Annotated in this window: 52 protein-coding genes (2 of these 52 only partly in view); 29 read left to right on the plus strand and 23 right to left on the minus strand. The window is 60.4% G+C overall.

What is annotated here, in order from left to right:
* The 4 genes in view from ACW9UO_RS08800 to ACW9UO_RS08815 are tightly spaced (at most 60 nt apart) and all read left to right on the plus strand, a layout consistent with a single transcriptional unit that may run on beyond the window.
* Window positions 1-381, plus strand: the end of a protein-coding gene (locus ACW9UO_RS08800; protein WP_457085446.1) for an ABC transporter ATP-binding protein. 435 nt of this gene lie to the left of the window's left edge; 381 of the gene's 816 nt are visible here — the last part of the coding sequence; the start codon falls outside the window, past its left edge; it ends in the stop codon at window positions 379-381.
* On the plus strand, window positions 378-1352 hold the full coding sequence (locus ACW9UO_RS08805; RefSeq protein ID WP_457085447.1) for an ABC transporter permease: 975 nt from the start codon (window positions 378-380) through the stop codon (window positions 1350-1352). Before ACW9UO_RS08800 ends, ACW9UO_RS08805 begins: the two co-directional genes overlap by 4 nt.
* Window positions 1349-2194, plus strand: a complete 846-nt coding sequence (locus tag ACW9UO_RS08810) for an ABC transporter permease (RefSeq protein ID WP_457085448.1) — start codon at window positions 1349-1351, stop codon at window positions 2192-2194. The genes ACW9UO_RS08805 and ACW9UO_RS08810 overlap by 4 nt, the downstream gene beginning before the upstream one ends.
* A 60-nt stretch (window positions 2195-2254) precedes the next feature.
* Entirely contained in the window at window positions 2255-3241 is a 987-nt protein-coding gene (locus ACW9UO_RS08815) for an ABC transporter substrate-binding protein (RefSeq protein WP_457085449.1), read from the plus strand.
* A 46-nt stretch (window positions 3242-3287) separates the two neighbouring features.
* Here ACW9UO_RS08815 and glpK read toward each other — a convergent pair whose 3' ends face one another.
* The 8 genes from glpK to glpD all read right to left on the minus strand — a co-directional run bounded on the left by glpK (window position 3288) and on the right by glpD (window position 12535).
* Complete coding sequence (glpK, locus tag ACW9UO_RS08820) at window positions 3288-4772, minus strand: glycerol kinase GlpK (RefSeq protein ID WP_457085450.1); 1485 nt, start codon at window positions 4770-4772, stop codon at window positions 3288-3290.
* Window positions 4773-4881: 109 nt separating this feature from the next.
* Window positions 4882-6603, minus strand: coding sequence for an ABC transporter substrate-binding protein (locus ACW9UO_RS08825; protein WP_457085451.1), 1722 nt, complete (start codon window positions 6601-6603; stop codon window positions 4882-4884).
* A 93-nt stretch (window positions 6604-6696) separates the two neighbouring features.
* Window positions 6697-6969 carry a DUF2160 domain-containing protein gene (locus ACW9UO_RS08830; protein ID WP_457085452.1) on the minus strand — a complete coding sequence of 91 codons (273 nt, stop codon included), beginning with the start codon at window positions 6967-6969 and terminating at the stop codon, window positions 6697-6699.
* A gap of 23 nt (window positions 6970-6992) precedes the next feature.
* Window positions 6993-7844, minus strand: a complete 852-nt coding sequence (locus ACW9UO_RS08835; protein ID WP_457085453.1) for a carbohydrate ABC transporter permease — start codon at window positions 7842-7844, stop codon at window positions 6993-6995.
* Window positions 7845-7847: 3 nt separating this feature from the next.
* Window positions 7848-8717: a carbohydrate ABC transporter permease gene (locus ACW9UO_RS08840; RefSeq protein ID WP_457085454.1), complete on the minus strand. Its 870-nt coding sequence runs from the start codon at window positions 8715-8717 to the stop codon at window positions 7848-7850.
* The gene (locus ACW9UO_RS08845; protein WP_457085455.1) at window positions 8717-9820 is read right to left on the minus strand and encodes an ABC transporter ATP-binding protein; all 1104 of its coding nucleotides are present in this window, start codon (window positions 9818-9820) and stop codon (window positions 8717-8719) included. Before ACW9UO_RS08845 ends, ACW9UO_RS08840 begins: the two co-directional genes overlap by 1 nt.
* Window positions 9821-9833: 13 nt before the next feature.
* Window positions 9834-10922: an ABC transporter ATP-binding protein gene (locus tag ACW9UO_RS08850; protein WP_457085456.1), complete on the minus strand. Its 1089-nt coding sequence runs from the start codon at window positions 10920-10922 to the stop codon at window positions 9834-9836.
* Window positions 10923-10936: 14 nt separating this feature from the next.
* Window positions 10937-12535: a glycerol-3-phosphate dehydrogenase gene (glpD, locus tag ACW9UO_RS08855; protein ID WP_457085457.1), complete on the minus strand. Its 1599-nt coding sequence runs from the start codon at window positions 12533-12535 to the stop codon at window positions 10937-10939.
* 258 nt (window positions 12536-12793) lie between these two features.
* Between glpD and ACW9UO_RS08860 the strand changes: the two genes are divergently transcribed.
* The 9 genes from ACW9UO_RS08860 (at window position 12794) to ACW9UO_RS08900 (ending at window position 20859) form a co-directional block, all read left to right on the plus strand.
* The gene (locus tag ACW9UO_RS08860; RefSeq protein ID WP_457085458.1) at window positions 12794-13558 is read left to right on the plus strand and encodes a DeoR/GlpR family DNA-binding transcription regulator; all 765 of its coding nucleotides are present in this window, start codon (window positions 12794-12796) and stop codon (window positions 13556-13558) included.
* Between the two features lie 125 nt (window positions 13559-13683).
* Complete coding sequence (locus ACW9UO_RS08865; RefSeq protein ID WP_457085459.1) at window positions 13684-14148, plus strand: GbsR/MarR family transcriptional regulator; 465 nt, start codon at window positions 13684-13686, stop codon at window positions 14146-14148.
* Between the two features lie 21 nt (window positions 14149-14169).
* The gene (locus ACW9UO_RS08870) at window positions 14170-15315 is read left to right on the plus strand and encodes an efflux RND transporter periplasmic adaptor subunit (protein ID WP_457085460.1); all 1146 of its coding nucleotides are present in this window, start codon (window positions 14170-14172) and stop codon (window positions 15313-15315) included.
* Window positions 15312-18437 carry an efflux RND transporter permease subunit gene (locus ACW9UO_RS08875; protein WP_457085461.1) on the plus strand — a complete coding sequence of 1042 codons (3126 nt, stop codon included), beginning with the start codon at window positions 15312-15314 and terminating at the stop codon, window positions 18435-18437. Before ACW9UO_RS08870 ends, ACW9UO_RS08875 begins: the two co-directional genes overlap by 4 nt.
* 144 nt (window positions 18438-18581) lie before the next feature.
* A complete protein-coding gene (locus tag ACW9UO_RS08880; protein ID WP_457085462.1) occupies window positions 18582-18746 on the plus strand; it encodes a hypothetical protein in 165 nt (54 codons plus the stop codon).
* A 20-nt stretch (window positions 18747-18766) separates the two neighbouring features.
* Window positions 18767-19300, plus strand: a complete 534-nt coding sequence (locus ACW9UO_RS08885) for a hypothetical protein (RefSeq protein WP_457085463.1) — start codon at window positions 18767-18769, stop codon at window positions 19298-19300.
* Window positions 19297-19698, plus strand: a complete 402-nt coding sequence (locus ACW9UO_RS08890; protein ID WP_457085464.1) for a phage holin family protein — start codon at window positions 19297-19299, stop codon at window positions 19696-19698. The genes ACW9UO_RS08885 and ACW9UO_RS08890 overlap by 4 nt, the downstream gene beginning before the upstream one ends.
* Window positions 19688-20110 (plus strand): DUF3618 domain-containing protein, encoded by a 423-nt coding sequence (locus ACW9UO_RS08895; protein ID WP_457085465.1) that lies wholly within the window; start codon window positions 19688-19690, stop codon window positions 20108-20110. Before ACW9UO_RS08890 ends, ACW9UO_RS08895 begins: the two co-directional genes overlap by 11 nt.
* Window positions 20111-20151: 41 nt before the next feature.
* The gene (locus ACW9UO_RS08900; protein ID WP_457085466.1) at window positions 20152-20859 is read left to right on the plus strand and encodes a hypothetical protein; all 708 of its coding nucleotides are present in this window, start codon (window positions 20152-20154) and stop codon (window positions 20857-20859) included.
* A gap of 435 nt (window positions 20860-21294) precedes the next feature.
* On the opposite strand, the gene ACW9UO_RS08905 is transcribed toward ACW9UO_RS08900, so the two are convergent.
* Genes ACW9UO_RS08905 through ACW9UO_RS08915 form a run of 3 tightly spaced genes read right to left on the minus strand, consistent with a single transcriptional unit; the run spans window position 21295 to window position 23728 of the window.
* Complete coding sequence (locus tag ACW9UO_RS08905; RefSeq protein WP_457085467.1) at window positions 21295-23007, minus strand: sensor histidine kinase; 1713 nt, start codon at window positions 23005-23007, stop codon at window positions 21295-21297.
* A complete protein-coding gene (locus ACW9UO_RS08910) occupies window positions 23007-23567 on the minus strand; it encodes an RNA polymerase sigma factor (RefSeq protein ID WP_457085468.1) in 561 nt (186 codons plus the stop codon). The genes ACW9UO_RS08905 and ACW9UO_RS08910 overlap by 1 nt, the downstream gene beginning before the upstream one ends.
* On the minus strand, window positions 23564-23728 hold the full coding sequence (locus ACW9UO_RS08915; protein ID WP_457085469.1) for a NepR family anti-sigma factor: 165 nt from the start codon (window positions 23726-23728) through the stop codon (window positions 23564-23566). Before ACW9UO_RS08915 ends, ACW9UO_RS08910 begins: the two co-directional genes overlap by 4 nt.
* 105 nt (window positions 23729-23833) lie before the next feature.
* Between ACW9UO_RS08915 and ACW9UO_RS08920 the strand changes: the two genes are divergently transcribed.
* Window positions 23834-24646 (plus strand): response regulator, encoded by an 813-nt coding sequence (locus tag ACW9UO_RS08920; RefSeq protein WP_457085470.1) that lies wholly within the window; start codon window positions 23834-23836, stop codon window positions 24644-24646.
* A gap of 78 nt (window positions 24647-24724) precedes the next feature.
* Here the strand turns inward: ACW9UO_RS08920 and ACW9UO_RS08925 are convergent, their stop codons facing one another.
* Window positions 24725-24886, minus strand: a complete 162-nt coding sequence (locus ACW9UO_RS08925) for a DUF1328 domain-containing protein (protein WP_457085471.1) — start codon at window positions 24884-24886, stop codon at window positions 24725-24727.
* Between the two features lie 443 nt (window positions 24887-25329).
* Between ACW9UO_RS08925 and ACW9UO_RS08930 the strand changes: the two genes are divergently transcribed.
* Window positions 25330-26760 carry a sensor histidine kinase gene (locus ACW9UO_RS08930; RefSeq protein WP_457085472.1) on the plus strand — a complete coding sequence of 477 codons (1431 nt, stop codon included), beginning with the start codon at window positions 25330-25332 and terminating at the stop codon, window positions 26758-26760.
* Window positions 26761-26774: 14 nt separating this feature from the next.
* On the opposite strand, the gene ACW9UO_RS08935 is transcribed toward ACW9UO_RS08930, so the two are convergent.
* Both ACW9UO_RS08935 and ACW9UO_RS08940 read right to left on the minus strand, forming a co-directional pair.
* Complete coding sequence (locus tag ACW9UO_RS08935; RefSeq protein ID WP_457085473.1) at window positions 26775-27869, minus strand: histidine kinase dimerization/phosphoacceptor domain -containing protein; 1095 nt, start codon at window positions 27867-27869, stop codon at window positions 26775-26777.
* A 135-nt stretch (window positions 27870-28004) separates the two neighbouring features.
* Window positions 28005-28952 carry a YihY/virulence factor BrkB family protein gene (locus ACW9UO_RS08940; RefSeq protein ID WP_457088627.1) on the minus strand — a complete coding sequence of 316 codons (948 nt, stop codon included), beginning with the start codon at window positions 28950-28952 and terminating at the stop codon, window positions 28005-28007.
* A 220-nt stretch (window positions 28953-29172) separates the two neighbouring features.
* Here ACW9UO_RS08940 and ACW9UO_RS08945 point away from each other — a divergent pair, with 220 nt between their 5' ends.
* The 3 genes from ACW9UO_RS08945 (at window position 29173) to ACW9UO_RS08955 (ending at window position 31568) form a co-directional block, all read left to right on the plus strand.
* Window positions 29173-29370, plus strand: a complete 198-nt coding sequence (locus ACW9UO_RS08945) for a CsbD family protein (protein ID WP_457085474.1) — start codon at window positions 29173-29175, stop codon at window positions 29368-29370.
* A 56-nt stretch (window positions 29371-29426) separates the two neighbouring features.
* A complete protein-coding gene (locus ACW9UO_RS08950; RefSeq protein ID WP_457085475.1) occupies window positions 29427-30518 on the plus strand; it encodes an AI-2E family transporter in 1092 nt (363 codons plus the stop codon).
* A 102-nt stretch (window positions 30519-30620) separates the two neighbouring features.
* Window positions 30621-31568, plus strand: coding sequence for a PRC-barrel domain-containing protein (locus ACW9UO_RS08955; protein ID WP_457085476.1), 948 nt, complete (start codon window positions 30621-30623; stop codon window positions 31566-31568).
* Between the two features lie 101 nt (window positions 31569-31669).
* Here the strand turns inward: ACW9UO_RS08955 and ACW9UO_RS08960 are convergent, their stop codons facing one another.
* The 4 genes from ACW9UO_RS08960 to ACW9UO_RS08975 form a co-directional block, all read right to left on the minus strand.
* A complete protein-coding gene (locus tag ACW9UO_RS08960; RefSeq protein WP_457085477.1) occupies window positions 31670-32302 on the minus strand; it encodes a nucleoside/nucleotide kinase family protein in 633 nt (210 codons plus the stop codon).
* 137 nt (window positions 32303-32439) lie between these two features.
* Window positions 32440-33477, minus strand: coding sequence for an ABC transporter substrate-binding protein (locus ACW9UO_RS08965; RefSeq protein ID WP_457085478.1), 1038 nt, complete (start codon window positions 33475-33477; stop codon window positions 32440-32442).
* Window positions 33474-34865, minus strand: coding sequence for a sensor histidine kinase (locus tag ACW9UO_RS08970; protein WP_457085479.1), 1392 nt, complete (start codon window positions 34863-34865; stop codon window positions 33474-33476). The genes ACW9UO_RS08965 and ACW9UO_RS08970 overlap by 4 nt, the downstream gene beginning before the upstream one ends.
* The gene (locus ACW9UO_RS08975) at window positions 34858-35529 is read right to left on the minus strand and encodes a response regulator transcription factor (RefSeq protein ID WP_457085480.1); all 672 of its coding nucleotides are present in this window, start codon (window positions 35527-35529) and stop codon (window positions 34858-34860) included. Before ACW9UO_RS08975 ends, ACW9UO_RS08970 begins: the two co-directional genes overlap by 8 nt.
* A gap of 155 nt (window positions 35530-35684) precedes the next feature.
* Between ACW9UO_RS08975 and ACW9UO_RS08980 the strand changes: the two genes are divergently transcribed.
* The 3 genes from ACW9UO_RS08980 (at window position 35685) to ACW9UO_RS08990 (ending at window position 38728) form a co-directional block, all read left to right on the plus strand.
* Complete coding sequence (locus ACW9UO_RS08980; RefSeq protein ID WP_457085481.1) at window positions 35685-36662, plus strand: Bug family tripartite tricarboxylate transporter substrate binding protein; 978 nt, start codon at window positions 35685-35687, stop codon at window positions 36660-36662.
* An 86-nt stretch (window positions 36663-36748) separates the two neighbouring features.
* Complete coding sequence (locus ACW9UO_RS08985) at window positions 36749-37180, plus strand: tripartite tricarboxylate transporter TctB family protein (protein ID WP_457085482.1); 432 nt, start codon at window positions 36749-36751, stop codon at window positions 37178-37180.
* Between the two features lie 9 nt (window positions 37181-37189).
* On the plus strand, window positions 37190-38728 hold the full coding sequence (locus tag ACW9UO_RS08990) for a tripartite tricarboxylate transporter permease (RefSeq protein ID WP_457085483.1): 1539 nt from the start codon (window positions 37190-37192) through the stop codon (window positions 38726-38728).
* A gap of 45 nt (window positions 38729-38773) precedes the next feature.
* Here ACW9UO_RS08990 and arsJ read toward each other — a convergent pair whose 3' ends face one another.
* The 3 genes from arsJ to ACW9UO_RS09005 are packed head-to-tail and all read right to left on the minus strand — an operon-like array spanning window position 38774 to window position 41852.
* Window positions 38774-40015: an organoarsenical effux MFS transporter ArsJ gene (gene arsJ, locus ACW9UO_RS08995; RefSeq protein WP_457085484.1), complete on the minus strand. Its 1242-nt coding sequence runs from the start codon at window positions 40013-40015 to the stop codon at window positions 38774-38776.
* Window positions 40012-41010, minus strand: a complete 999-nt coding sequence (locus ACW9UO_RS09000) for an ArsJ-associated glyceraldehyde-3-phosphate dehydrogenase (protein WP_457085485.1) — start codon at window positions 41008-41010, stop codon at window positions 40012-40014. The genes arsJ and ACW9UO_RS09000 overlap by 4 nt, the downstream gene beginning before the upstream one ends.
* On the minus strand, window positions 41007-41852 hold the full coding sequence (locus tag ACW9UO_RS09005; RefSeq protein ID WP_457085486.1) for an arsenate reductase/protein-tyrosine-phosphatase family protein: 846 nt from the start codon (window positions 41850-41852) through the stop codon (window positions 41007-41009). The genes ACW9UO_RS09000 and ACW9UO_RS09005 overlap by 4 nt, the downstream gene beginning before the upstream one ends.
* A 131-nt stretch (window positions 41853-41983) precedes the next feature.
* On the opposite strand from ACW9UO_RS09005, the gene modA reads away from it, so the two are divergent.
* The 4 genes from modA to ACW9UO_RS09025 all read left to right on the plus strand — a co-directional run bounded on the left by modA (window position 41984) and on the right by ACW9UO_RS09025 (window position 45389).
* Window positions 41984-42760, plus strand: coding sequence for a molybdate ABC transporter substrate-binding protein (modA, locus tag ACW9UO_RS09010; protein ID WP_457085487.1), 777 nt, complete (start codon window positions 41984-41986; stop codon window positions 42758-42760).
* Entirely contained in the window at window positions 42760-43428 is a 669-nt protein-coding gene (gene modB, locus ACW9UO_RS09015) for a molybdate ABC transporter permease subunit (RefSeq protein ID WP_457085488.1), read from the plus strand. The genes modA and modB overlap by 1 nt, the downstream gene beginning before the upstream one ends.
* Window positions 43428-44513 carry a molybdenum ABC transporter ATP-binding protein gene (locus ACW9UO_RS09020; RefSeq protein WP_457085489.1) on the plus strand — a complete coding sequence of 362 codons (1086 nt, stop codon included), beginning with the start codon at window positions 43428-43430 and terminating at the stop codon, window positions 44511-44513. The genes modB and ACW9UO_RS09020 overlap by 1 nt, the downstream gene beginning before the upstream one ends.
* A gap of 309 nt (window positions 44514-44822) precedes the next feature.
* Complete coding sequence (locus ACW9UO_RS09025; RefSeq protein ID WP_457085490.1) at window positions 44823-45389, plus strand: lytic transglycosylase domain-containing protein; 567 nt, start codon at window positions 44823-44825, stop codon at window positions 45387-45389.
* Window positions 45390-45395: 6 nt separating this feature from the next.
* Here ACW9UO_RS09025 and ACW9UO_RS09030 read toward each other — a convergent pair whose 3' ends face one another.
* Window positions 45396-48002 (minus strand): ATP-binding protein, encoded by a 2607-nt coding sequence (locus tag ACW9UO_RS09030; RefSeq protein WP_457085491.1) that lies wholly within the window; start codon window positions 48000-48002, stop codon window positions 45396-45398.
* A gap of 24 nt (window positions 48003-48026) precedes the next feature.
* Window positions 48027-48551 carry a putative pterin-binding protein gene (locus tag ACW9UO_RS09035; protein WP_457085492.1) on the minus strand — a complete coding sequence of 175 codons (525 nt, stop codon included), beginning with the start codon at window positions 48549-48551 and terminating at the stop codon, window positions 48027-48029.
* A 293-nt stretch (window positions 48552-48844) separates the two neighbouring features.
* Between ACW9UO_RS09035 and ACW9UO_RS09040 the strand changes: the two genes are divergently transcribed.
* From ACW9UO_RS09040 to ACW9UO_RS09055, 4 genes are all read left to right on the plus strand, one after another.
* Entirely contained in the window at window positions 48845-49456 is a 612-nt protein-coding gene (locus tag ACW9UO_RS09040) for a response regulator transcription factor (protein ID WP_457085493.1), read from the plus strand.
* 528 nt (window positions 49457-49984) lie between these two features.
* Window positions 49985-50494: a hypothetical protein gene (locus tag ACW9UO_RS09045; protein WP_457085494.1), complete on the plus strand. Its 510-nt coding sequence runs from the start codon at window positions 49985-49987 to the stop codon at window positions 50492-50494.
* A gap of 66 nt (window positions 50495-50560) precedes the next feature.
* Window positions 50561-53206: a COG1470 family protein gene (locus ACW9UO_RS09050; protein WP_457085495.1), complete on the plus strand. Its 2646-nt coding sequence runs from the start codon at window positions 50561-50563 to the stop codon at window positions 53204-53206.
* A gap of 82 nt (window positions 53207-53288) precedes the next feature.
* Window positions 53289-57357, plus strand: partial view of a hypothetical protein gene (locus tag ACW9UO_RS09055; RefSeq protein WP_457085496.1) — the 5' portion only. The gene runs 1673 nt beyond the window's last position; the window shows 4069 of its 5742 coding nt (coding positions 1-4069); it begins with the start codon at window positions 53289-53291; the stop codon falls past the right edge of the window.

A 57357-nucleotide genomic window follows, 5' to 3' on the forward strand; every position in this document is an offset into this window, starting at 1 on the left:
AAGAAGTTCCCTTGGCAGCTCTCGGGCGGGATGCAACAGCGGGCCTCCATCGCCCGCGCGCTGGCATTTGATGCCGAGATCCTGCTGATGGACGAACCCTTTGGCGCGCTGGATGAGATCGTGCGCGACCGGCTGAACGAAGAGGTTTTGCGTCTTTGGGACCGGACCAAGAAGACGATTTGTTTCGTTACCCATTCGATCCCCGAGGCGGTGTATCTGTCGACGCATATCGTAGTGATGTCGCCGCGTCCGGGGCGGATCACCGATGTGATCGAAAGCCCCCTGCCCCGCGAGCGCCCGCTTGATATCCGCGACACGCCAGAGTTCATCGAGATCGCGCACCGGGTGCGCGAAGGGCTGCGCGCGGGGTACGGCGAATGACGGCGGCGTCGGAAAGCGCACCGCGCCGCAGGATGCCGCCGGTGCTGGCCATGGTGCTGGTGGTGCTGGGCATCTGGTACCTCGCTGTGGTGCCGATGAATGTGCAAGACGTGCTGACCCGCGCCGAACGTGCCGGGGCCACCATCGCACCGGAAACCGCCGTGGCGCGCCGCGATATGGGCAGTTGGGCGCTGGTGGCAGGTAACCTTGGACAACTTGGCGAAAGCTGGAGCCTTGATCGCCCGCGCCTGCCGGCGCCGCATCAGGTGGCGGTAGAGCTCTACCGCTCGACCATCGACGAAGAGCTGAACGGACGCCGCGGCATCGTGAAATCCGGCAGCCTGTCAAACCGCTCGCTGATCTATCACGGCGGCATCACCCTAAGCGCGACGTTCTTGGGCTTTGTCATCGGCACGGCGCTGGGCGTTGCGCTGGCGGTGGGCATCGTGCACAGCCGCGTCATGGACATGTCGATCATGCCTTGGGCCATCGTCAGCCAGACCATCCCGATTGTCGCGCTTGCGCCGATGATCATCGTGGTGCTCTATTCCATCGGCATCCAGGGGCTGATCCCCAAGGCGGTGATCTCGGCCTATCTGTCGTTCTTTCCGGTGGTGGTTGGCATGGTGAAAGGGTTGCGCTCGCCCGACATGATGCAGCTTGACCTGATGCGGACCTACAACGCCAGCGCCTTTACTGTGCTCACCAAACTGCGGCTTCCGGCCTCGGTGCCCTACCTATTTGCCTCGCTCAAGATCGCCATTGCCGCCAGTTTGGTGGGCGCGATTGTTGGCGAATTGCCGGTGCAAAAAGGCGGGCTTGGCGCGCGGATGCTGGCGGGCAGCTACTATGGCCAAACCTCGCAGGTCTGGGCCGCGCTACTGATGGCGGCGGCGCTGGCGGCGGTGCTGGTCTGGCTTGCGGGCTGGCTCGAACGGCGCACCCTGCGCGCGATGGGGGGCATGCCATGAGCCTTGTGATACTGGCGCTGGTGATCTGGGCGGGCGGCTTTGCGCTTAACCTGTGGCTGGCGCGGGGGCCAAAGTCGCAGACCCGTGCGGCGCGGCTCGCGGTGCCACTGATCTTTGGCGCGACGGTGCTGATCATGTGGGAGCTGATCGTGCGTGGCACGCAGGTGCCGCAGGTGATCCTGCCGCCGCCAAGCGTGATTGCGGCGACCTTTGTGGCCAATGCCGGGATGCTTTGGGGCGACTTTACCCAGACCATTCTGAAGGGCGCTTTGGGCGGCTATATCATCGGCTGCGGCGCGGCGTTTGCGACCGCGCTTTTGGTGGACCGCTACGATTACCTGCGGCGCGGGCTGCTGCCGCTGGGCAATTTCATGGCTGCCCTACCCATCGTCGGCACCGCGCCGATCCTCGTGATGTGGTTTGGCTTTGGCTGGCAATCCAAGGCGGCGGTTGTCGTGCTGATGGTCTATTTCCCGATGCTGGTGAACACCGTCGCGGGCCTGTCAGAGACCTCGGCGATGCAGCGCGACTTGATGCGCACCTATGCCGCCTCTTGGGGCGTGACCTTGGTCAAACTGCGCCTGCCCGCCGCGATGCCATTTATTTTCAACGGCTTGAAAGTCACCACAACGCTGGCGCTGATCGGCGCCATCGTGGCCGAGTTCTTTGGCTCCCCGACCCAAGGCCTTGGCTTTCGGATTTCGACCTCGATCGGGCAGCTTGATCTGGGTCTTGTCTGGTCGGCCATTCTTGTCGCCGCGATCACCGGTTCCCTCGCCTATGGGCTGGCGTCGCTGATCGAGAAGTGGCTTACTTTCTGGCACCCGTCGCAACGAAGCTGACACTTAAATTAAAAACGAAACAAAAAATCCAACACAAAAAGTTCAACAAGGAGACGACCCATGAAAAAGATTATAATGACCGCCGCGCTTGGCACCACGATGCTCAGTTCGGCCGCCTTGGCCGAAGAGGTCAACCTGCAGCTCAAATGGGTGACGCAGGCGCAGTTCGCCGGCTATTACGTGGCGCTGGAAAACGGCTATTACGAAGAAGCCGGGCTTGAAGTTAACGTCATGCCAGGCGGGCCGGACATTGCACCCACACAGGTGATCGCGGGCGGCGGGGCCGATGTGATTGTTGAGTGGATGCCCGCCGCGCTGGCGGCACGCGAAAACGGCTTGCCGTTGGTCAATATTGCGCAGCCGTTCAAATCCTCGGGCATGATGCTGACCTGCTGGGGCGATGTCGGGATCGAGGGGCCGGAAACGCTGGTAAACCGCACGCTCGGCGTTTGGTTCTTTGGCAACGAATACCCCTTCCTCAGCTGGATGTCGCATCTGGGCATTGGAACCGATGGCAAGGGCGAAGGCAGCGTTGAGGTTCTGAAACAAGGGTTTAACGTCGATCCGCTGCTGCAACGGCAGGCCGATTGCATCTCGACCATGACCTATAACGAATACGGTCAGGTGATCGACAGCGGCGTTGCGCCCGAGGAACTGGTGACCTTCAAATACGAAGATCAGGGCGTCGCCACCTTGGAAGATGGGCTCTATGTGATGGAGGAAAACCTCGACGATCCGGCGTTTGTGGCCAAGATGGAGAAATTCGTCGCCGCCTCGATGAAAGGCTGGAAATGGGCCGAGGAAAACCCCGAAGAGGCGGCGATGATCGTGCTCGACTATGACGAAACCGGCGCGCAGACAGAGGCGCACCAGATCCGCATGATGGGCGAAGTGGCCAAGCTGACTTCTGGCTCAAACGGCGCGCTGGATGCGGCGGATTATGAGCGCACGGTTGCGACGCTGCTGGCGGGCGGCTCGGACCCGGTGATCACGATGGAGCCCGAAGGCGCGTTCACCACTGCCATCACTGACAAAGCGCTGCAATAAAATACGCGGGGCGGCACGGATACTCTCCGATGCCGCCCCGGTTTGATCAAACGCGCATAGTGGCGTCCACCGCGCGTTTCCACCCGGCGTATTTGTCGGCACGTGTGTCCTCGGCCATGTCAGGCGTGAACTCACGGTCGAGCGCCCATTGCTTGGCAAATTCGTCCTGCGAGGGGAACACGCCTTCGCGTTGACCGGCCAGCCAAGCGGCACCGAGCGCCGTGGTTTCCAGCACCTTAGGCCGGTCCACCCGCGCGCCGATGATGTCCGACAGGAACTGCATCGCAAAGTTCGACGCGCTCATGCCGCCATCGACCCGCAGAACAGCATCGCCTGCCCCGCCCATGTCGGCCTGCATCGCTTCGAGCAGATCGCGGGTCTGGAAGCCGACGCTTTCAAGCGCGGCGCGGGCAAATTCCGCAGGGCCGGAATTGCGCGTCAGGCCATAGATCGCCCCGCGGCAATCAGCGTTCCAATACGGCGCGCCCAGCCCGGTGAAGGCCGGCACCAGTATCAGCCCCTGCGTGGTGTCGGCCCGTTCAGCGAGACCTTGGGTCTCTTTGGCATCGCGGATGATTTGCAGCCCGTCGCGCAGCCATTGCACCACGGCCCCGGCAATAAAGATCGAGCCTTCAAGCGCATAAGTTGGTTTGCCATCAAGCTGATAGGCGATGGTAGTGAGCAGACGATTGGTGGATTTCACCGGCGTGTCGCCCGTGTTGAGCAGCGCAAAGCAGCCGGTGCCATAGGTCGATTTCAACATGCCCGGCTCAAAGCAGGCTTGGCCCACGGTGGCGGCCTGCTGATCGCCTGCAATGCCGCGAATCGGGATCGGGCGGCCAAACAGATCCGGCCGGGTTTCGCCAAAATCAGCGGCGCAATCGCGCACCTCGGGCAGCATCGACATCGGGATGTTCAGCCGCTTACAGATCGTGGCAGACCAGCGGCCCTTGCGAATATCATACAGCATGGTGCGGGCGGCGTTGGTGGCGTCGGTCAGATGCTCTTTGCCGCCGGTCAGGTTCCAGACCAGCCAGCTGTCGACAGTGCCAAACACCAATTCGCCTGCCTCGGCCCTTTGCCGCACGCCGTCAACATTATCGAGAATCCAAGCCAGCTTGGTGCCCGAAAAATAGGGATCGAGCAGAAGCCCGGTGCGGTCGGTGACGGTCTCTTCAAACCCTTCGGACTTGAGGGTTCGGCAGAATTCTGAGGTGCGCCGGTCCTGCCAGACGATGGCATTGTAAACCGCTTTGCCGGTCTTGCGATCCCAGACAACGGTGGTTTCACGCTGGTTGGTGATGCCGATAGCGGCAATGTCGCCTGCGCCCAATCCGGCCTTCTCAATCGCGGCGCGACAGGTGGCGGCGGTGGTGGACCAAAGCTCTGCGGGATCATGTTCGACCCAGCCACTGGCCGGGAAATGCTGGGCAAACTCTTCTTGCGCAGAAGAGGTGATGGCAAGCGATTGATCGAACAGCATGGCGCGGGTCGATGTCGTGCCCTGATCGATTGCGAGAATATGGGTCATGTCCGCCTCTTCTGGATAAGCGAATGCACGAGACGCGTCTCGGCGGGGATCGTGAAATATGGGGAAAAGGCGGCCGAGGCCCCGAAGGGCCCCGACCTGGGAGGAAGGCTTACTGCCAGGACTTGATCAGCTCGTCATAAGCGATCGTCTTTGGCTCTTCGTCTTCGTTCTGAAGCTTGGCGTAGGGCGCACCGTCTTGGCTCAGCCAATGCTGCGGGTCCATCACTTCGTTCATCTTCGGACCGATATCGCCTTGGATACCAGCACGTTCCAGACGTTCCATCACGCGTTCCTGATCGGCGCACAGGCCATCAAGCGCTTCTTGCGGGGTCTTCGCACCGGACATTGCGTCGCCGATGTTCTGCCACCACAGTTGGGCCAGCTTGGGGTAATCAGGTACGTTGGTGCCGGTGGGCGACCATGCGGTCCGCGCCGGCGAGCGATAGAACTCGACCAGACCGCCAAGCTTGTTCGCGCGCTCGGAGAAGCTGTCGTGCTGGATCGTCGACTCGCGGATAAAGGTCAGGCCAACATGGGCTTTCTTCACGTCCACGGTTTTCGATGTCACGAACTGGGCATAGAGCCACGCGGCCTTGGCACGGTCGACCGGGGTCGATTTCATCAGCGTCCAGGAACCCACGTCCTGATAGCCGACTTTCTGGCCATCTTTCCAGTAAACGCCATGCGGCGACGGCGCCATACGCCATTTCGGCGTGCCGTCCTCGTTCATCACCGGCAGGTCAGGCTCGACCGTTGCGGCGGTAAACGCGGTGTACCAGAACATCTGCTGTGCGACATTGCCCTGCGCCGGGATCGGGCCGGCCTCGGAGAAGGTCATGCCAGCCGCCGCTGGGGGCGAGTACTTGTTGAGCCATTCGATGGCTTTGGTCACGGCATAAACAGCCGCAGGCGCGTTGGTGGCACCGCCACGCGCAACACAAGAGCCGGTGGGCTGCGAGTTTTCATTCACCCGGATGCCCCATTCATCGACCGGCAGGCCGTTGGGTTCACCCACATCGCCCATGCCAGCCATCGACATCCATGCGTCGGTGTAGCGCCAGCCCAAGCTCGGGTCTTTCTTGCCGTAGTCCATATTGCCGAACACGTCGCCATCGACGCCCATGTGGCTCAGGTCACGACCGGTAAAGAACTCGGCGATGTCTTCGTAAGCGGCCCAGTTGACCGGAACGCCAAGATCGTAGCCAAAGGCTTCTTTGAAGTCGGCTTTGTTCTTGTCGTCGTTGAACCAGTCGTGGCGGAACCAGTACAGGTTCGCGAACTGCTGGTCGGGCAGCTGGTAGAGCTTGCCATCGGGCGCGGTGGTGAACTCTGTGCCGATGAAATCGTCGAGGTCGAGACCGGGGTTGGTCACGTCCGCGCCTTCGCCGGCCATCCAGTCGGTCAGGTTACGCGCCTGCTGATAGCGCCAGTGGGTGCCAATCAGGTCCGAGTCGTTGATGTAGGCGTCATAGATGTTCTCGCCCGATTGCATCTGGGTCTGAAGCTTTTCGACAACGTCGCCTTCGCCGATCAAGTCATGGGTGATCTTGATGCCGGTGATGGCGGTGAACGCGGGTGCCAGGACCTGCGATTCATATTCGTGGGTGGTGATGGTTTCCGACACCACCTTGATTTCCATGCCGGACATCGGTGCCGCGGCATCGATGAACCACTGCATTTCGGCTTCCTGATCGGCGCGGCTTAGCGCAGACATGTCCCCGATTTCGCTGTCCAGAAAGGCAGATGCCGCTTCCATGTCCGCAAAAGCGGCACTTCCAAGCAAGGACAGTGCCATTGCCAGCGAAGTTGTTGATCTCAACGTCAAGTTCATATTGATCCTCCCAATTGTAGGAACTTGGTTGCTACGATGGCGGCGCCCGTTTGGTTTCTCAGGCCCTTTGGGGCGTCGCCGTTTTGCCTGCGTTTACACCCAGCGGAACACCGCTGCGGCGTAAATCAGGCAGACGATCAGCGCAAAAGGTTGGGATGCGCCGACCAATCCAAGCCAGGCCAGATTGATAAAGGCCGAGCCGAGAAGCGTGATGAAGAGCCTGTCGCCCCTCGTTGTTTCGATCCTGAGGACGCCGGTGCGCGGCGTCTCAGGGAATTTGATCGCCAGGATCGTGAAGGTGATCAGCAGGCTTGCAATCACCATAAAGAAGATCGCTGTCGGCCAGGTCCATGCCATCCATTCCATTGGATTTCCTCCCTAATTCAGGCTTACACGCGACCCAGGGCAAAGCCCTTGGCGATGTAGTTGCGGACAAAGTAGATCACCAGCGCACCCGGCACGATGGTCAGGATCCCGGCAGCGGCCAACACCCCCCAGTCGATTCCGGCGGCCCCTTGGGTTCGGGTCATGATGGCGGCAATCGGCTTGGCGTCAACCGTTGTAAGTGTGCGTGACAGCAGCAGCTCAACCCATGAGAACATAAAGCAGAAGAACGCTGCAACCCCGATGCCCGACGCGATCAGCGGCATGAAGATCTTGATAAAGAACTTCCCAAAGCCATAGCCGTCGATATACGCCGTTTCGTCGATCTCTTTCGGCACGCCGCGCATAAAGCCCTCGAGGATCCAGACCGCCAGCGGCACGTTGAACAGCGTGTGCGCCAAGGCCACCGCGATATGCGTGTCGAACAGGCCGACCGAGCTGTAGAGTTGAAAGAACGGCAACGCGAACACGGCGGGCGGGGCCATACGGTTGGTCAGCAGCCAGAAGAACAGGTGCTTGTCGCCCATGAAGTGATAGCGCGAGAAGGCATAAGCCGCAGGCAGCGCCACCACGAGGCTGATCACCGTATTGATCGTGACGTAGATGATCGAGTTGATATAGCCCATGTACCACGCCGGATCGGTCAGGATCGTTTCATAGTTGGCCAAGGTGAAATTGCTCGGCCAGAGAGAGAACGAATTGAGGATCTCGGTGTTGGTTTTGAGGCTCATGTTCAGCAGCCAGTAGATCGGCAAAAGCATGAACAAAAGGTAAAGCGTCATCACCACCACGCTGCCTTTTATCTTGGGCAGGCTGAAGGAGCGGCTCGACGTTTGGGTTGCAGTTGTATCGGCCATCGATCAGCCCTCCCGTTTTTCGAGGTTGGTCATCACGGTGTAAAACACCCAAGACACCAGCAGGATCACCAGGAAATACATCAGCGAGAAGGCCGCCGCTGGTCCCAGATCGAATTGTCCCAGCGCCATTTTGACAAGGTCGATGGACAACAGGGTTGTGGCGTTGCCGGGGCCACCGCCGGTGACAACAAACGGCTCGGTATAGATCATGAAGCTGTCCATAAAGCGCAGCAGGATCGCGATCATCAGAACCCCCATCATCTTGGGCAACTCAATGAAACGGAACACTTTCCAGCGGCTAGCTTGGTCGATCTTGGCCGCCTGATAATAGGCGTCGGGGATCGATTTCAGCCCGGCAAAGGCCAGCAAAGCCACCAGCGAGGTCCAGTGCCAGACGTCCATCACGATGATGGTGATCCAGGCGGCGACCGTGTCTTGGGTGTAGTTGTACGAGATGCCCAGCGCGTCCAGCGTATAGCCCAAGAGGCCAATATCGACGCGGCCAAAGATCTGCCAGATGGTGCCGACCACGTTCCAAGGAATAAGCAGCGGCAGCGACATCAGCACGAGGCAGAACGACGACCAGAACCCGCCCTTGGGCATGTTGAGCGCGACGAAAATGCCCAGCGGCACTTCGATGGCCAGAATGATCGCCGAGAACATCAGCTGACGGCCCAGCGCATCCCACATCCGTTCCGAGGCAAGCATTTCCTCGAACCACTCAAGGCCGGCCCAGAAAAACTGGTTGTTGCCGAACGTGTCCTGCACCGAGTAATTGACCACGGTCATCAGCGGAATAACCGCCGAAAACGCGACCAGCAAAAGCACTGGCAGAACCAGGAACCATGCCTTTTGGTTGACTGTCTTTTCCATTACGCGGCCTCCCCCGCCGGTTTGGCCTGCGCACCCGAGGGGGCGACCCGCCAATCGTTCGCATAGACATTGACGTGATCCGCATCAAAGGTAACGCGGTTCATATCGGCGCTGATCGCGTCGTCTTCGTCGGCTATGATGTTGATCTCCTGACCAAAGAACTCAGCCCGTACTAATTTGTGACGACCCACATCCTCGACCCGTCGCACGGTGACCGGAAGGCCCTCGGTGCGGCTCAGGCGGGCGAACTCCGGGCGCACGCCGATTTCGACCTTGCCGTTCAGACCGGTGTAACCACTGTTCAGCACCATCTGCGCCCCGTCGAAATGCGCGATGTTGCCCTCGACCTTGGCGGGAATGACATTCATCCCCGGCGAGCCGATGAAATAGCCGACAAACGTGTGCTCCGGCGTCTGGAACAGCTCTTCCGGCGTGCCGATCTGAACCACGCGACCGTCATACATCACCACAACCTTGTCAGCGAAAGTCAGCGCCTCGGTCTGGTCGTGGGTCACGTAAATCATCGTGTGGCCGAAATCGTGGTGCAGCTTTTTCAACTGCGTCCGCAGCTCCCACTTCATATGCGGGTCGATCACCGTCAGCGGCTCATCAAACAGCAGCGCATTCACGTCCTTGCGCACCATCCCCCGACCGAGAGAGATCTTTTGCTTGGCGTCGGCGGTCAGCCCCTGTGCCTTGCTTTTGAGCATGTGCTCCATGCCGATCATTGCGCCGATTTCCTGAACGCGTTGCGCGACATAGGCCTCGTCCTGGCCGCGGTTGCGCAGCGGAAACGCCAGATTGTCTTGCACCGTCATCGTGTCGTAGACGACCGGAAACTGGAACACCTGCGCAATGTTGCGCTCGGCTGTCGGCGCGTTGGTCACATCCTGTCCATTGAACAGAATGCGGCCCTGAGAGGGGCGCAACAGGCCGGAAATAATGTTAAGCAGCGTGGACTTGCCGCAACCGGACGAACCGAGCAGCGCATAAGCCTCGCCATCCGCCCAGTCGTGGTTCAGTTCCTTCAGCGCGTAATCATCCTCAGTCTGCGGTTTGGGCAGATAGGAATGCGCGAGATTGTCGAGCGTGATCTTTGCCATAGTCTGCTCCTCCTCAAGCGGCCAGAGCGTAGGCAGCAGGCGCGATAAGCTTGCCGTCTTCGCCAAAGATATAAACGTGACGCGGGTCGAGCCAGACATCGAGCCGTTCGCCCAAGGCCAGATTGTGCACGCCGTGGATCAGACCAACCCAGCGTTCACCGAAGTGATCGAGGTGGATAAACGTTTCTGAGCCGGTCAGTTCGGTCACCGAAAGCTTGGCCGCGAACTGCATCGCATCTGCGGAATGCTTCTGTATTTCCAGGTGGTTGGGGCGGAAGCCCGCAGTATAGTTGCCATCAGGAAGCTGCGCGAGCCGGCCCGTCGCCTGTGCGGATTGGCCATCGCCGAATTGCAGCGCGTTGCCGGACTTTGACACCTTAAGAAAGTTCATAGGCGGGTCGGAAAACACCCGCGCCGTGGTCGCATCGACCGGCTGGCGGTACACCTGCGGCGTCAGCCCGAATTGCGTCACCTTACCCTCCCACAGGGCTGCGGTGTTGCCGCCCAAAAGCAGCGCCTCTTCGGGTTCGGTGGTGGCATAGACAAAGATTGAACCGGATTTTTCGAAGATCTTCGGGATTTCGACCCGCAGTTCTTCGCGCAGTTTGTAATCGAGGTTGGCCAGCGGCTCATCGAGCAACACAAGACCGGCGTTTTTCACCAAGGCCCGCGCCAAGGCGCAGCGCTGTTGCTGCCCGCCCGACAGTTCCAAAGGCTTGCGGTCGAGCATCGGGCCAAGCTTCATCAGGTCGGCGCTTTCGCGCACCCGGCGATCGGTTTCCTTGGCATCGACGCCCATCAATTTCATCGGCGAGGCGATGTTGTCATAGACGGTCATCGAGGGGTAGTTGATGAACTGTTGATAGACCATCGCAACCTTGCGATCCTGGACGCGCATCCCGGTAACGTCTTGACCTTCCCACAAAACCTTGCCGGTGTTGGGCACATCCAGCCCTGCCATCAGCCGCATCAGCGATGTCTTGCCCGAGGATGTTGGCCCCAGCAAAACGTTCATCGTTCCGTTTTGCAGCGTCAGATCGGTGGGATAGATATGCGTCTGCCCCTCTACCGATTTCGACACGCCCTTAAGTTCCAGCGTCATCGCGGATCTCCTCCCTATTCCGCCGCAGCGGTCGCGGATTGGCGGTGTGTCGCCATCCAGTCGTTCAGTTGTTCGATTTGCGCCGCGCTCAGCCGAAGGCCGAGCTTGTTGCGCCGCCAGACCACATCTTCGGCGGTTCGGGCGTATTCATGGGTCATCAGCCAGATCACTTCGCGTTCGCTCAGCGTGGCGCCGAAATCGCGGCCAAGATCTTCGGCAGAGCTGGCCCCCTCAAGGATGCCTGCCGCGTCGGTGCCATAGGCCCGCACAAGGCGCAGCGCCCAGAAATCGGTGAGGAACGCAAAGCGGGATTGCAGGTCCGACACCAGCCGGCCAACGCCATCCACCGGGAAATCGCCCCCCGGCATCGGCACGCCCGCGGTCCACGGGCCTTTGGCGACAGTCAGATGTTCGCCAATCTTCTCCATCGCGCTTTCGGCCAGCCGTCGATAAGTGGTGATTTTTCCGCCAAAGATGTTGAGGATCGGCGCGCCGCCCTCGGCATCCACCTTCAAGGTATAGTCCCGCGTTGCCGCTGTGGCACTAGATGCGCCATCGTCATACAGAGGGCGCACACCGGAATAGGTCCAAACAACATCCGCGTTGTGCAGCTCTTGCTCGAAATATTGGTTGGCGAAGTTCAGCAGGTATTTGCGTTCTTCGGGCGTGCATTCGGGCTTTTGCGACGGGTCGTTGTGCTCGGCGTCGGTGGTGCCGATCAGGGTGAAATCCGTCTCATACGGAATGGCGAAAATGATCCGGCCATCGGTGCCCTGAAAGAAGTAACATTTGCCATGATCATAGAGCTTGGGCAGGATGATATGGCTGCCCCGGACAAGCCGCACGCCTTCGCGCGAATTGATCCGAACCTTGCTTTGGATAATGTCGCCCACCCAAGGGCCGCCGGCATTCACCAACATCCGCGCAAAGTGGGTTTCCGTCTCGCCGCTTTCGGTATCTTTCGTTTCGATGCGCCATTGATCGCCGTCTCGTTCGGCAGACAGCACCTTGGTGCGGGTCATGATCCGCGCACCACGCGCCTCGGCGTCGCGGGCATTGAGCACCACAAGCCGGGAGTCTTCGACCCAGCAATCGGAATACTCATAGGCCTTCTCAAAGCGTTTCTCGAGCGGCGCGCCTTCTTTGCTGTCCTTGAGCGACAGAGTTGACGTGCCCGGCAGGATCTTGCGACCGCCAAGGTGGTCATACATGAACAAGCCAAGCCGGATCAGCCAGGCCGGGCGACGGCCCTTCATCCAGGGCATGAACAGGCTCAAAAGCTTGGAGGTCGGCGTTTCGGATTCGAAGCGCATGTCCTTGTGATACGGGAGAATAAAGCGCATTGGCCAGCTGATATGCGGCATGGCGCGCAGCAATGTTTCGCGTTCGATCAGCGCCTCGCGCACCAGCCGAAATTCGAAATATTCGAGATAGCGCAGACCGCCATGAAACAGCTTGGTCGAGGAGGAAGACGTGGCCGAGGCCAGATCATTCATCTCGGCCAACCGAACACTCAGACCGCGCCCAGCCGCATCACGGGCAATGCCACATCCGTTGATGCCGCCGCCAATAATAAACAGATCTGTAACGCTGTTAACGTCGCGATGTGCCACGCGATTCTCCCCCCTTGTGTCCCGAGGTTTTTATCGCGCGAATACGCTCGCATATCAACCATTTTGTTTTCGTTTATGTTCCTTTTTCCGCAATACCCTCTTTTCCATAAGAAATTTCTTATGGCCTCGGGCGGTAAAATGCGCGGAACGGTGAGTATTTCCCGGTTCCGCAGTTGTCAGCGGCGCAAATTCGGCGGTACCATGCGGGTATATCCTCAAAAGTGCAGTCACTCAGGGCAGGCGAAGGAAACCGAAAATATGTCGCAAACCTTTCGGCATCCGGAAATTCTCGAAATTGCCCGCCGCGAGGGGAAAGTCACCGTGGATGGGCTGGCCGAACATTTCGGTGTCACGCTTCAGACCATCCGGCGCGACCTGTCCGATCTGGCCGACGCGGGTCGGCTTGAACGGGTGCACGGCGGGGCTGTTCTGCCGTCTGGTACCACAAATATCCGTTACGAGGAACGTCGCTCGCTGAACGCGGCCGCGAAATCCGCGATCGCGCAGGCCTGTGCCGCGCGCATTCCGCACGACATCTCGCTGTTTCTGAACATCGGCACCTCGACCGAGGCGGTGGCGCAGGAATTGCTGCATCACAGCAAGCTGATGGTGGTGAGCAACAATATGAACGTCGCCAATATCCTCGTCGCCAACCCCGATTGCGATATCATCGTGACCGGCGGCAGCCTGCGCCGCGCCGATGGCGGGCTGGTTGGCAATCTGGCCGCCGACACCATCAGCCAGTTCAAATTTGACCTTGCCGTTGTTGGCTGTTCCGCGCTCGACGAGGACGGCGATATGATGGATTTCGACATCCAAGAGGTCAACGTCAGCCGGGCGATCCTGCGCCAATCGCGCAAGACGTTTCTGGTGGCCGACCACACCAAATTCAGCCGCACCGCCCCGGCCAAGATCGCCTCGCTCGCCGATGTCGATGCGTTTTTCACCGACCGCCCCCTGCCCCGCGATCTGACCGAAGCCTGCAAGACTTGGGGCACTGAGGTTATCGTTTCCGGTTCGTAAACATCTGTCGGATAGACCAAGAGCATCGCGGCTCACAACGTCGCGTCACTTTGTTCAGTCATGATTGAACAAAGTGACGCAGCTCTGTAAAGGTGGCCGCCAACACCACGCTTGCGGAGACTTCGATGGCCACGCTCGACCAGACCAAAGATGACTTTATCGAAAAGATCGGCCTGATCGCGCAGGGCGAGGGGCTTCCGCGTATTGCGGGACGGGTCTTTGGGCTGCTGGTTTTTGAGGGTGCGCCGATCACGTTTGGCACCTTGGCCAAGCAGCTACAGGTGAGCCGCGGCAGTGTCAGCTCTAGCATGCGCCTCCTTCAAGAGCGGGGATTGGTGAAGCGGCTGGCCAAGCCGGGCGAGCGACAGGAGTACTTTGAACTCGCGGCCAATCCCTATGTCACGCTGCTCGAAGGCGCGCGGCGCAACACCCGGCAGGCGCGGGATGACATTCTCGAAAGCCTAGAAAAACTGCCCAAAGAGGAAGCGGATGTGCGCAAGCGCCTTGGCGCCTATGCGGACTTTTATGATGCAATCGACGACGGGCTTGCCAACGCCGTCACCCGCCTTAATGGCACAAAAGGCGCGTGATCCGCCGAAAGTCAGGATATCATGACAGATAATACCCAAGCTTCGGCCACGCCGGAACCGCTCAACTTCACGTCAGACAAAGGGGCCTCGCGGTCCTTCTGGGTGGCGTTGATCCTTACAGTGCTGATCGTCGGCTGGATGGGCAGCGGCTTTGTTCTGCAGTCCGCACCCGAGGCCGAGGTTCTCGAACGCGGCACGCCGCAGCCGGTGGCCGTCTCGGTCATGACCTCCACCGCCGAACCCGTGACCCAGTTCTTTCAGGCCGAAGGGCAGGCCCTGCCCGACCGGGACACCCCGATCCGCGCCGAAACCTCGGGGCAGATTGCCGAGGTTCTGGTGTCCAAAGGCGAGGACGTGGCCGCCGGGGCCGCCATCGCCCGGTTTGAAACCTCGCAGCGCGAGGCGGACCTTGAGCGTGCCAAAGCCGAGCTGGACCGGGCGCAACGCGAGTACGACAATGCCAGCGCCCTGCGTGAACGTGGCGTGACAACTGCGGATCGCGTGGCTGAAGCGCAGGCCAGCCTTGCCAGTGCCCGCGCCCAGATCACCGTCGCCGAGGAAGCCTTGAACAACACCACAATCGTTGCGCCGTTTGCCGGGCGGATCGAGGGGCTGGACCTTGAGACCGGGGAATACATTCAATCGGGCGGGCAAGTGGGCCGCATTGTTGACAACACGCCGCTGACCATCGCCATTCAGGTGCCGCAGCAATCGCTGCGCCAGTTGCAAAACGGCCAACCCGCGCGCGTGCAGTTCATCACCGGCGAAACGCGCGAGGGGTCGGTGGCCTTTGTCGGCACCTCCGCCGCGAGCGAAACCCGCACTTTTCTGGCCGAGATCGACGTGGCCAACACCGATGGCGCAATCCCTGCCGGCATTTCTGCGGAAATCCAGATCCCGGTGCGCCAGGTCGACGCGCATTTCCTCTCGCCCTCCATCGTGTCGCTCAACACCGACGGCGCGATTGGCGTCAAAACTGTGGACGACAACAATATCGTGCGCTTCTTTCCAATCGAGATTGTGCGGGCGCAGATTGATGGCGTCTGGGTCACCGGGCTGCCTGATGAGGCGCAGCTTATCGTGGTGGGCCAAGGCTATGTGAACAATGGCGAAACCGTCCGACCCCAGGCCGATGTTCGCACCGCAACGGCAGAGGCCGCGCAATGAACACCCTGATCGACGCCGCCTTTTCGCGGACCCGCGTCGTTGTCCTTGCATTGGTGATGCTGCTCGCGGTCGGGGCCTTTGCCTATGTGTCGATCCCGAAAGAGGCCAACCCCGAGGTGCCCCTGCCGCTGGTCTATGTCTCGACCGGCCTCGACGGCATCAGCCCGACAGACGCCGAACGCCTGCTGATCGAACCACTGGAGACCGAGTTCGCCTCGATCACCGGCTTGGACCGGATGGAGAGCCACGCCGCAGAAGGATTTGCCAGCGTGCAGCTTGAGTTCCTGCCCGGCGGCGACGCGCAAGAGGCGCTCGACAAGGTGCGCGAAGCGGCAGACCGGGCGGCGGGCGAATTGCCCGAAGACGCCTATGACATCTCGATCAACGAGATCAACACCGCGCTGTTTCCGATCATCACCGCGATCCTGTCTGGCCCTGTGCCCGAGCGCACGCTGAACCAACTGGCCGAAACCCTTCAGGAAGAGGTCGAGGGATTGGGCGGCGTGCTCGAGGTCGACATTGGCGGCAAACGCGACGAATTCCTCGAAGTGCTGATCGATCCGACGGTGTTTCAGACCTATAACCTGTCGTTTGACGAGGTGATCGGCCAGATCCAGCGCAACAACCGGCTGATTGCGGCCGGCGCGATCGAAAGCGGTTCGGGGCGCATCGTGCTCAAGGTGCCGGGGCTGATCGAGGGGCTTGAGGATGTGATGGCGATGCCGGTCAAGGTGCGCGACGGCACCGTTGTGACCTTTGGCGATGTCGCCACGATCCGACGCGCCTTTGACGATCCGACCGGCTTTGCCCGGATCAACGGCCAGCCCGCGTTGGCGCTTGAGGTCAAGAAACGCTCGGGTGCCAACATCATCGAGACGGTGGCCGAAGTGAAGGCCCGCGTGCAGGAATTGCAGGCGGATTGGCCCGAAACGGTCGAAGTGACCTTCCTTCAGGACCAGTCCGCGCAGGTGAAATCGCTGCTCTCGGATCTTGAGGCCAACGTGATCGCCGCCGTGATGCTGGTGATGATCGTGATCGTCTTTACGCTGGGCTTTCGCTCTGCGATCCTTGTCGGCCTCGCCATTCCCGGCGCGTTCTTGGCCGGGGTTACAGCTCTGTGGATGCTGGGTTTTACCATGAATATCGTGGTTTTGTTTTCGCTGATCCTCGTGGTGGGGATGCTGGTTGACGGGGCGATTGTCACCACCGAACTGGCCGACCGCAAGTTGCAGGAAGGCGCGACCCCGCGCGAGGCTTATGCCTACGGTGCCAAGCGCATGGCCTGGCCGATCATCGCCTCAACGGCGACTACGCTCAGCGTGTTTTTCCCCCTGCTGTTCTGGACCGGTATGGTGGGCGAATTCATGAAGTTCCTGCCGATCACGGTGATCCTGACGCTGTTTGCCTCATTGTTCATGGCGCTGATTTTCATCCCGGTGATGGGCGGGTGGATTGGCAAACGCCAGCCGCAATCGGCCAAGGCCAAGGCCGCGTTGTATGAGGCCGAAACAGGTGATCCGCGCCGTATGGGCGGGTTTACCGGCGGCTATGTGCGGATGCTGGAATGGGCGCTCCTGCGGCCCGGCGCGACGTTGATGCTGTCGGTTGCCATGCTGCTCGGCGCGTTCGGGTTGTATGGTCAGCTGGGAAAGGGCGTCAGCTTTTTCCCCTCGGTCGAGCCTGATTTCATGCAGGTGCAGGTGCGCGCGCGCGACAACGTGTCAATCTATGAACGGGATCGGCTGGTGCGTTTGGTGGAAAACCGGCTGTTGAATTATGACGAAATCGCAAGCGTTTACGCGCGCTCTACCATGAGCGCGGGCGGCGGTGACGAGGAAACAATCGGCACAATCCAGCTTGAGCTTACCGATTGGGACACCCGGCGCACCGCTGCCAAAATCGGCGAAGAGATCCGCGCCGATGTCTCTGACATTGCCGGGATCGACGTGCAGGTGCAGACCGAAAGCGGCGGCCCGACGGCGGGCAAACCGGTGAACTTGCAGCTGCGCGCCTCCAACCCCACGGCGCAGGCGGCGGCGGTCGAACAGGTGCGCGATATCATGGCGCGGATCGGCGGCTTTACCGATGTGACCGACACCCGCCCCCTGCCCGGCGTCGAGGTTTCGATCAACGTTAACCGCGCCGAGGCCGCGCGCTTTGGAGCCGATGTCAGCCTTCTGGGGCAGGCGGTTCAGCTTTTGACCCAAGGCATCAATGTCGCGAGCTATCGCCCCGAAGACATCGACGGCACGCTCGATATCCGGGTACGGTTCCCCTATCAGGAGCGGTCGTTGGCAGAGCTCGGCAACCTTCGGGTGCCCACCACCTCTGGCCTTGTGCCGATCTCGAACTTCGTCAGCTTTTCCCCGTCTGAGCGGATCGGCACCATCCGCCGGATCGACGAAAAGCGCGTTCTGACGGTCGAGGCCAACGTCGCCCCCGGCGTTTTGGTCAACGATCAGGTGATTGCTTTAACGGCAGCTCTAGAGGCGGCAGAGCTGCCCGACGGCGTGACCTATTCCTTTGCCGGTGAGGCCGAGGATCAGACCGAAGCGATGGTGTTCCTTGTCGGGGCCTTTGCCTCGGCGATCTTTCTGATGTTTGTTATCCTGCTGATGCAGTTCAACAATTTCTATCAGGCTTTCGTCGTCATGAGCGCAATCATCTTTTCGGTGGCCGGTGTGCTCTTGGGGCTGATCATCACCGGGCGGCCCTTCGGCGTGGTGATGGGCGGCATCGGGGTGATCGCGCTTGCCGGGATTGTGGTGAACAACAACATCGTCCTGATCGACACCTACAACGAGCTGAAAGCCGCCGGACGCGCGCCATTAGAAGCGGCCTTGCGCACCGGAGCACAGCGTCTCAGACCGGTGGTGCTGACGTCGGTGACAACCGCGCTGGGGCTGATGCCGATGGTGATCGGGCTTAACATCAACTTCTTTACAAGGGACATCGTCTATGGCGCGCCCTCCACGCAGTGGTGGACCGAACTCTCCAGTGCCATTGCGGGCGGGCTTGTCGTGGCAACACTGCTGACCCTTATCGTGACCCCGGCGATGCTGATGCTGGGGGAAAAACGCGCCGCTCGGCGCGCGCCCACACCGGCCCCACAGCCGGGCTAAGCCCATCGCAGCCGCCGAAGATCGGGAAAATTGACCCCGGTTCGACCGGCCAAAAGCCACGCCGCGCGCAGGAAATTCTGCGCGCGGCGCTTGGCGTTGCACCGTTTTCGGCCTTGCCCAGACGCGCCGCATTGCACAAGCGCTTTGCTGTTTCTCGTTCCCACCGACGGAACCAAATCGATTTGTCCGCGTTTACTCGATGAAGGCGGCACAGGGTCGCCAAAGGGAAAGGGTACCGAGATGCACGGGATTTTCTACATCATTGGCGTTGTTGTTGTCGTACTGGCCATCATCAACTTTATCGGCTGATCACAAGGGAGGATTAATCCATGACCACCACCAAATCGAAGTCCACGACCACCGCGTCCTCTGGCACAGAGAAGCTGAAATCCAATGCTGCTGCGTTGGCTGACTCGGCGCGGGAAACCGCAACTGATATGGCGCAAACCGCTGCACAACAGGCGCAGGACACCGCAGAGCACGCAAAAGACAGCGTCGCGCACGATGTTTCCGGCGTCGCAACCGCCCTGCGTTCGGCCGCCAAAGACATGCGTTCGGGCAGCCCGCAAGAGCGCACCATTGGCCAGCTCGCCGAAGGCCTCGCAGAAGTCTCCGACGCCATCCGCGACAAAGACCTCGGCACCATTGTACGCGATGCCAACGATCTGGCCCGCCGCAACCCCGCCTTGTTCCTCGGTGGCGCTGCACTGCTCGGCTTTGCCGCGACACGTTTCGCAAAAGCGTCGCAGCCTGCACAAACGCAGCACGCCGCACATGATGCGCCGATGGCCGCAGGTGGCCAAGCCTACACCGGCACTGGCCCAGCAACCACTGGCCCCGCATCCACACGGAGGACGTCATGAGGCACGAAAACCCAAACCGGGACACAGCAACGCTGGTCTCTGACACGCTGAACGCCGTCACATCCTTGGTACGCGGCGAGGTCGATCTGGCCCGCGCCGAGATCTCGGAAAACCTGAACAAGGCCGGTGTGGCCATTGGCCTGATCGTCGGTGCCGTTGTTGTCGCGCTGGTTGCGCTGCACGTTCTTGCCGCCGCGCTGGTCGCCGGGTTGACCGAGGCTGGCATGGACGCTGGCTGGGCTGCTCTGCTCGTTGGTCTTGTCTTTGGCGGCATCGCTGCCGGGATGATGATGAAAGGTCTGAGCGATCTGCAACTGTCGAGCCTCGCGCCGACACGCACCGCCCGCAACGTCCAGCGTGATGCCTATGCTGCAAAGGAGGCTTACAATGGCGAATAACACCCGCTCTCCGAACGAAATCGAGCGTGAAAACGCCGAGCACCGTGCCGCCCTGGCCGCCAATATTTCGGCCCTGCGCGACAAGCTTTCGGTCAAAAGCATCGTTGGTGATGCGGTCGAAGAGGTGCGCGCGCACAGTGGCGAAATCGGCAAGTCGTTCTCGTATACCTTGCGGGAAAACCCGGTGCCTGCCACGCTGATCGCGGTTGGCCTTGGGTGGATGATGTTCAGCCAGCGCCGCAACGGTTTCGCCGGTCCGCCGCCGCAACTGCCGGCGCTGCGCGAAGACACCAGCCTCGTTGTGGCCGAACCGCGCCCCACGCCTCCTCCGCCCGCCACACCCCGCCGTGTGCCGAGCTGGGCCGCTGAAGACGCATCGAAATGGGATGACGATATCGTGGGCCGCCGCTGATTGCGGACCGAGACCCCGAAATCTTTCAAGAGGATAAAGCAATGTCGAACACCACACACAGACCCGGCCAGCCTGTTGGCCAGACCACCCCGAAAAGCCATGATCCTTCGGTGAAGGACCGCGTGTCGGACAGCGCAAACGATGCCAAGGACAAGATCGCCGATACCGCGGCCAATGTCCGCGACAGCGCCGCACAGACCAGCGAAAACCTTCGCTCGCGTGCCGCTGACACCAGCGCGCAGGTGCAAAACAAGATCGCGGAAGGCACTGAAATGCTGACCGAAGAGGCGCGTGCCCGCGTTGTGGCCGCACGCCGCCGTGCAATCGATGCACACCGCTCTGCCAAAGTGCAGGCCAGCCGTGGCGCCGATGCCCTGTCGAGCTTTTACCAGCGTCAGCCGCTGGTGGTTGGCGCGCTTGCGCTTGCTGCTGGGGCCGCGATTGCCGGCATGCTGCCGCGCACCAAGGTCGAAGACGACTATATGGGCGAGCACAGCGACCGGCTTTACGAAGAGGCCGAGCGGGTGTTCCAAGAAGAAACGCGCAAGCTGCAAGCCGTCGCAGGTGCCGCGCGCGACGAGGCGGAAAAGATTGCTGGTGAGTTCAAGAACGATCTCGACAGCGGTGCCCCCGGCGACCAGACAGTGACCGAGGCGCTTGCGAACACCGCCAAATCCGCGGGCAAACGTGTGGCAGGTGCCGCGCGTGACAAGGCCGACGACGAAAAGCTGGGAGAGCCGACAGCCTAATTTACACAGGTTGTTCGCCCCAGAGAAGCCGGGCTCCCTCACGGGAGACCCGGCTTCTGCTTGTTTAGAGGGTGGTTGGCGCGGCTTGAAATGACCCTGTGCTGGCCCTGTGCTGACGGCCGTATGACGCGCGCTCCTCGCCCCCGCCTCACACCCAAGATCACGGCATTGCGCCTGCGCCCACCACGCCGATGGGTGCCCGCCAATCTACCTTGCGTGACCCACCCACCAGAGCACGCCAAATCGGCGCAACCATCGTGACCTGAGCGGCGTGAAAGCGGTGCGTCGGGCTGGTGGGTGTGGCACGAGCGATAGCCAAGGGAGCCAACGACCCGGGCCAATCAAGGACGGTATAAAAGCGGGAGAGGCCGTCTTGCGCCGCAACACATGGCCGGTGAGCCATACGCTGGGAGCACCGCCGGGCGGACAGGGCCGTTAGTAATCCGTGCCCTGCTGAATGAAGTCAGTCGCCTCAAACGTGACTTTGACAACATAGCGGTCCGGCTCTGCATCGACCACCAGCTCGCCGCCGACCTGCGCGGCGAAGGCGCGGATCAGATTGGCACCGACGCCGTGTTCATACTGCTTTGCCGCTTCAACCCTACAGGAGTTCGCCACAACCAGCGTACACACCATGCCGTCGATCTCTAGCGATACGTCGATCCAGCTGGCCCCTTCGGCATCGGGCACATTGAACTCAAGCGCGTTGCGCATCAGTTCCGACATCAACAGCGACAAAGGCGCGGCCTGATCGGGGTAGAGCACCAGCGGATCAAGATGCACGCGGTGGGTGACTGGATTGACCTGGCCAGAGGCCAGAATGCGGCTGTTATCAACGATTTCGTGCAACAGCTTAGAGGCATCCACCCGCCCGCTTTCGCGCATTTGATAAAGGTTTTCGTGGATCGTCGCGAGGCCAAGCACCCGATCTTGCAGCCGGCCAACAACTTCGCGGGTTTCCGGGTTTTCCGTCTGGCGCATCTGGATGCTCATGATCGAGGTGATCAGTTGCAGGTTATTTTTGACACGGTGATGCACCTCTTTGATCAACACGTTTTTAGAGCGCACCGTGTCGAGCAATTTGGCTTCGTCATGCAGGATGCCGTGCGCCATCGACTCGAATTCGGCCTTGATCTCCATAAGCTCGGACGACATCTGCCGTGTCGATTTAGACACCCGCAGATCGCGGTCGCGGCCAAAGCGCCGCATCCGTTGGCCAAGATCGCGCACGTGATGCATCACCAGACGGTTCATCGCAAACATCGCCACGGCAAGGCTGGCCAGCCACATCAGGACCGGGAACAGAATGGGAGACACCCGAAGGCCCAACGTGCTCGCGCCGCCACCGCCATGATCCCAGATCACAACCGCATAAAGCGCGTCGGGAACGATGGCCGCCACGGAATAGGTGCGTGTGGCCCCAAGTCCGTTGGTCGCGCGAAACACCGGTTCTTCTGGCTTGAAGCTGGCAAGAAAGCCGTCGCGCGGCAGTTCGTTTGCCAGGCTCTCACGCTGGGCAGGAGAGGTATAGATATTGCCGCGCACGTCCGATGTGACAGCGCCAAGAAACCGTGGGCCCTGGGATTTGATGTCCAGCACCGGCGCGATGTGGATCAGCGTGATGACGATATAGCCGTTGGTCGAGTCCGACAGGACCGGGTGCGCAACCCGGATTTCCGGGGTGTCGCTCTCGGCCCCGCCCATCGCCATATAGGCCGTCGGCTTGGCCACCAGCGACATCTGCTCCATCGCGTATGTGCCGGCCAAATCGGGCGTGCGGCCCGAGGCGGAACACAAAGTTTCCCCCGAGGCGAGCACAAAGGACGCCTCACTGACCCGGTCATTGCCGCTGACGTATCGGTTCAGCTGCGATTGGCACAGGTTGCGGTTGTTCACGAACTGGCTCGACATCCCGGCAAAGGCACCCGCCGCGCCCAACGCCCCCTGCACAATGCCACGCTCATTCAGCACCGCCCGCTCGGTCGATGACCGCAACGACAGGGCCGAAAAGGCGCGTGCCTCTTCGGTGACTTCGCGGGTTTGCCAGACCGAGATCAACCCGATCGGCAACAAAGCGATCGAGAGGAAAATGAACGTCTGAACCGCAAGGCTGCGATACCAAGGAGCGTCTGAGCCGTGTAATTTCATCAGAAAGGCGTGCTGCCACCTGCGGCCACAACCGCGAGTGTCGCGCTGTCCGTCATCCCTGCGGGGTCTTCGCCCTTCTCGAGGTGCAGCAATTCGGCAAGCTTCACCCGGCCACGATTGACGCGGCTTTTGATCGTTCCAACGGCGACGCCGCACATGTCGGCGGCTTCTTCATAGGTGAACCCAGAGGCCCCCACGAGGATCAAAGCCTCACGCTGTTCGTCGATCAACATGTCCAGAGCGCGGCGGAATTCCTGCATCTGCAAGCGTCCGTCATGCGCCGGCTTCTCGGCGACGCGGCCCGCAAAAATACCGTCGACATCGGAAACCTCACGGTTTGCTTTGCGACGGCTCGAATAGAAATTGTTGCGCAATATCGTGAAAAGCCAAGCACGCAGGTTGGTGCCCACTTCGAATTTATCGATATTGGACCACGCTTTAACGATGGTATCTTGTACCATGTCGTCAGCTGTGGCGCTGTTGCGGGCAAGACTTATCGCGAATGCCCTTAGCGCCGGTAGATGCTCTACCAGCTCATCACGTGGATTTTTCGCGGTCATTCTGCTATCTCCGCTTCCCCGCCGGAGGATTGAAGCTTGGATAGCAAGTCTTTGAAACGGTCCGGCAGCTCTTCGCTGGCCAGCTCGTTATATACTTTTCTCAAGTTGTCATCGATCATCGCAGCGGCGTCCCGCGGATCTTCTTTACTGTATTTCGACATATCTAGCCTCTGCGCAATTCTTTTGGCACTCTATACTGCGTCTTGGAACCAAACTACGGTACTGTGCGTTTAGTTCCGAACTTTTTCAAACAAGGGCCACAAAAAATGGACGCGACAGCAACACAACAACAGGTTTCGGATCAGATCGGCGCGTGTCTTCCGTATCTGCGCCGGTATGCCCGGGCGTTGACCGGATCACAAAGCGGCGGCGATCAGTATGCAATTGCCACGCTCGAAGCGATCCTTCAGGACCGTTCGATCCTGACTGCGGATAAATCGGTCAAGGTGTCGCTTTTCAGCGCGTTCCATTCGATCTGGTCAAGCACCGGTGCCCCTGTTGACCGCGACGAGACCGGCCTGCGTGCCAAGGCGCAAAAGCACCTTGCCCGCCTGACCGAAAACACCCGCGAGGCGCTTTTGTTGCACACGGTCGAAGATTTTGACCGCACCGAAGTCGCGCAGATCATGCAGACCGACACCGATGAGGTGAACCACCTGCTGCAAATCGCCCACGAAGAAATGGCGCGCAGTGTCTCGGGCCGGGTGATGATCATCGAAGACGAAGCCGTTATCGCGATGGATATCGAAAGCATCGTGTCCGACGTTGGCCACCAGGTTGTTGGCATTGCTCGCACCCGCGCCGCCGCTGTTGAGATGGGCAACGCCGAGCGTCCTGACCTTATCCTCGCGGACATCCAGCTTGCCGACAATTCCTCGGGCATCGATGCGGTCAACGACCTGCTGCCAAGCCTTGGCGATGTTCCGGTGATCTTCATCACCGCCTTCCCCGAGCGTCTTTTGACCGGCGAACGCCCTGAACCGGCTTTCCTGATCTCGAAACCCTACAAGGAAGAGCAAGTCAGATCGGCCGTCAGTCAAGCGATGTTCTTCTCGTCGACCGAACCGCTCAAGGTTTGACCCCACGTCACTTCTAAAGCGTAAAATGCCGGGTTTTAGGCCCGGCATTTTTACATTCTGAGCTTAAGTGGCATCAGGTTATTGCCGCATGGCGCGCATGATAAGCGCCACGACGAACAGCGCGAGAAAGATAAAGAACAGGATCTGCGCAATACCTGCCGATGCGGAGGCGATGCCGCCGAAACCAAAAACCGCGGCAATGATGGCGACAACGAGGAAGACGAGTGCCCAGTGGAGCATGGGAATATCCTTTCTGCATGAGACGGGCTCTGACCGGGGCCACGTGCTGGCCGGGTCTCTGGGATATCAACGCCTTGCACTGCCAAAGGTTCCTCCTGCGGTCCCGCCACAGGTAAACTCCGTGTCATCTGAGCGACATGTTGCGCAGGTGCACAGCGGGGTATTGCGAGGCAGGTTTACAGAGGGGGAGAGGTTACTGCGCCCGGCAAGCGAGGTGGCCTGGGGATAAAAGGACCGGGCGCAGTAAATGGAAGAGTTCAGACGTGACGGACGCAAAAGAGCGCTTCCAGAGAGCAAACACCGGGCCCTAAGTAAAGTTCCCGTAAAATTAACTTTTAATGCAAATTGCTGCCCATGGCGCCGATCAATGGGGTATTTGCTGTTTGACGGGCCATATGGCGTATGTAAATTAACAGACTGATTGCAGGAGGTGACTGGCAGATATGATCGACGACGCTGCCAGCACGACGCTGCCCAGAACGCCGCACTCGGATGGGCTTGGCGATATGGGCCGCGGTCTGATCGAGGCGATGGCCGATGAGGTTGTCCTTGTCGACCACAACGGCGTGGTCCTTGCCGCCAATACCGCTTGGCAAAAGTTCTGCGCCGACAATGGCGGCGACACCGACTCTTTTTACGTCGGCTCGAACTATTTCACGATTTGCGGCACCGCGACGGGCGATTGCACTGCCGAGGCCCCGGTCGTCAATCAAGGACTGCAAAAGCTGCTGCGCGACGGCGGCGAATTTCGCTGCGAATATCCCTGTGACAGCATCACCGAGAAACGCTGGTTTGAATTGACAGCCGCCCGAATGCCCTGGGGCGGCGCGCACGCGCTGTTGATTCAGCATCGCAATATCACCGCGCGTCACCGCGAAATCGAAGATATCGAACGCGCCAGCCTGGATGAGGGCGTGCTGTCGGCGCTGGTCGCGACCACGCGGGACGCGATCCTGACCTATGATCTTGATGGCAAAATTCTGACGTGGAACCCGGCCGCCCGCAGCCTGTATAAATACACCGACAAAGAGGTGATCGGCCGGTCGCTCGAGATCCTGTATCCCGAAGGATGGCCCAAGCGCGTCTCCGACTATCGCGACGAAATCATCGCCGGCACGCTGAAAAGCTTTGAGGCAACGCGGGTTGGCAAAGATGGCACCGAGCGGATGGTTTGGGTGACGTGTGCGCCGATCCGTGCGGCCAGCGGCGAGATCATCGCCATCTCCAACATCCACCGCGATGTCACCGAATTGCGCCGCGCCGAAGAGGCCCGCGACATCATCACCAAAGAGGTGATCCACCGCGCCAAGAACATGCTGGCCATCGTCTCTTCGATCCAGCGCCAGACCGCGCGCAATGCCACCACGATGGAAGAGTTCAACGAGAAATTCGGCAACCGCATCAGCGCACTGTCCGACACCACCGATTTACTGGTGCAGGGCAATTGGACAACGGTTGGCCTCGACAAGCTGGTGAATCGGCATCTGTCGCCGTTTGTCCATCACATCGGGCAAAGCGTGCGGATTGGTGGCCCTTCGGTCGAATTGCTGCCGCAAGCGGTGCAGACCATCGGCATGTCTCTGCATGAATTGGCGACCAATTCCGCCAAATATGGCGCGCTTCGCGGCGAGTCTGGCGTGATTGATGTGACGTGGCAGGTGCACACCGAAGGCGGTGCGCCGCGGCTTCGGTTTGAATGGCTGGAATCCGGTATCAAGTTCGAGGCGCAAACCAAAAGCGCCGGCTTCGGGCACACCGTGCTCACCTCTCTCGCGCGGTCCATGCTGGGGGCAGAGGTGGCGTTTGAACCGGTTTCAAACGCCGTCCGCTGGATGCTCGACGTGCCACATGAACACTTCCGCAGCCTGGCCTAAGCCGTCATCGGCCCCTAGTCATTCTTGAACACCAACGTCATCGACGTACCATTCGTGGTGAATTCGATACTCAGCTCGCCTTCAATCTGCATCGCCGCCGACTGCATGATCATTTTGCCAATTGAATCGGCGCGGCTGGGGGCGCTGGGCTGGATCGCAGAGCCCAGACCGTTGTCGGTACAGGTCATCTGATACACGCCGTCACCCAACTCTTCGACCTTGATGCGCACCTTGCCTTTGTGGCCTTCGGGAAACCCGTGTTTGATGGCATTGGCGACAAATTCATTGGCAATAATGCCAAGCGCGTTGGCCTTGGCCGAGGTGACATCCAACCGCTCAAGATCGCAATGCACTTCAACATTGCCGGGCGCACTGCCCTGCAACAATTCGCAGACGCGGCCAAGAAAGCGTTGCAAATCAACGGTCGAAGCGTTGCTCGAGGCCTGAAGCTCGGCGTGCAGCGCGCTGATCGACTCGACCTGCGCCTTGACCTTATGCAGGGTCGCAACCGCTTCGTCATTTTTAAGACTGCGGGCGTAAAGCCCGATCACCGACGACACCGTTTGCAGCGAATTCTTCACCCTGTGGTCGATTTCCTGGCGCAGAATACACTGCTGCTCAAGCGAGCGGCGCAGTTCCAACTGGTTCATCACCTGCTTGGACAACACCCGCAGCGCCTGACGTTGAAGATCGGTCAAGGTCCGCTTGGATCGGTCGAGCACACAAAGCGTGCCAATCGGCAGACCGTTGGGGTCGATCAACTGCGCCCCGGCGTAAAACCGCAACCCATCGTCATCGAGACACAGCGGATTGTCGGAAAAACGCGGGTCGGTCAGCGTGTCGTTTATCTCGACAAATTCGTCCTGCAGAATGACATGCGCACATAGCGAAGTCTCAAGCGGCGTCTCGCGCACACCCAGCCCGACCTCGGCCTTGAACCACTGCCGCTTGTCGTCGATCAGGTTGATCACTGAGATCGGAGCGTCACAGATACGCGCAGCCAGCTCGACAATCTCATCAAAGGTCGGGTCGCGCTCGGTATCAAGTATTTTATAACTCTCGAGGGCGGCCAGGCGTTCATGTTGCCTGGGGTGCGGAGTAGGGTTCACCAGCGGGCTCCTAAAACCTATTTTTATGCAAAGAGCGACAACCAGTACAAACTACACAGCCGCAAAGAAACGTTAAATAGCTTTTGTTGGCAATAACTCGCTCAACTTTGCGTTAAAAACGCCCTCAAGCCCCGGTCAACCCGCAGTTTCGCCAAGATTATCAGCCTTGGTTGCGCCGCGCTCGCCCATCGGTTGCGCCGCGCCGGTTGTTGTGTCGATCTTGGTCTGCGCTTCGATCTCGCCGTTGATTTCCGCCCCGAGCAGAATGATGAACGACGACATCCAAAGCCATGTCAGCATGACGATCACACCGGCCAGCGCACCAAAGCTTTCGTTGTACGAGCCAAAGTTGCCGACGTAGATCGCAAACCCCGCCGACGCCACCAGCCAGCCGATCCCGGCGATAAGCGCACCGGGCGAAACCCAGCGCCACTTTGCATCGGCGCGCGAGGGGCCGAAGCGATAGATCAGCGCCAGGCCCATCAGCGTGAGGCCCATCAGAATGATCAATGACCCAACAGAGACCAGAATTTCGGTGAGGAACCCAAAGTTGAACAACGCGAGAACGGTCGGCAAGGCCAAGGTTGCCATCAGCCCGATCAGAAGCCCGATGACCAACAACGCCGTCAAACCGATGTTTTGCAGCTGCAAGAACAGGAAGCCGCGCTTTTCGTCTTCGTCATAAGCCACGTTCAGACCCTGGATCAAACTGCTCATCCCCTTGGACGCCGAATACATCGCCAACCCAAGGCCAAAGAACGCCGCGAGGCCCAATCCGCCCTCTTCACTGCCGGCAACCTCGGTGGCTTGGTCGATGATGATTGCCGCCGCCTCTTGCGGCAGAAATCCGGTGACGGCAGAGAGTTGATCGACAATCGTCGACGGCTCCATGATCAGCCCGCCAATGGCAACAAGCGCTGTCACGGCCGGGAAAATCGCCAGAAGCGCGTAAAAGGCGATGCCGGCGGCAATCAGCCCGATACGGTCGTCGCCGACCTCATCCTTGACGCGAAATGCGATGTCTTTCCAGCCCTTGGCCGGTATCCCAAGAGGCGTGCGCGCTTTGCGGCCATGGTCTGTCATTTCGGTCACTGCGCTGGCCTCCAATACGTTTCAGGTCAGGCAAATGCATGTGATCAGTTGCCATCCGATGCGTCGACAAACGCCTGAACACCGGTTTGGTTCCGCCTGAAAACCTATATTTTTAGAGCGCAAAACTTTGAGGAACCATTTCGGGATCGCTGGTGTTGATGGCCTGAACCTCGCGTTCATCAATTGTGTTTTAACTAGGGAGACGATGATCATGAACTGGGATCAAATCGAAGGTAAGTGGGAACAATTCAAAGGCAGCGCCCAGAAACAATGGGGCGAACTGACCAACGACCAGCTCGACCAAGCCGCGGGCGACCGCAAGAAGCTGGAAGGCCAAATTCAGGAAGCCTACGGCAAGAGCCGTGAAGAAGCAGAGCGTGAAGTCGACGATTGGCTCTCGCGCCACTGACGCTGTGGTGGCGGCCGGCACATCGCCGGCCGCCCTGGCTTTTTGGGGGAAAAAGTATGCAGAATGAACTGCGCCGCATCCGGATATTGCTCAACTGCATCTTTCTTCTGATCGCATTCAGCTCCATCTACTATGCCAAGGATCTCATCCTGCCGGTCGTGCTGGGTGTGTTGCTGACTCTGACGATGAGCCCGGTTGTCCGGGCGGCCCGTCGTGCCGGAATTGCCCCGCCCCTGACGGCGGTTGCTTTGGTTCTGGCGATTGCTGTGGCCGGCGTTTTTGCCACCTACATCCTTGGCGGCGTTATCGGCTCATGGATCGATGACGCACCCGAGATTTCGCGCCAGCTTAAATCCCGCCTCTCCTCGATCATCCAATCCGTTGAATCCGTGCAAAGCGCCTCGGAAGAGATGGAAAAGATGGCGACCCCAAGCGGCGAGAAATCGCAAACCGTTGTGGTGCAACAGCCCGGTCTTCTCAAAGCCACCATCGGCAGCCTTGCCAGCTTTGGCACCTCTTTGGTTGTCGGGCTGATCCTCGCGATGTTGATGCTGGCCTCGGGCGATCTGTTCTATTCCAAGCTGATCGACCTCTACCCCCGCCTGACCGACAAAAAGCGCACGCTGCACATTCTGCACAGCATCGAACGCGGCATCTCGCGGTATTTGCTGTCGATCACCGTGATCAATGCGATCTTGGGCGTGGCGGTCGGACTGGCGATGTGGGCGCTTGGCGTGCCCTACCCTTACGTCTGGGGTGCCTTCGCCTTTGCGCTGAACTTCCTGCCGTTTTTGGGCGCGATGGTCGGCTCGGCGATGATTGCCGGTTTCGCCATCATCACCTTCGACAGCCTGCCCTACGCCATGTTGGTTCCCGCCACCTACTTCGCGCTGACCTCCCTCGAAGGCCAAATCCTGACACCCCTTATTCTGGGCCGAAACATGGAGATGAACACGGTTTCCGTCTTCCTCTCGGTGATCCTTTGGACTTGGCTTTGGGGGGTCGCCGGTGCCCTGACAGCGGTGCCGATCCTGATGGTGTTCAAAGCCATCTGTGACAACCTGGAAGGCTGGAATTCTTTTGGGAACTTTCTTGGCACTCGTGAATCCCCCGCAACAGGAGAAAACCAGCAAGCACCTGTAAAATAAAATAAAAAAATGAGCGAATTCGCGGAACCATTCCTTTGATCGCTCGTTAGTACAGTACATCACGTCTTGAAATGGACGTTCGAAACAAGTGAGGAGTTTACGATGAAAAAGTTTCTTTCAACCGCCGCAATCGCCCTGGTCATGAGCAGCGGAGCATACGCCGCCAGCCACGTTGGCGTGATGCCAAACTTCGAGTTTGACTCAGCCACAAACATCTATGCATCCGAGCTGATCGGCTCGCGGATCTACGCCACCGAAAACGAAACCGGCGACGAAGTTGTCGACATCGACGACGGCTGGGATGACATCGGTGAAGTGAACGAAGTGATCCTGAGCCGCGATGGCAAGGTCAACGCTGTGATCGTCGGCATCGGCGGCTTCCTCGGCATTGGTGAAAAAGACGTCACCATCTCGATGGACCAGCTGAAGTTTGTCGCGGACGAAGATGACGAAGGCGAATACTTCCTCGTTGTGAACGCATCGCGTCAGATGCTCGAAGACGCCGAAATCTTTGAACGCAACAACATGGACATGGACGCCGACAAGGCCGAAATGGAAACCGAAGTTGAAGTTGAGTCCGACGTCGTTGCCAAAACCGACGCGACGACTGAAACCGTTGCCCAGGACGTCGACGTTGTGAAAACCGACGATATGGCGAAAGACAAAATGGCCGACGACAAGATGGCGAAAGACCATGACGCCAACATGGGCAACATGGAGCGCGAAATGCTGATGCGCCCCGATGTGACCCGTGACGGCTTTGTTGCTGCTGAGCTCGAAGAAATGACCTCGGAAAACCTGACCGGCGCGCGCGTTTACGGTGTGAACGACGAAGACGTTGGTGAAGTTTCCGAACTGATCCTGAGCGACGACGGCAAAGTTGAGCGCGTTATCCTCGACATCGGTGGTTTCCTTGGTCTGGGCGAGCATCAGGTTGCCGTGACCTTCGACGAGCTGAACATTCAGCGTGCCGATGGCGGTGGTGACTTCCGGGTGTACATCGATGCGACCGAAGACTCGCTCGAAGCACAGCCCGAATACGAAGGCTAATCGCTTCGACTGAATGACTTTAAGGGGTCGGTGCAGGCAACTGCGCCGACCCTTTGTCGTTTCGAACTCGCGCCAAAGCCCCCGCCCCGCAAAGCCGCCCCCTATTGCACCAGCGTCACATCGGCCGCACGGCTTTCATCGCGCACACAGCGCCAGTTGGGCAGATCGTTATGCTCCAGCTTCTGATGGATCTGCGCGTCAGTCAGGGCGTAGTGCACCCACCGGGCGCGCAGGCGCGCGGCCAGCACCGGCTCTGCCACCTCGATCATCGCGGTCAAATCAAACCTGTCGGCCAGCGCATCCCAAGGCGCGCGGTTCAGCAGCAGGTAATTGCCCTCACACAAGATCAACCGCGCGTCCGGCCCGATCAGCCGCGCCGAGCCGCGCGAAATCTCCAGGTCACGGTCGAACACCGGCACCGCAACGCTGTCTTGCGTCGTCGCCAAACGCTCCAGAACCGAGGCCAGCCCGCCAACATCAAACGTATCCGGCGCGCCTTTCCACGGGTGTCGGCCCATCTGGTGCAGCACGGCGTCGTCATAGTGAAATCCGTCCATTGGCAGGATCGCGGCCTGCCCCGGATGGCTCTGTTCGATGCGCTCCAACAGCCACTCGACCGTTGTGCTTTTCCCCGATCCGGGCGCGCCTGCGATGGCCACAAACCGCCGCCCCGGCTGGTCGAGCAAGGCAAGTGCTTCGATGGCAAGCCCGTCGATATCCACTTTGCGCGCCATCAGGTCAGGCCCCGACAAGCCACAGGTTGCCCATCAGCATAGCTCTCCATCCAGAGGCCTTTCTTCAAATAGTTCCGCATCATGAATGCAAAGATTTCGCGCCAATCGCAACTGCCCTCACCCGGCGCGCTGCGGTGCTAGCGCCCCTCGCCCGCCTGAAACGTCTCGCGCCAGAAGTTGAGCAGTAACGCCCGCCGATTGGCGTCCAACGCCACCAAAAGCGCCGGCGACAGCGGGATGGACCGGCGCGCACTTGGGGCAAGACCGGTGTCAATCGGCGACATCTCTGTCACCAATCCGGCCTGCGCCAACAGGGTCTGCGCTTCTGGCGTGAGCAGGAAATCGAGCAAAGCCGCAGCCGCCTCTTTCTGGCGCGCCCCACGCGGGATCATGTAAGCGCGCGACAAGACGAGGGTGTAATCCTCCGGCAAAATTGTGCCCACCTCGGGCGCGGCGGCATTGGCCACATAGGACCCAAGCACATTGTAAGCGATAAGGTATCGCCCCTCGGCCACGCCCGCAATAATCTCGGCGGAACAACAGGTTGCCACGGCATCGACCCGCGCAAACCCTTCGAGCAAGGCACCAAACGTCGTTGCCTCAAGACTGTCGCTATAGGCAAAAAGATAGCCCAACCCGGACTCCGCAATATCGTAAGTCGCAATCTTTTCGCGGTACAGTTCGGGCTTGGCCCGCAGCGCATCCAGCAGCGCAAAGCGGCTGCGCGGCACCTCGCTGCCATCCAGCAAACGGGTGTTATAGGCGATGACCGCAGGCTCAGTTGTGATGCCCCAAAGCTCATCGCGCCAGCGCCGTGTGGCGGGCAAACCCTGCGTCGCGGGCGAGCGATGCGGAAAGGCGCAGGCGGCGTTGACCAGCCAGACCATCTGTTGGATCGCCGAGGAAAACACCGCGTCGGCCTGACGGGCCTCGCCCTGACACTCGGCGCGGCTTTGGGCAAACAGCGCGTTTGACCCCCATTGCTCATAGGTGATGGTAAGGTCTTCATTCCGCTCGGAAAACCGCGCGATCACCGGGCGAATGATCGAGATATCGGTGGTGGAGCGCAGCAGAAAATCGGTAGGGCCAGCGCCAAACCGCGCGGTGGCCTCTTGCGCAGCGGCGGGCAGCGCGGCGAGGGCAAGACAGCTCAAAACAAGCAGACGCAAGATCATTTGGCATCCTCCGCCAAGGGCAAGACAAGCGCGGCCAGAAACCCCGCCTCTTCGGGCTGCATCTCGACCGCGCCACCAAAGGCGGTGGCGACGGAATTGACAATCGACAGCCCAATCCCGGTGCTGGTTTCATGCGAGCCGGCATTGCGATTGAACCGCTCCCCCAGTCGCGCCAGCACCTCGGGCGCGGGTCCAGGACCGGCATCGCGCACCCAAAGGATCGCCCGGTCGCCGCGCCTGTCGGCCCCAAGGGCCACCGGCGGCGTGCCGTGACGCAGCGCATTGCCCAGCAGATTGCGCGCCGCCTCGCCCAGCGAAAAGGCATCCGCCAGCACCATCACCGGTGCATCCCCAATCTCAAGCCGCAGCTCGACACCGGGGGCAAGCAGCGCGTGTTCGTCGCGCTCCATGATCTCCAAAGCCACTTCGCGCAGGTCCACCGGCACCCGCGGCGCGCTGTCATTGCGGTGGACCACAAGCGCGCGACTAAGCAGTTGGTCCAGCAGCGTCCCAAGCGAGCGGGTGCGCAAGGACAGCCGGTCGAGCGCGCGTTGCCGTGGGCCTTCGTCGGGTTCGGACACCGCCATTTCAGCCTGCACCCGGATTGCGGCAACCGGGGTGCGCAACTGGTGCGCGGTGTCGGAAATCAGATTGCGCATCGCGTTCACCTGCCCATCCAGCCGCCCCATAAACCGGTTCATCGCCCCCAGCATCACCTGCAATTCATGCGGCAAACGCTCGGTGGTGATCGGCGTCAGGTCATAGGGATCGCGGCTGGCAAGGTTGTCGGTGATCGCATCCAAGGGGCGCAGCGCGGTGCGGATCACCCCCCAGGAAATCAGCATCAGCGCCAGCCCAGCCACCGCCATCGGCAGCAAAGCGTCCAGCATCAGATCCGAGGTCAGCGCCTTTCGCGCGCGCAGGGTCTGGCCAACGATCACCTCGACCGGCCCCGAAAATTCACGCTCCACAAACCGCCGCGCCACGCGGACAAACCGCGCCGGCTCGCCTTGCAAAGTGTCATCGAAATAAACCGCGCCGACGTTGCTGCGCCGGGGGGCGTCGATCTTGGTTTGCAGGTCAAAGCCGGTGACAAAATCGCCATTCGGCCCGCGCACAGAATAGTAAATCCGGTCATCGGGCGCCTGCGCCAAAAGCTCGAACGCCGAGACCGGCAGATCGACAATCGGCGCGCCGTCCTGAATGCGGATCGATTCCGCGATGTCATTGGCCGCGCCCAGAAGAATGCGGTCATAGGCCTGCCGCGCCGCCTGTTGCCCGTTCCACCAGGTCGATCCGGCCACCAAAACACCGCCCAGCAGCAGGATCGCCAGCACCGCCCCCAAAACGCGCGCGGCAAGGCTGCGCGGGGCGTGCAGCTTAACCATCGTGATGGATCCGATAGCCCACGCCGCGCTGGGTGGTGATCGCCACATCGCTGCCAGCGAATTTCTTGCGCAATCGGGCGATGTACAGCTCGATCGCATTCACCCCAACATCTGCGTCATCAAAGCCGTAAAGCGAATCGTAGAGCCGCGTCTTGGACAGGTATTGCCCCGGATGGCGGATCAGCATGTGCAGCAACGCCGCCTCGCGCCGCGCCAGATTAAGCGGTTTGCCGTTCAGCATCGCGCTGCCGTCCTTGGGCGCGAACACCAGCGAGCCAAGCGTGATCTGCTCTTCCTTGCGGTCCGCCTCGCGCCGGATCAACGCCCGCAAGCGCGCCTCAAGCTCGCGCTGGTCGAACGGTTTGCCAAGGTAATCATCCGCCCCCTGATCCAGCGCCGCCACCCGGTCATCGACCGAGGTCAGCGCCGTTAGCATCAGCACAGGCGTCCGGTCCGTCTCGCGCCGCATCTCGCGCAGCAGCGTCAGGCCCGAACCATCGGGCAGGTTGATATCAAGGATCAGCGCGTCATACCGTTGGACCGCCATGCAATCGCGCGCATCCGCAAGGCAGGGCGCGAGGTCACACACCACGCCAGAGCGGGCGAGATGGGCCATCACCCCCTCGGCCAGATCATCGGTGTCTTCGACCATCAGCACGCGCATTTTTCGGCTCTCTCCGCTTGTCCGACCAGATGACAGGTTCGTGACAGGTCTATTCGTTACACATCGGCCATCCGCAGGGAAGAGGCGCAAGAACCGATTCCCACGGGCACTGCCGGCGCTCGGGAGCGTGCCGGAAATGAACTGAGGAGGAACACATGAAATTTTTCGTAACTCACGGCGCAATTGCCGCTGTCGCCCTGTCGCTGTCCGCTTTCGCGGCCTCGGCGCAGGACAACCCCGAATGTATCGCACCGGCCAACCCCGGCGGCGGTTGGGATTTCACCTGCCGTCAGGTGGGTAAGTCGCTTCAGGATCAGGGTCTGATCGACAGCACCATGCAGGTCGTCAACCTCGCCGGTGGCGGCGGTGGCGTGGCCTTTGCCGAAGTTGTCAACAAGCGTAACGACGCCGACAACCTGATTGTCGCGGCCAGCTCGGCCACATCCACCCGTCTGGCGCAGGGCGCTTATCCGGGCAACACGATGGACCAAGTGCGCTGGGTTGCTTCGATCGGCGCGGATTATGGCGTGATCGCTGTAGCCGCCGACAGCGAAATCGACACCCTGCCGCAACTGCTTGACCAGATCAAAAACGACCCGACGTCGATTTCGGTCGCTGGTGGCTCGGCTGTTGGTGGCTGGGATCACCTCAAGGTGCTGATCGCGGCCAACGCTTATGGCATCGATGACGTGCGTTCGGTGAAATACATCGCGTTTGATGGTGGCGGCGAGGCTGTGACCCAGCTTCTGGCGGGCTCTGTCCAAGCTTTCACCGGTGACATTTCCGAAGCCAAAGGCTTTGTTGACAGCGGCGACGTCAAGGTGATCGCGGTGCTCGCACCCGACCGTCTGCCCGGCGAATTCGCTGACTTCCCGACCGCAAAAGAGCAAGGCGTTGACGCCATCGGTGCCAACTGGCGCGGGTTCTACGCACCGGGCGGCATGTCCGACGAAGCTTATGACGCATGGGTCAGCAAAATCGCCGATCTCTATGCCTCGGACGCATGGAAAGACGTGATGGCCGCCAACGGTCTGGCCCCGCTTGACCTGCAAGGTGATGCGTTCCAAGCCTTTGTTGGTGAATCCGTCGCCAAGATCCAGTCGATCTCGAAAGAAATCGGCATCATCAAGTAAGCCGCCTTTTCGGGCGCTACTTCGGGTGCCGCGGGCAATCGCGGCACCCTTTTTTTCAACCCATATCCCGAATATTGGAGATACCGATGAGTGATCGCATCTTCGGGGCTGTCGGCATTCTGCTCGCCATTGTTTTCGCAATCTCTGCTTTTGCAATCGAAGAGAGCTTCCTGTCGGACGCCGTTGGCCCCAAGGCCTTCCCCCTGATCATCGCAACCATCCTTGGCGTGTCGAGCCTGATCATCGCCCTGCGCCCCGATCCCGAACCGAATTGGCCCGCACTTGGCAAACTGGCCGAGGTGTTCGCCGCCGTGGTCGTCATGCTGCTGTATGCCGAGTTCCTGCCGGTCGCTGGCTTTGTCTTTGCCACCGCATTTGCCGCTGCCTATCTGGCGTGGCGTCTGGGGTCCGGCCCGGTTGAGGCCGTGGCCGTTGGCATCGGCACCTCGATCGGGATCTACGTTATTTTCCATCTGGTTCTGGGGCTGTCGCTGGCCCGCGGTCCGTTCGGCTTCTGAGGGAAGAACATGGAAACACTTGCATCACTTGGCGATGGTTTTGCCATCGCGATCACATGGCAGAACCTCGGGCTTGCCCTGCTGGGCTGCTTTCTGGGCACGATCATGGGCGCGCTGCCCGGTCTTGGGCCTTCAAACGGCGTTGCCATCCTTATTCCGCTGGCGTTCACGCTGGGCCTTGGCCCGACGCCCTCGCTTATCCTGCTGACCAGCGTCTATTACGGCGCGATGTATGGCGGGCGAATATCGTCGATCCTGCTGAACATTCCCGGCGATGAACCGGCGATGATGACCTGCCTTGATGGCCACCCGATGGCCAAAAAGGGCCTTGCGGGCGAAGCACTGTCGCTGTCGGGCATCGCGTCCTTTGTCGGCGCGTTCTTTGCCACATGGGGGCTGATCCTGCTGGCCCCGCAGCTCGTCAAGATCGCTTTGTTGTTCGGCCCGGCCGAGTATTTCGCGCTCTTTGCGCTGGCGTTCATGACGCTGGGCGGCGTGTCCTCGACCAACCAGGCGAAATCGGCCTTTGCCGCCGCGCTTGGCCTTGGCCTTGCCACCATCGGCGTTGACACCCAAACGGGCGTGCCGCGCTTTACCTACGGCGAAGTGCACCTGTATGACGGCATCGATTTCCTTGTTGCCATCGTTGGTCTGTTCGCCCTGTCCGAGGTGTTTATCTTCCTCGAAAACCGTCACAGCGGCTCGGACACCGACGCCAGCAAGCTCAAGATCGGCAAGCTTTATCCGCCTTGGTCGATGATCAAGCAATGTATCCCGACCATGCTGCGTACCTCGTTTCTCGGCTTCCTTGCCGGGGTTCTGCCCGGTGCGGGCGCATCGCTGGGTTCGTTCATCTCGTATTCCTTCGAGAAGAAGCTGGTGGACAAAGACAACACCTTTGGCACCGGTGATCCGCGTGGCGTCGCCGCGCCCGAGGCAGGCAACAACGCCGCCGCCGGTGGCGCGCTTGTGCCGATGCTGGCGCTAGGTGTGCCGGGGTCTGGCACCACGGCAGTTCTGCTTGCGGTCCTGCTCGCGCTCAACATCACCCCCGGCCCGCTGCTGTTCACCCAAAACCCGGATGTGGTTTGGGGCCTGATCGCGGCGCTGTTTATTGCCAACTTCATGCTGCTGGCGATGAACATCCCGATGGTGGGCCTGTTCACCCGCGTGCTGATGGTGCCGTCGCGCATCCTGATGCCGGTGGTGGCGATGGTCAGCTTTGTCGGCATCTACGGCATTTCTGGCTCTAGCTTTGACCTGATGGTGATGATCGGGTTTGGCGTGCTGGGCTGGATTTTGCGCAAGTTCGATGTGCCACTTGTGCCGATCATCCTTGGCACCCTTTTGGGCAACGCGATGGAGAACAACCTGCGCCGTGCTGTGACCATCGACAACGGCGACTGGACCACGCTGATCGACAGCCCGCTGTCCATCGGTCTGTGGGCGATTGCGATCATCGGCTTTATCCTGCCGCTGATTTTCGGCGCACGGGTCAAGGCCAAGATGCACCAGCGCCGTGACGAAGAAGGTGCGATTTCCGACTAAAAACAAAGGCAGCCGCGGCTCTGTGCTGCGGCTGCCTTTGTCCTGTTACACCTTCAGCTTGGCCGTGGCCGCCCAAGCAAGCGCGATCATCACAGCCGCGGTGGCAAGGCACAGCGCCACACCGCCCAGCTGATAGGCCACCCCCGACAGCACCGTTCCCAACAGCCGCCCCGCCGCGTTCGCCATATAGTAAAACCCCACATCCAGCGTCACCCGCTCTGCGCTGGTGAAGGCAAGGATGAGGTAAGAGTGTAGCGCGGAATTGACCGCAAACAGCGCGCCAAACACCAACAACCCGATCACCAGACTGACGGTCAGCCACGGCGCCGGCGCCCCCGCAATCGCCACCAAAGCCGCCAGCACCGCAGGCACCACAAACAGCGCCGCCGCCCAATGCCGGGCCAGCGCGGTGATCTCGGCGTCGGGGCGGGTCTTGGCGCGCAGCAGCTTCGGGGCCGCCGCCTGCACCGCGCCGTAAAGGATGATCCAGACCGCCATAAACGTGCCGATCATAAAGAACGTCGCGCGGTTGCCCGCCTCGGTGCCATCCGACAGCACGGCGTAGAAATAGATCGGGATGCCGACCACAAACCAGACATCGCGCGCGCCGAACAGGAAAACCCGCGCCGCGCTCAGCCAGTTGATGTTGCGATTGTCGGAAAACACCTCGCGGAATTTCGCGTCCTTGCGCCCGGCGGGCAGGCCAGCGGGCATCTTGAGCGCCACACCGGCCAGAATAACCGCCAAGATCGCCGCCATCCCCAGCACCGAAGGCACAAAGCCCACGGTCCCCAGCGCCGCCGCCCCCAGCAGAAAGCCCAACCCTTTGACCGCGTTCTTCGACCCGGTCAGCAGCGCCACCCAGCGAAACAACCCACCGTTTTCCTTTGGCGCCAACAGCTTGACCGCCGACTTCGATGACATCTTGGCCAAGTCCTTGGCCACGCCCGACGCGCCCTGCACCAGCATCACAAACACCACCGAGGCCGCCACCGACCACCCCGGATCAAGCTGCGCCAGCGCCAAGAGCGCCACCACCTGCAACCCAAGCCCGGCATAAAGCGTCGTGGTCAGGCCAAAGCGCGCCGCGATCCAGCCGGCTGAGAGGTTGGTGACAACGCCCGCGACCTCGTAGAGCACAAACAGATAGGCCAACTGCACCGGGCTGAATCCCAGCGTGTGAAAGTGCAACAGCACCAACATCCGCAGCGCGCCATCGGTCAGCATAAAGGCCCAATAGGCCGCCGTCACCGCCACATAAGCGGCAAAACCGGGCGGGCGTGTCACACCGAGGCCCCCACCATCAACGCCACATCAACCAGCCGATTGGCATAGCCCCATTCGTTGTCATACCACGCATAGATCTTCACCTGCGTCCCGTTCACCACCATCGTCGACGGCGCATCAATGATCGAAGAGCGCGGATCGTTGGTGTAATCCGACGACACCAAAGGCCGGGTTTCATAGCCAAGAATGCCCTTCAGCGGCCCATCAGCGGCCGCCTTGAACAGCGCGTTGACCTCCTCTGCCGTCGTCTCGCGCGCCACCTCAAACACGCAATCGGTCAGCGAGGCATTGAGCAGCGGCACGCGCACCGCGTGGCCGTTCAGCTTGCCCGTCAGCTCCGGATAGATCAGCGTGATCGCGGTGGCCGATCCCGTGGTGGTCGGGATCAGCGAATTAAGCGCCGAGCGCGCGCGCCGCAGGTCTTTGGCGGGGCGGTCCACGATGGTCTGGGTGTTGGTCACGTCGTGGATCGTGGTGATCGAACCATGGCGGATGCCGATGTTTTCGTGGATCACCTTGACCACGGGCGCGAGGCAATTGGTGGTGCAACTTGCTGCCGTCACGATGGCATGCAGCGCCGGATCATAGACCTCATTGTTCACACCATAGACGATATTGGCGGTCGGCCCGTCCTTGACCGGCGCAGACACCACCACCTTTTTCACCCCCGCATCGAAATAAGGCTGCAACGCCGCCTCGGTTTTGAAAACGCCGGTGCAATCGATCACCACATCAACGCCGTCGAGCGGCAGCGCACCCAGATCAGCGGTCTGGTGACAGGGAATGCGGGTGCCGTCGATGGTGATGCTGGCCTCGTCAGCCGCAAAGTCGGCGGCCCAACGGCCATGCACAGAATCAAATTCCAGCAAATGCGCCTGCATCGCCGGATCACCGACCGCATCGTTGATCCAGGCGATTGTCGCGCCGCGTTCCAGCAGCGGGCGCAGGGCAAGCTTGCCCATCCGGCCCAGCCCGTTCAGTGCATAGGTGGTCATATCATGTCCTTGTTTCGGCCGATGTCATCGACCTTGTGTTGAAGCGACACGCGGTCGAGCGTGTCCATCGGCAAAGCCGCGAATGCCATGATACGATGGCGCATCATTGCGTAGGTTTGTTGAAAGGCGAGGATCTTTTCCGCGTCCGTCCCCTCTGCGCGGACTGGATCGGGCAGGCCCCAATGGGCGCTGATCGGTTGGCCGTCCCAGGCCGGGCACTCCTCATTCGCGGCGCGATCGCAGACGGTGAAGACAAAGTCCAATGGCGGCGCGTCCGGCCCTTGAAATTCCGACACGGTCTTGGCGCGCAGATCGCCGGTCGCCAGCCCTTTTGCGTTCAGCATGTCCACGGCAAAGGGGTTCAGCTCGGAATAGGGGCGCGTTCCGGCGGAATAGGCGTTGAAACGGTCGCCCGCCTCATGCCGCAGAATGGCTTCGGCAAAGATCGAGCGGGCAGAGTTTCCGGTGCAGATGAACAAGACGTTGAATTTCCGGTCCGTCATGGCAGCGCTCCTATCAGACAGAGAAACGGTTTCGGGCAATGGCGGGCGAAGGTCCGGGCGGCCCCGGCAACAGTCAAGAAACAGATCCGTCACCAGCATCCGCGCCGCCCCCGGATCAAGCGCATAAAGCAGCGAGGTGCCGCGCCGCGCTTGGGTAATCAGCCCAGAGCGCGTCAGCGTCGCCAGATAGACCGAGGCGGTGGAGGCTTTCAGATCCAGCACCTGCGCGATTTCCCCCGCAGGCAGCGCATCCGGGCACCGCCGCACCAACAGGCGAAACACCGCAAGGCGTTGCGGATGGCTCAGGGCGGCAAGTTTCTCTGTGATCTCTATTTCCATAATTCATGAATAACGGAATGAATTTGATTCGACAACCACAAGGGACGCAGTGCCATGTTGGCCTGAGGTCGGGCTTGGATCGTGGGCGCAGGGAAAGTAAGGTTCGGGAAATATTGAGGGCCCTATCCGCCATGCACCTGACGCGGCGACATTTTCTGGCGATGAGCGCCGCGGCGCTCGCCCTGCCCGCGCGGGCCGGTGGCGCCCCTGTCATTGCCGCCGCCGCCTCATTGCGCTTTGCCCTGCCCGATTTGCTGACGGCATTCGCGGCCAGCGGCGGCGGGCCGATCCGTGTTGCCTATGGCTCCTCCGGCACACTGGCGCAGCAAATCCGCAATGGCGCGCCGTTCGAGGTCTTTCTGTCGGCGGATGAAACCTATGTCACCCGGCTCGCCAAAGAGGGCACCCTGCCCGACACCGGCACCGTCTATGCGCTGGGGCGGCTGGCGTTGATCGTGCCCAAGGGCGGCACGCTGGCCGTTGATCCGCAGCTTGACGGTCTGGCCACGGCGCTCGACAGCGGCGCGCTGAAACGCTTTGCCATCGCCAATCCCGACCATGCGCCCTATGGCCTGCGTGCACAGGAAGCGCTGAGCCATCGGGGGCTGTGGGCGCCGCTGCAACCGCATTTGGTCTTTGGCGAAAACGTCGCGCAGGCGGCACAATTCGCGGTTTCGGGCAATGCCGATGGCGGGCTGATCGCCGCCTCGCTGGCCGCTGCCGGGCCGGTGGCGGCGCTGGGCACGTCGGCTTTGATCCCGGCGGAGTGGCACAGCCCGTTGCGGCAACATATGGCGCTGACCGCCACGGCAAGCGACACCGCCAAAGCGCTGTTCACCTTTCTGCAAACCCCCGAGGCGCAAGCGATCTTTGCCAATCACGGCTTTGCTCCGCCGGAGGAAATCTGATGGATTGGCAGGCGCTTTGGCTGTCACTGCACCTCGCGGGGTGGACCGTTGCGCTGCTCTTGCCCGTCGCCATCTTCCTCGGTCGCTTCCTCGCCTACCACCGCTTCACCGGCAAAGGCGCGGTCGAGGCGCTGGTGATCCTGCCGCTGGTCCTGCCGCCCACGGTGCTTGGGTTTTACCTGCTGGTGGCCTTCGGCGCCGCCAGCCCGGTGGGGCACCTCTGGGAAACCCTGTTCGGCGGCTCGCTGGTGTTTTCCTTCGAGGGGCTGGTGGCGGCCTCGGTGCTGTTCAACCTGCCCTTCGCGCTCCAGCCCGCCCAGCGCGGGTTTGAGGCGGTGCCGCAAGAGGTGCGCGAGGCGGCGGCCTGCTGCGGGATGTCGCCGTTGCGGGCGCTCAGGGCGGTGGAATTGCCGCTGGCCTGGCCCGGCGTGCTGACCGGCATGGTGCTGACCTTCGCGCATACCTTGGGCGAGTTCGGCATCGTTCTAATGGTCGGCGGCTCGATCCCCGGCGAAACCCGCACCATCGCCATTTCGATCTATGACCGGGTGCAGGCATTTGACATGGCCGGTGCGGCGCAAATGTCGGGCGTGTTGCTGGCCATTTCGCTTATCACCATCGCAGTGACCTTCTGGCTCTCGGCGCGGGCCGGGCGGCGGCTGTCCTGATGGCGCTTGAGGTCAAAGCCCGCGCAAGCACGCCGATCCCGCTGGACGTGGCATTTCAGGTCGCGCCGGGCGAGCTGCTGGCGCTGGTCGGGCCGTCGGGCGCCGGGAAATCCACCGTGTTGCGGACGATTGCCGGGCTGTGGCACCCCGCCGAAGGGCGCGTGGCCGTGAACGGCGAGACCTGGCTCGACACTGCGCAGGGCATCAATCTGGCTACCCATCGGCGGCGGTTGGGCCTCGTGCCGCAATCGTATGCGCTGTTTCCGCAGATGACGGCGCTGGGCAATGTGATGGCCGCCGGGGCCGATCTCGCGCGCGCGCGCGATCTATTGAGTCTCGTGCATCTCGACGGCTTGGAGGCCCGCCGCCCCGATGCGCTGTCGGGCGGACAGAAACAGCGGGTCGCCGTGGCGCGGGCCTTGGCGCGCGACCCTGCGGTCTTGTTGCTGGATGAACCGTTTTCGGCGGTGGATCATGGAACGCGCGAAGCGCTGTACACCGAGATTGAGCGCTTGCGGGCGCATCTGGCCATGCCCGTGGTGCTGGTGACGCATGATATGGAGGAGGCCCGCAGGCTGGCCGACAGGATCGTGGTGATTGACGCGGGCCGCGTGCTGCGCGCCGGGCCGACCGACGATATCCTGCAAGATCCGCGTGCGCTGCGCCGTATGGGGCTGCGCGCGGCCAGCTCCACGCTGACGGCTCGGATTGCCGCGCATGAAGACGACGGCCTGACCCGGTTGACTGGCGCGAACGGGCCGCTGTGGCTGCCGCGGATTGGCGGGGCGACGGGCGATGTGGTGCGGGTGCGGATCATGGCGCATGACGTCCTGCTGTCGCGCGCCCGGCCCGAGGGCACCTCGGCGCTCAACATCATTCCGGGCGTAATCGACAGCATTCTGCCCGGCGCTGGCCCCGGTGCGATGGTGTCGCTGACGGTTGGCGACGAACTGCTGTTGGCGCGGATCACCCAACGCTCGGTGCGCCAACTGGGGCTGGAGGTTGGGCAAACCTGTCATGCGCTGGTGAAATCGATGGCCGTCGCGCGCCGCCATGTCGGCCTTCGGGATGACGATCAAGGGTGAATCTCGGGGATGACCTGGGCCTAAATATCTAAAATTGTTTGATCTTTGGCAGAGCGCCGGCCCCAAAAGCACACACACCGATGGCCAAAATGCCCCTGCGCGCCGCATCAGAACAGCCCAATCACGCGCTGAAACTCTCGAAAGGATAGGGCAGCCCGCCATCCGCGCGCGTTAACCACCTTTTGCATCACCCGACTCACGTTCCGAATTTGTTAGCAATTCTTTGGTAGCTGTTTCTTGGAGGGTGTAACTTTGTATGTAACGAGTAAAATTCTGTTAATCTGTGCGCTTGCCTGCCCAACGGCAGGAATGAGCAACTCACTGTTCAGCAAATCCGGCGCTGACCGGATGAAGCTGTTAAAAATGCAATCCGCCGTGCTTGATCGGCGGGTTGACGTCACCTCGACCGAAGGCGCGGCGGCGAATGCCACGACCTCGACCAAGGGCAGTGCCTATCGGTCGTCGCCTACGTCGCTTGCCGGTATCAAGGCCAATCCGCGGGGCAAGCATGTTGCTTTGTACCTCGATGAGGCCAAGCGGCAGGCACAGGCCCACAATATCCCCGAAGCGCTGTTTCTGGCTTTGATTCAGCAGGAAAGCGGATGGAACCGCAATGCGCGGTCCCCCGTGGGCGCAATCGGATTGACGCAGTTGATGCCGGGCACGGCCCGCGATCTTAAGGTCAATCCGCATGATCCGGCGCAAAACATCCGCGGCGGCGCAAAGTACCTGCGCGAACAATACGACAGGTTCGGCGACTGGAAACTGGCGCTGGCGGCGTACAATGCCGGGCCAGGTGCGGTGCGCAAATACGGCGGCGTACCGCCGTATCGTGAGACCAAGAACTATGTGAAGCGCATTCTGGGCAGTTCCTGACGCGCCTTACGCGCGACCCGCCACAGCGTTCAGCGCGGTGCGGGTCGCCTCCCAAGTCTTTCCGACAGAGGCCGCTTCTTCCAGAGCGGCCTTTTCTTCGCCCGACTTGCACAGCGCTTCAATCGTTTGCAAATCCGCATGCAGTTCCGACGCGCCAAAGACGCCACAGGAACCTGCGAGTTTATGGGCGTGTCGTTGAAGACCTTCGATATCGCCCGCGCTCCTCGCCGCTTCGATGTCGGTCATTGCCTTGGCGGATTCCTCGATGAACGCCGCAAGTTTCTGTCCAAATTTCTCGGCCCCGAGCAGATCCGACAGATCGTCCATCGTTTCATGGTCGAGCATCGTGTCTTGGGCCACCGGCGCAGCGGCGCTGTCGCTGGCCGCGTCTCTTTCTTCGCTCGCATCTTTCGCATGTGCCGTATCGCGCAGCACCTTGAGCAAGGCAGCCGGTTTGATCGGTTTGAGAACGCAGCCCGCCATGCCGGCGGCCATGAACTCTTCCACTTCCTGCGGCATCGCATGCGCGGTCACCGCATAAATCGGCGAGGTTTTCGACAGCCCGCGCGACGCACGAATTTCCTGCGTGGCCTTTATCCCGTTCATGTTCGGCATGCTGACATCCATCAGGATCAGGTCGAAATGCGCGCGGCTGGCCACATGCACCCCCTCAAACCCGTCCCGCGCCAGCGATACTTTTTGGCCTTCGCGCACCAACATAGCCTCAAGCACTTCGGCGTTGATCGGATTGTCCTCAACGATCAGAACATTCATCGACCGTATGACATTGGCCCCGGTGTCGAGCGTGTCGGGCGGCGGCAATTCCGCGAGGCTCTCGTCAGACGCAAGATCAAGCGTGAGGGTGATGCGGAAGGTCGTTCCTCTGTCAGGCACGCTTTCGCAAGTCACCTCGCCCCCCATCTGCGAGACCAGCCGGCGCACAATGCCAAGTCCAAGCCCGGTGCCCGACGCGGTCCGTTCATACGGCGAGTCGACTGTCACGAAATCATCGAAAATCCGCGCCTGATCTTGCGTGGAAATGCCGACACCAGTGTCGATCACCGCAATGTCCAACTTTATCGAAGACGCGCCTGTTGGTTTCGCGCGGGTGCGGATTGTCACCTTGCCACTGGGCGTGAACTTGATGGCGTTGCTCACCAGATTCATCAACACCTGCTGAAACGCCCGGCTCTGGCCCAAAACGGCGACACCCGGGCCGGAATATTCGGTGACCAGCACGGTGTTTTGCTGGTTCGCAAGGGGCCGCATACGGTCGGCAAGCTCTTCGATCAGCTCGGCCGGACGGAACGGCACCGGCGTGGAGCTGACTTCGCCGGAATCCAGCCGTTCGATCAGCAGAACATCGTCAATATGCGACAGCAGCACCTGGCTTGACGATTCGGCTATGCCGACAAACCGCTCTTGCCGCTCGGACATCGGCTCGTCGCGCATTAGGTTCAGCGCAGACATGATGCCATTCAGCGGCGTGCGCATCTCATGGCTCATGACGGCGAAGAAGTGGGATTTTTCGCGGAACGCGGTCAGCGCCTTGTCGCGGGCTTGCTGCAATTCGGCCTTGGCCAGTTTCTCGTCGGTGATGTCCCGAATGTAGGACACAAAATTCGGCCCCGTCTCGCCCGTCACCTCGGAGATTGAGATCTCAATCGGGAACTCGTGGCCGTCCTTGTGCAACGCCACCAGCTCCATCCGGCCCTGATCGACGATGCCGGATTTTTCGGCCGAGGCGTAGTTCTTGAACCCCGCGATATGCGCGTCGCGAAAAGCAGGCGGCACGATGGTCTGCGCCAGCGATTGGCCAATGATTTCGTCGCGGTGGTAGCCGAAAAGCTTCTCCGCAGAGCTGTTGTAATCGGAAATCCGCCCCTCTTCGTCGATCACCACAATCGCATCGAGCGCAGCGCGCAGGGTCGATTCACGCATCCGCCCGGCCCGCGTGATTTCCGAGGCACGGCGCGTCAGCTCGACCCGTTGTACCGTCACCGCCCCAAGCGACATCAGCAAAGCGCCGACCACCACGAAGCTGGCAATCGCCAGTTCGCGCAACACGTCGATGATCTCAAGCCTTTGTGTGTCCGATATACGCGCCATCACCTGCACTGTGCCCAGAGCAAAATCGCGCGGCGCATCGCGGATGACCTCTAGCCGTTGTTCGATCTGGGGCAATTCAGCCAGCAGAACCGCATCGGGCGAATCGACCAACGGCTCTGATATTCTCAGGAAATGATCCAGAGCCTGCCGGTCCCTGCGCAGCCCATCGTTGTCATTGATGGGCAAAGTCCGTGTCGCGCCTTCGATCACCTTCACCCGGCTATAGAAGATGTCATACCGCTTGCGAAACTGCCCCAGTGCCTCGGGGTTTTCGGACGCAGCCGTCAGCGCGGTCCGCATTTTGAGGTAGTCGACCTCAAGCTGCGCGGTGTTCCACTGGATATTATCGCGCGGAACCTCACGCAGATCGACAATCTTGCGGGTCAGATCGCTGGCAATATAAGCGGCTGCAACAAAGCCGCCGAGAATAAGCGCTATCGCCACGAGCCTAAGCCCGCGATGCCACTTTTTTTCGTTGTTGAGGTGGTTGGTGCCAGTCGCCATCTTTACCGCTTTCCGAATTGGGTCTTATTTCACGCTCAGGCGGTCAAGCTGCCATATGCTGCGGCTATAGATCGTTTCAGAACGGTAATCGTCATTCGAATCAAAGGGATACACCAACCAAATCGGCCCCTTGTCACGGCGTGACATTTCCTCGCCATCGCTCAGATAGGCCAGCATCGCGCCCCCCTCAACTGCATCGGTCATCGGGATTTCGACGGCATAGTCATTGATCGCGGTCGCTTCGATGATGTCACCGTGCGCGTCCAGCGTTTCCAGGAAAGTCTTGAGCTCGACCCCGGTGAAAGTCTGCGGGCCATCGGTCCAGATCGTGCTGGTGGTGAACTCGGTGGTCGGAAGCGCCTTGAGCATATCGAGGTCAAACGCTGCCGTATCCTCATTGTTATGCGCGTGGATATTTCCGCTGACGGTCAGGATGATGTCGCCTTTGGGGGCGTCCATCATCTCGGCCCATGCGCCGCTTGCGGACATCGCAATAGCAGCAAGAGCCATCAGGCCACTGGAAAATGTGCGTTTGGTGGTATGGGTCATCTGAATATCCTTACTACTTACCGTTCGATCTTTGTCGCGCTAACATACGCTCGCGTGAAGGCATACTGCACCGGCGATTTCGGGTGATCGGTATATCCTTTCGCATAGCGAGTGAGTTGCAGTCGTATTGTTGAAACAAATAAGGGTTGATCGGTGATGAACGCCGACGCTAAAGCATACATGTCGGATAATGAATGCGTCCGGCATATCGCGGACAAAAGCCGATGTAATTTGGGCAAGTGGCCGAAAGTGAATGAGTTTGGCCGGAGTGCGGTCGGAAAGGAACTGACATAATGCACGTGCTGATAGCTGACGATCACGAATTGGTCCGAGACACGATTGCCGCCTTCCTCGAGGGGGATGGCACCCAGGTGCACACCGCAGACGATCTGGGGGGGGCGCTGGCGCTGATCCGGCAGAAAGGCCCGTTTGATCTTGTGCTGCTGGATTTCGACATGCCGGGGATGAACGGGCTTGATGGCCTGAAAGAGGCGATCGAGGTCAACGGTCGAAACCCGGTTGGTATATTGTCGGGCACCGCCTCCCGCGCCGTCGCCGAAGAGGCGCTTGAGGCCGGGGCCGCCGGGTTCCTGCCCAAGACGATGGCCGCGAAGTCGCTGCGCAACGCGGTCAAGTTTATGGCGGCGGGCGAAACCTTTGCCCCGGTCAGTTTCATGGCGCAGAAGGAAGACGAGAGTTCGCATTCCTTCGATACCTTGCTGACGGAACGGGAAAAGCAGGTGTTGGTTGGCCTCACCAAGGCACAATCCAACAAGGCCATCGCCCGCGACCTGGATTTGCAAGAGGTCACGGTCAAGCTGCACGTCAAGACGCTGAGCCGCAAGCTGAACGCGCGCAACCGGACCCATGCGGCGCTGATCGCCAAGGAAGCCGGCTTTATCTAAGACGTCGCGCCACAGCAGCTGACAGATACCACCGTTAACAGAGGTCGCCATTGGCGGCCTCTTTTGCGTTTTGCATGTCCGAACGCGCGCCCGGCACTCCCAAAGTGTCAGAGGCCGCTCCAGCGAGTCTGACGGGCATACTGCCGATTCTCCGATTCGCCTTTTGCTGCAATTATTCCGTTCGCGCAGCAGATACCGGGGTTTGCGACGGCAGTTCCGTAGAATTGTCGAGACATTGCAGCCGCCGACAGCGCGACCAGGGGAAAACCTGCGAAACCGCAGTATACCTTAGGTTAGTTGCCCCTATTCGAAGCGATCACCGCCCCGTTCTTTCGGCGTTCGGCAGCGCTTTTGCGACCAACTCCCCCTCCTGAAGGCCATCAATCCTATCCGCGTAACAGGTTGTTAGAAAATGCCGTGTTAGGCCAAATGCAGTCATCGCTTACCTCAGTCCGAGGCGCTTTGAATGACGCGATGCAACAGTAGTGCGAATGCCAGAAACGGCAGTGAACAGGAGTAAATATAGTAATGTCTATCGTACCAACTTTAACCCGTGCAGGTCTTGCAGCATTGATGCTGGCAGGAAGTACTCTTGCACTCGCTGCCGGTGAGCTGCGTTCACACATCGACCTGCATATCGTCGACATCGACGAAAGCGGTGCCGAGGAGCTTGTCGAACGCTCGACAGTCAAGCCCGGCGAACTGATCCACTTCACGATCAAACACGAAAACCTCACAGACGACGAGGTGAATGAACTTGTGATCGTCGGCCCGATCCCGGACGGCGTCAGCTTGAAGATGGGCACCGAGCAAAGCTCGCTCGACGCCACATTCGAGGTCCAGGCAGAAATGGACCCCGAACTGCCAGGGCTGGAATGGTCGACCCTTCCCGCCATGCGCAAAATTATCGAAGAGGATGGGACGGTTCGCCTTGAGCCCGTGCCAGAAGAAATCGTCGAGGCCGTCCGCTGGACGCTCGATGCCTCACTGCCAGCTGGGGAAAATGCCCTGAATTCGTATCGGGTGGTCGTCAACTAAACGACTGCCACAGTTCCCGGGGGGTCACACCCCCGTCCACTCAGACTTTTTTAATGGTGAAATAACGTGAAACATCAAGCGTACTTTAAGCGCGGCTGTAGTGCTGTCGCGATCCTAACGGTTATCGGTACAGCAGCTTACGCTGCCGCCCCCGAAGCTGGCTCCGTCATCGGCAACCAAGCCGTTGCCACATATACCAACAGCTCAGGCGATACGATCACAGTGACCTCGAACAAGGTCGAAACGATTGTACAGCAGGTTGCAGGCCTTACTCTTGTTGCCGACAATAATGAAGCAATTGCCCCCGGTGGTAAAGCCTTTTTGCCGCACATTGTGACCAACGATGGTAACGGACCGGACAGCTTTACACTGGCCGCGGTCGAACAGAACACCGGCGCACTCGACACAACCCTGGTGTTCTATCCGGATGCGGACATGGACGGTGTCGCCGACAGCGCCACACCGATCACTTCGACCCCGGTTTTGGCGCCTGGTGAGCAGTACGGTTTCATCATCGAAGCTTCGGCCTCGTCGACACAGACCGGCACCGACGACATCGACGTCACCGCAACATCGGTTCTCGACAACGCCATCGTTGACGCCAACGTCGACACACTGACCATTTCGAACGGCGCGATCGTCGAAGTCGTCAAGTCGATGACAGTCGATCCCGCAACCGGCACAGGCAACAACGCGATCGTTGACGGCGGCGACGAAGTCACCATCACACTGACCTACTCCAGCACCGGTCTTGCCGCGGCAGACAACTATATCGTCCAGGATATCCTTGACGGTCGACTGGAATACGTGCCCAACAGCGCCACATGGTCCGACGCATCCGGCGGGTTGAGCGAAGCCAACGCAGCCAACGCAACTGACCAAACCAACGGCGGCGGCCAGACCATCGCTTGGTCGTATGACACCGCGCAAACCGTACAGTTCTTGATCAGCGAGATCCCCTCGGGTCGTTCCGGTAGCGTGACCTTCAAGGCCACCATCATCGATAGCGCGCCTGCAGGTATCATTCCGAACGTTGCATCACAGTCGGTCGACGGCACTGCCTTCCCTGACTCGAACACAGCCTCGGTCACAGTTGACGAACAGTTCAGCCTGGAAATCGACGACACGCGCATCAACCTCGACGGCACGCGTGATCTTACCGAAGCATCGGCCACAGACACCGACGGCACCGCAGACGATATCGTCAGCGACAACGTCGATGTTTTCCAAGGCGCAACGATCCCGTTCGAATTCGTGATCTCGAACACCTCGAACGTGACCGACAGCTACACGCTGGATGTCTCCAACGTCGACTTCCCCGCCGGCACCACCTTCCGCATGGTCGGTGAAGATGGCGCAACACCGATCGTTGGCACAGTTGGTCCGCTTGCTTCTGGCGACTTCACCCGCGTGACATTGCTGGCAACTCTGCCAACAAATGTGTCACCGGTTCCGACGTCGGAATACACCGCAAACGTCACCACGACCTCGCAAAACAGCGGCGCGTCCGACAGCTCGACCGCGGAATTCACCGGTCAGGTTCTCGCATCGGCCATCGACCTTGAGAACGATGTTGTTGGCTCCGAAGGCGACGGCGCATTCCCGACCAATGGCGGCCTGCCTTGGGTCACCACGAACACCGATCCCGGCGTTCCGGTGTCCTTCCCGATGAATGTCGAAAACGGCGGCACCACCTCGGACAGCTTCAACCTGTCGCTCGCTCAGGCCATCCCAGATGGATGGACTGTTGAGTTCCAACTGCTTGACGGCACTGTTGTGTCCAACACCGGCACCATCCCGGCTGGCGGCAACAAAGACTTCATCGTCGTGATCACGCCGACCGAAGGCTATCCGCCGAGCGATAACCCAATCGACATTCGGGTTGCGTCGGCTGTAACCGGCCAATCTGACCGGATCGTCAACCAAGTGACCATCAACAAGGTCGTGGACGTTGCCATCACTGCTGATCAAGAAACCCAAGCAGCTCCGGGCGGTATCGTTGACATGGTTCACACCGTGACCAACAACTCGAACGTCAACGTCACCGAAGGTGCGATCACTCAAACAGGTCTGACCGACTTCTCCGGCGCGATCTACTGGGATGCCAACTCGAACGGCGTGATCGACCCGACCGAAGTCATCGTCGATAACTTTGATGACCTTGTCGATGGCATCTCGCCTGGCGTCAACGGCCTCGCAGCCGGCGATCAGATCTCCCTGATCTACCGTGTGCAAACGCCGTCCAGCTCGATTGCGGGTGTCTCCGAAACCGGCACCATCACTCTGGCGACAAGCCTGAACGGGGCCGTCGATACAGATGTCGATACCACTGACAACGCGGTTGATGACAAGATCACCATCGTCTCGGGTGACGTCACTTTGACCAAGATGCAGTACATCGATCCGCTCTGTGACGGTACCGTAGGTGTCTACACCAAGAACCGTCTCGACGTAGAGCCGGGCCAGTGCATCCGCTACCAAATCGAAGCGGAAAACACCGGTACATCCAATGCAGGAAACGTGCGTATCCGCGATGTGGCTCCGGCCTACACCACGATCCACACCTGCGGCGGCGCCTGCACCTACACAGTGTTCCCTGCTGAGCCTTCGTCGAGCGTGACGATGACCGGCACCACTGCGGACAGCTTCCACAACACGGTTATCCCCGGTGGCTTCGCCCGCCTCGCATTCACCGTGCAAGTTTCCGAGTAATCACCATCGGTCCATCCGGCACGTTGCCGGGTGGACCACCCTACCCCCCCTTTCCTCGTATCAGTTTTCGGGTCGCCAGTTCATGTTTTTCGTCGGTATAAAATACGTTTCGCAAGTGTTTGCCCGAGTGTTGCTCGCGCTGACCCTCCTTGCCTCCTGCATCGCAGGCGCAGCAGATGCTCAGACCGCCACCTCTGGTCTGACAATCCGCAACACCGCCTCTGCAACATACTTCAACGCCCGCCTGGGCCTTGTTGAAACCATCAGTTCAAACACCGTTGCGGCCGATATCGCAGCAGTCCCCGCCTTCGAAATCACCGGCTGGACAGACCAGGTCTTGACCCGCGGCATGCAGTCCTTTCACCAGTATTCCGTCACCAACACCGGCAATGTCATGCTCGACATGTCGTTTTGGGTCGACACAACTGGCCAGAACAACGCCATCTCGGACATGGGTCTCTTTATCGACACCAACGGCAATGGCATCGTCGATGCCGGGGATACCCGCGTCGACGCCGCATCCACCGTCCCCCTCAGTGTGGGCGAGACTCTGTCTCTGATCTACGCTTTCGAAGTGTCCTCCACCGCCAGCGTCGGCGACACCATGCAATCGGAACTGACCGCGATCGGCAGAGGTGCCGGTACATCCATCAGCGCGACCTCGTCGGGTCAGGCCATGGGCTATACCCAGATCGTTGATGCGACACTGCAGCTGGAGAAATCCTTCGACCGCCGCGAAACCGATGCCGGATCCCAGATCACTTTCAACCTTCGGCTCTTCAACAACTCGCAGCAGGCGGTTGTTGGATATGACGCCATCGAAGGCGACCCGATCGAAGTAGACGGCACATCCGTGACCGGCGTTCTTGTCCGCGATCTCGTGCCGCTGAACACCCAACTGATCTCCGCTGGCATGACGCTGTCGATGCAGACCCTGTATCACATCGAAGGCACGCCCACGCACCAGTACATCACGCAGATGCCCATCGACACCGTCGACGTGGATGCGGTGGCATTCCTCTACCCCGCCGATTATCCCGTAGGTCAGTTCCGCGAGATGAATTTCACCGTGCTGCGGCCCGCAAAGCTCGGTCAGGCCGATGTTCGCAACGTGGCAGAAACCTGGATATCCGGAACAAACGGCCGGCTGGACGTCCCGTCCAACACCGTTTTTCTGCCCGCACTGAGCACGCCAACCATCACCCTCGACTTCGTCGATCCCGTGACCGGCGCTGCGGTGGAATATGCTGACGTCGGCACAGACACCGTGCTGTCCGTGTCCTCTGCGGCCTGTAACGCCACCCTCCGCATCGATCAGGTGCAGATCGACGTGCGCAGCCAAATCACTGGCGATGTCGAAACGGTTCCCGCAACTGAGACCGGCCCCAACACCGGCGTCTTTGTCACCGCTCCGCTGCCAATTGCCGAAATGCTCTCGCCGGTCTCCGGTGACGGCGTGATCGCGTCAACCAATGGTGACGTGCTGAGCGGCACCGTGACCTGCGCCGGCATCACCGCCACGTCTGAACTGCCGATCTCGCCTGGTCTCTACGTCTTTAACAGCGTAACCAACGCACCCGTGCCCGGCACCCTGCTGGAACTGCGCGATGCTTCTGGCACGCTCATCGCCTCCGCAACTTCCGGCGCCGATGGCTTTGCCGCATTCGGAATTGTTCCGGCTGGCGATTATACCCTGGACGTGACGCCGCCCGTCGCGTTCAGCTTCCCCAGCGTGCGCTCGGGATTTGCTGGCTATGGTCGGCGCGTGGACACGCAAGCCTCCTACGGTCTCGCCTTCAGCTACGCTGGTGGACCGATGGGCCTGATCGACATTCCGCTCGACCCTTTCTATGGCGTACCGCTCGCTTTGGAGAAGAAAGCCAATAAAACCAAGGTTCAGTCGGGCGAGTTTGTCCTGTATTCCCTGACCGCCACCAACAATATGGACCAGGCGCTGCTGCTGGCCACCATCTCTGACCGGCTGCCGCGCAACGCTGTTGCCGTCGAAGGAACCACCCGGGTGGACGGTAAAAAAGCCGCCGATCCCAAGTCCGACGGCGCAGGTGGTCTGACGTTTGAGGTTGGCATGATCCAGCCGCTCGACAGCCTGCTTCTCGAGTATGTTGTGCGTTTCACCCCGACAACCAAAAGCGGCGACCGCATCAACGAGGCCACGCTTTACGGTGAACAAGCCGGCACCGGCCAATACCGCGAGTCCAATATTGCCCGGGCAACCGTGCGGCTGAACGCAGAGGGCGGCGTATTCTCTCGCGAAGCCACCGTTGTTGGCACCGTCTTCCTCGATTGCAACGAAAACGGCATCATTGATGGCGAAGATGAAATCGGCGTGCCCGGTGTGCGCATCGTCACGCAACAGGGCCTGGCCGTCGTCACCGACCGCGATGGCAAATACTCCCTGTTCGGCCTCAAGCCGATCAGCCACGTACTTGCCCTGCAATCCTCCACTCTCCCGCTGAGCGCTAAGCCCCGGGTCTCGCGTGTCGCTGACATGCTTCAGGCCGGATCGCGGCTGGTTGCGCTCAAGCGCGGCGAACTGCGCGCAGAAAACTTTCCGCTGGAGGCCTGTACTCCGGCCGCCGTGGAAGAGGTGCGCCGCCGTGCCGAAACCCTGGGCGCACGTGATGCGGCCGATAGCAACCTGCTGTCCGATCTTCCGATCGACGCTGGCAACGCTGACAACCGGTCTGTGCGCTCCGAGGCCGGGTTGGCCACCACCTCTCAAGTCTACGGTGCCCGTGCAGCTGCGGAACAGGCGATCGAAACGCCTGCTGATGCGCAATCCGAAGCTGATGCCGTTCCCGCAGGCACGCTCGAAACCATCATCAAACAGCTCGACAAAAGCTTTGGCTTCATGGTCCTCAACGACGGCGACAGCGTAAGCCGCCGCAGCCTGACACTGCGGGTCAAAGGCCCTGCCGATCTGACGCTGAAACTTGAAGTCAATGGTCAGGAAATCGGACGCGACCGGGTCGGTGAACACGCGACCTGGAAAGGCGGCAACCTTCAAGCTCTGGAATTCATCGCGCTGCGGCTGAATCCGGGTGCCAACAAGTTGCGTCTGGTCGGGGCTGACGGCTTTGGTATCACGCGCAAATCTGCCGAAATCACCATCACCGCGCCCGGCGATCCCGCAAAGATCGAAATCATTGCGCCGCCAGAAGCACCCGCCTCGCCTGGCACCGCGATCCCTATCGTGGTCCGCATTCTCGATGCGCGCGGCACCGTTGTCCAAGCCTCGTCCGTTGTCACCCTCGACGCGCGCCACGCCAAGTGGGACGTCACCGACATCCGTGATGATCAGCCCGGCATTCAGGCCTATATCGACAATGGCGAAGCAACTTTTGACCTGCTGGCGCCGCAAAACGCCGGGCCAGACATCCTCAAAGTGCGCAGCGGCTTCGGCTCCGACACCAAGCGTATCCTCTTCAAACCCGATCTCGATGACCGCATTCTCGTCGGTATCATCGAAGGCTCTGTCGGCTTGAAAAACGGCGAAATTCACATCGACGAGCAGGCGCTCAGCCCCTTCGAAGATACTGTTTCCGGGCTGCGTGGCGAGGTTTACCTCAAAGGCCGCATCCGGGGCGACGCCCTGCTGACCCTGCGCTACAGCTCTGATCGCGACACCGAAGACCGGCTGTTCCGCGACATTCGTGCCGATGAATATTACCCGGTCTATGGCGACAACTCGGAACGCGGCTTTGACGCCCAGTCCTCGACCAACCTATTCGTAAAGGTTGAAAAGGGCGCGTCTTATGTCCTGTACGGTGACATCGCCATCGAACCCGAAGATCCCGCTTTCCGGCTCGGCGGATACCGCGATGTGACAACCGGCGTGAAAGCGCATTGGGAAGGCGAAAAGGCGCAAGTGACAGTTTTCGCAGCGCGCACATCGCAGCAAAGCAGAACCGTCGAATTCGATGGGCGCGGCATCTCGGGACCTTACGACATTGACCTGTCGAACTTTCGCGAAGGCTCTGACCAAGTGGACATCCTTGTGCGCGACGAAGACACCGGTGAAATCATCTCAACCGAGCGTCTGCGCAAGCTGGTCGACTATACGCTGGATTACTTCCGCAACACGATCATCTTTGACTATCCGATCCGCCAGGCCGATGCCGACGGCAACC

The organism is Marinovum sedimenti (assembly GCF_054052205.1).

Bases quoted from the DNA above. Each gene is read 5' to 3' on its own strand.
- ACW9UO_RS08850 (WP_457085456.1), bottom strand. From the start codon at position 10,922: ATGACGCTGGAACTTAAGGGCGTGTCGAAATCGGTAGAGGGGCAGACG.
- ACW9UO_RS09045 (WP_457085494.1), top strand. From the start codon at position 49,985: ATGTCTATCGTACCAACTTTAACCCGTGCAGGTCTTGCAGCATTGATG.
- ACW9UO_RS09040 (WP_457085493.1), top strand. From the start codon at position 48,845: ATGCACGTGCTGATAGCTGACGATCACGAATTGGTCCGAGACACGATT.
- ACW9UO_RS08925 (WP_457085471.1), bottom strand. From the start codon at position 24,886: ATGCTCCACTGGGCACTCGTCTTCCTCGTTGTCGCCATCATTGCCGCG.
- modA (WP_457085487.1), top strand. From the start codon at position 41,984: ATGCACCTGACGCGGCGACATTTTCTGGCGATGAGCGCCGCGGCGCTC.
- ACW9UO_RS09000 (WP_457085485.1), bottom strand. From the start codon at position 41,010: ATGACCACCTATGCACTGAACGGGCTGGGCCGGATGGGCAAGCTTGCC.
- ACW9UO_RS08930 (WP_457085472.1), top strand. From the start codon at position 25,330: ATGATCGACGACGCTGCCAGCACGACGCTGCCCAGAACGCCGCACTCG.
- ACW9UO_RS09030 (WP_457085491.1), bottom strand. From the start codon at position 48,002: ATGGCGACTGGCACCAACCACCTCAACAACGAAAAAAAGTGGCATCGC.
- ACW9UO_RS08810 (WP_457085448.1), top strand. From the start codon at position 1,349: ATGAGCCTTGTGATACTGGCGCTGGTGATCTGGGCGGGCGGCTTTGCG.
- ACW9UO_RS08915 (WP_457085469.1), bottom strand. From the start codon at position 23,728: ATGTCGAAATACAGTAAAGAAGATCCGCGGGACGCCGCTGCGATGATC.
- ACW9UO_RS08885 (WP_457085463.1), top strand. From the start codon at position 18,767: ATGACCACCACCAAATCGAAGTCCACGACCACCGCGTCCTCTGGCACA.
- ACW9UO_RS08875 (WP_457085461.1), top strand. From the start codon at position 15,312: ATGAACACCCTGATCGACGCCGCCTTTTCGCGGACCCGCGTCGTTGTC.
- ACW9UO_RS08865 (WP_457085459.1), top strand. From the start codon at position 13,684: ATGGCCACGCTCGACCAGACCAAAGATGACTTTATCGAAAAGATCGGC.
- ACW9UO_RS08965 (WP_457085478.1), bottom strand. From the start codon at position 33,477: ATGATCTTGCGTCTGCTTGTTTTGAGCTGTCTTGCCCTCGCCGCGCTG.
- ACW9UO_RS08870 (WP_457085460.1), top strand. From the start codon at position 14,170: ATGACAGATAATACCCAAGCTTCGGCCACGCCGGAACCGCTCAACTTC.
- ACW9UO_RS08890 (WP_457085464.1), top strand. From the start codon at position 19,297: ATGAGGCACGAAAACCCAAACCGGGACACAGCAACGCTGGTCTCTGAC.
- ACW9UO_RS08955 (WP_457085476.1), top strand. From the start codon at position 30,621: ATGAAAAAGTTTCTTTCAACCGCCGCAATCGCCCTGGTCATGAGCAGC.
- ACW9UO_RS08845 (WP_457085455.1), bottom strand. From the start codon at position 9,820: ATGGCAAAGATCACGCTCGACAATCTCGCGCATTCCTATCTGCCCAAA.
- ACW9UO_RS08950 (WP_457085475.1), top strand. From the start codon at position 29,427: ATGCAGAATGAACTGCGCCGCATCCGGATATTGCTCAACTGCATCTTT.
- ACW9UO_RS08835 (WP_457085453.1), bottom strand. From the start codon at position 7,844: ATGGCCGATACAACTGCAACCCAAACGTCGAGCCGCTCCTTCAGCCTG.
- ACW9UO_RS08910 (WP_457085468.1), bottom strand. From the start codon at position 23,567: ATGACCGCGAAAAATCCACGTGATGAGCTGGTAGAGCATCTACCGGCG.
- ACW9UO_RS08895 (WP_457085465.1), top strand. From the start codon at position 19,688: ATGGCGAATAACACCCGCTCTCCGAACGAAATCGAGCGTGAAAACGCC.
- ACW9UO_RS08860 (WP_457085458.1), top strand. From the start codon at position 12,794: ATGTCGCAAACCTTTCGGCATCCGGAAATTCTCGAAATTGCCCGCCGC.
- glpK (WP_457085450.1), bottom strand. From the start codon at position 4,772: ATGACCCATATTCTCGCAATCGATCAGGGCACGACATCGACCCGCGCC.
- ACW9UO_RS08980 (WP_457085481.1), top strand. From the start codon at position 35,685: ATGAAATTTTTCGTAACTCACGGCGCAATTGCCGCTGTCGCCCTGTCG.
- ACW9UO_RS08805 (WP_457085447.1), top strand. From the start codon at position 378: ATGACGGCGGCGTCGGAAAGCGCACCGCGCCGCAGGATGCCGCCGGTG.
- ACW9UO_RS08825 (WP_457085451.1), bottom strand. From the start codon at position 6,603: ATGAACTTGACGTTGAGATCAACAACTTCGCTGGCAATGGCACTGTCC.
- ACW9UO_RS08975 (WP_457085480.1), bottom strand. From the start codon at position 35,529: ATGCGCGTGCTGATGGTCGAAGACACCGATGATCTGGCCGAGGGGGTG.
- ACW9UO_RS08920 (WP_457085470.1), top strand. From the start codon at position 23,834: ATGGACGCGACAGCAACACAACAACAGGTTTCGGATCAGATCGGCGCG.
- ACW9UO_RS08985 (WP_457085482.1), top strand. From the start codon at position 36,749: ATGAGTGATCGCATCTTCGGGGCTGTCGGCATTCTGCTCGCCATTGTT.
- ACW9UO_RS08900 (WP_457085466.1), top strand. From the start codon at position 20,152: ATGTCGAACACCACACACAGACCCGGCCAGCCTGTTGGCCAGACCACC.
- ACW9UO_RS09025 (WP_457085490.1), top strand. From the start codon at position 44,823: ATGAGCAACTCACTGTTCAGCAAATCCGGCGCTGACCGGATGAAGCTG.
- ACW9UO_RS08960 (WP_457085477.1), bottom strand. From the start codon at position 32,302: ATGGCGCGCAAAGTGGATATCGACGGGCTTGCCATCGAAGCACTTGCC.
- ACW9UO_RS09005 (WP_457085486.1), bottom strand. From the start codon at position 41,852: ATGGAAATAGAGATCACAGAGAAACTTGCCGCCCTGAGCCATCCGCAA.
- modB (WP_457085488.1), top strand. From the start codon at position 42,760: ATGGATTGGCAGGCGCTTTGGCTGTCACTGCACCTCGCGGGGTGGACC.
- ACW9UO_RS09020 (WP_457085489.1), top strand. From the start codon at position 43,428: ATGGCGCTTGAGGTCAAAGCCCGCGCAAGCACGCCGATCCCGCTGGAC.
- ACW9UO_RS08990 (WP_457085483.1), top strand. From the start codon at position 37,190: ATGGAAACACTTGCATCACTTGGCGATGGTTTTGCCATCGCGATCACA.
- ACW9UO_RS09035 (WP_457085492.1), bottom strand. From the start codon at position 48,551: ATGACCCATACCACCAAACGCACATTTTCCAGTGGCCTGATGGCTCTT.
- ACW9UO_RS08970 (WP_457085479.1), bottom strand. From the start codon at position 34,865: ATGGTTAAGCTGCACGCCCCGCGCAGCCTTGCCGCGCGCGTTTTGGGG.
- ACW9UO_RS08830 (WP_457085452.1), bottom strand. From the start codon at position 6,969: ATGGAATGGATGGCATGGACCTGGCCGACAGCGATCTTCTTTATGGTG.
- ACW9UO_RS08815 (WP_457085449.1), top strand. From the start codon at position 2,255: ATGAAAAAGATTATAATGACCGCCGCGCTTGGCACCACGATGCTCAGT.
- ACW9UO_RS08840 (WP_457085454.1), bottom strand. From the start codon at position 8,717: ATGGAAAAGACAGTCAACCAAAAGGCATGGTTCCTGGTTCTGCCAGTG.
- ACW9UO_RS08945 (WP_457085474.1), top strand. From the start codon at position 29,173: ATGAACTGGGATCAAATCGAAGGTAAGTGGGAACAATTCAAAGGCAGC.
- ACW9UO_RS08905 (WP_457085467.1), bottom strand. From the start codon at position 23,007: ATGAAATTACACGGCTCAGACGCTCCTTGGTATCGCAGCCTTGCGGTT.
- ACW9UO_RS08940 (WP_457088627.1), bottom strand. From the start codon at position 28,952: ATGACAGACCATGGCCGCAAAGCGCGCACGCCTCTTGGGATACCGGCC.